The organism is Paenarthrobacter nitroguajacolicus, from assembly GCF_029952445.1.
GTDB classification, from domain to species: Bacteria; Actinomycetota; Actinomycetes; order Actinomycetales; family Micrococcaceae; genus Arthrobacter; species Arthrobacter nitroguajacolicus_B.
This window is the reverse complement of sequence record NZ_JAQPPK010000036.1, coordinates 1-41,451: the sequence shown is the minus strand read 5'-3', so window position 1 is coordinate 41,451 and position 41,451 is coordinate 1. Positions and strand designations below refer to the sequence as shown.

The 41,451-nt window shown below is 62.9% G+C and carries 40 protein-coding genes, 3 tRNA genes and 1 pseudogene; 18 read left to right on the top strand and 26 right to left on the bottom strand.

Annotation, left to right across the window (positions count from 1 at the left end):
• Both PJL15_RS20345 and PJL15_RS20340 read left to right on the top strand, forming a co-directional pair.
• Positions 1–206, top strand: a pseudogene (locus PJL15_RS20345) (HNH endonuclease signature motif containing protein); the annotation flags it as partial.
• A gap of 274 nt (positions 207–480) precedes the next feature.
• Positions 481–1,353 carry an NAD-dependent epimerase/dehydratase family protein gene (locus PJL15_RS20340; RefSeq protein WP_281452947.1) on the top strand — a complete coding sequence of 291 codons (873 nt, stop codon included), beginning with the start codon at positions 481–483 and terminating at the stop codon, positions 1,351–1,353.
• Positions 1,354–1,445: 92 nt separating this feature from the next.
• Here PJL15_RS20340 and PJL15_RS20335 read toward each other — a convergent pair whose 3' ends face one another.
• The 3 genes from PJL15_RS20335 to pdhA are packed head-to-tail and all read right to left on the bottom strand — an operon-like array spanning position 1,446 to position 5,013.
• Entirely contained in the window at positions 1,446–2,837 is a 1,392-nt protein-coding gene (locus tag PJL15_RS20335; RefSeq protein ID WP_281452946.1) for a dihydrolipoamide acetyltransferase family protein, read from the bottom strand.
• Entirely contained in the window at positions 2,834–3,844 is a 1,011-nt protein-coding gene (locus PJL15_RS20330; protein ID WP_281452945.1) for an alpha-ketoacid dehydrogenase subunit beta, read from the bottom strand. The genes PJL15_RS20335 and PJL15_RS20330 overlap by 4 nt, the downstream gene beginning before the upstream one ends.
• Entirely contained in the window at positions 3,844–5,013 is a 1,170-nt protein-coding gene (gene pdhA / locus PJL15_RS20325; protein ID WP_281452944.1) for a pyruvate dehydrogenase (acetyl-transferring) E1 component subunit alpha, read from the bottom strand. The genes PJL15_RS20330 and pdhA overlap by 1 nt, the downstream gene beginning before the upstream one ends.
• Positions 5,014–5,208: 195 nt before the next feature.
• Between pdhA and PJL15_RS20320 the strand changes: the two genes are divergently transcribed.
• From PJL15_RS20320 to PJL15_RS20300, 5 genes are all read left to right on the top strand, one after another.
• The gene (locus tag PJL15_RS20320) at positions 5,209–5,679 is read left to right on the top strand and encodes an Lrp/AsnC family transcriptional regulator (protein WP_281452943.1); all 471 of its coding nucleotides are present in this window, start codon (positions 5,209–5,211) and stop codon (positions 5,677–5,679) included.
• A 145-nt stretch (positions 5,680–5,824) separates the two neighbouring features.
• Positions 5,825–6,610: a hypothetical protein gene (locus tag PJL15_RS20315; RefSeq protein WP_281452942.1), complete on the top strand. Its 786-nt coding sequence runs from the start codon at positions 5,825–5,827 to the stop codon at positions 6,608–6,610.
• Between the two features lie 131 nt (positions 6,611–6,741).
• A complete protein-coding gene (locus tag PJL15_RS20310; RefSeq protein ID WP_281452941.1) occupies positions 6,742–7,149 on the top strand; it encodes a DUF4383 domain-containing protein in 408 nt (135 codons plus the stop codon).
• Between the two features lie 124 nt (positions 7,150–7,273).
• Positions 7,274–7,879, top strand: a complete 606-nt coding sequence (locus PJL15_RS20305; RefSeq protein WP_281452940.1) for a hypothetical protein — start codon at positions 7,274–7,276, stop codon at positions 7,877–7,879.
• Positions 7,880–7,957: 78 nt separating this feature from the next.
• The gene (locus PJL15_RS20300) at positions 7,958–8,977 is read left to right on the top strand and encodes a PHP domain-containing protein (protein WP_281452939.1); all 1,020 of its coding nucleotides are present in this window, start codon (positions 7,958–7,960) and stop codon (positions 8,975–8,977) included.
• Between the two features lie 63 nt (positions 8,978–9,040).
• Here the strand turns inward: PJL15_RS20300 and PJL15_RS20295 are convergent, their stop codons facing one another.
• Together PJL15_RS20295 and PJL15_RS20290 are read right to left on the bottom strand one after the other, a co-directional pair.
• Complete coding sequence (locus PJL15_RS20295) at positions 9,041–10,660, bottom strand: solute symporter family protein (protein ID WP_281452938.1); 1,620 nt, start codon at positions 10,658–10,660, stop codon at positions 9,041–9,043.
• Positions 10,657–11,037: a DUF485 domain-containing protein gene (locus tag PJL15_RS20290; RefSeq protein ID WP_281452937.1), complete on the bottom strand. Its 381-nt coding sequence runs from the start codon at positions 11,035–11,037 to the stop codon at positions 10,657–10,659. Before PJL15_RS20290 ends, PJL15_RS20295 begins: the two co-directional genes overlap by 4 nt.
• A gap of 239 nt (positions 11,038–11,276) precedes the next feature.
• On the opposite strand from PJL15_RS20290, the gene PJL15_RS20285 reads away from it, so the two are divergent.
• The 5 genes from PJL15_RS20285 to PJL15_RS20265 are packed head-to-tail and all read left to right on the top strand — an operon-like array spanning position 11,277 to position 15,774.
• Entirely contained in the window at positions 11,277–12,467 is a 1,191-nt protein-coding gene (locus tag PJL15_RS20285) for a sensor histidine kinase (protein WP_281452948.1), read from the top strand.
• A gap of 21 nt (positions 12,468–12,488) precedes the next feature.
• Positions 12,489–13,208, top strand: coding sequence for a LytR/AlgR family response regulator transcription factor (locus tag PJL15_RS20280; RefSeq protein WP_281452936.1), 720 nt, complete (start codon positions 12,489–12,491; stop codon positions 13,206–13,208).
• Positions 13,205–13,567 carry a hypothetical protein gene (locus PJL15_RS20275; protein ID WP_281452935.1) on the top strand — a complete coding sequence of 121 codons (363 nt, stop codon included), beginning with the start codon at positions 13,205–13,207 and terminating at the stop codon, positions 13,565–13,567. The genes PJL15_RS20280 and PJL15_RS20275 overlap by 4 nt, the downstream gene beginning before the upstream one ends.
• Positions 13,564–15,030 (top strand): cation acetate symporter, encoded by a 1,467-nt coding sequence (locus PJL15_RS20270; RefSeq protein ID WP_281452934.1) that lies wholly within the window; start codon positions 13,564–13,566, stop codon positions 15,028–15,030. Before PJL15_RS20275 ends, PJL15_RS20270 begins: the two co-directional genes overlap by 4 nt.
• Positions 15,031–15,072: 42 nt before the next feature.
• Positions 15,073–15,774 carry a hypothetical protein gene (locus PJL15_RS20265; protein WP_281452933.1) on the top strand — a complete coding sequence of 234 codons (702 nt, stop codon included), beginning with the start codon at positions 15,073–15,075 and terminating at the stop codon, positions 15,772–15,774.
• A 13-nt stretch (positions 15,775–15,787) separates the two neighbouring features.
• Here the strand turns inward: PJL15_RS20265 and PJL15_RS20260 are convergent, their stop codons facing one another.
• The 6 genes from PJL15_RS20260 to rpsB all read right to left on the bottom strand — a co-directional run bounded on the left by PJL15_RS20260 (position 15,788) and on the right by rpsB (position 20,688).
• Entirely contained in the window at positions 15,788–16,372 is a 585-nt protein-coding gene (locus tag PJL15_RS20260) for a DivIVA domain-containing protein (protein ID WP_281452932.1), read from the bottom strand.
• Positions 16,373–16,392: 20 nt separating this feature from the next.
• Positions 16,393–17,328, bottom strand: coding sequence for a phosphatidate cytidylyltransferase (locus PJL15_RS20255; protein WP_281452931.1), 936 nt, complete (start codon positions 17,326–17,328; stop codon positions 16,393–16,395).
• Entirely contained in the window at positions 17,328–17,885 is a 558-nt protein-coding gene (gene frr, locus PJL15_RS20250) for a ribosome recycling factor (protein WP_018777486.1), read from the bottom strand. Before frr ends, PJL15_RS20255 begins: the two co-directional genes overlap by 1 nt.
• A 116-nt stretch (positions 17,886–18,001) precedes the next feature.
• Entirely contained in the window at positions 18,002–18,739 is a 738-nt protein-coding gene (gene pyrH, locus PJL15_RS20245; protein ID WP_018777485.1) for a UMP kinase, read from the bottom strand.
• A 121-nt stretch (positions 18,740–18,860) separates the two neighbouring features.
• Positions 18,861–19,697, bottom strand: coding sequence for a translation elongation factor Ts (gene tsf, locus PJL15_RS20240; RefSeq protein WP_026541489.1), 837 nt, complete (start codon positions 19,695–19,697; stop codon positions 18,861–18,863).
• A 121-nt stretch (positions 19,698–19,818) separates the two neighbouring features.
• Entirely contained in the window at positions 19,819–20,688 is an 870-nt protein-coding gene (gene rpsB, locus PJL15_RS20235) for a 30S ribosomal protein S2 (RefSeq protein WP_281452930.1), read from the bottom strand.
• Between the two features lie 407 nt (positions 20,689–21,095).
• On the opposite strand from rpsB, the gene PJL15_RS20230 reads away from it, so the two are divergent.
• Complete coding sequence (locus PJL15_RS20230) at positions 21,096–21,590, top strand: M23 family metallopeptidase (protein WP_281452929.1); 495 nt, start codon at positions 21,096–21,098, stop codon at positions 21,588–21,590.
• Positions 21,591–21,630: 40 nt separating this feature from the next.
• Here the strand turns inward: PJL15_RS20230 and PJL15_RS20225 are convergent, their stop codons facing one another.
• The 6 genes from PJL15_RS20225 to PJL15_RS20200 form a co-directional block, all read right to left on the bottom strand.
• Positions 21,631–22,821, bottom strand: coding sequence for an acyl-CoA dehydrogenase family protein (locus PJL15_RS20225; protein ID WP_281452928.1), 1,191 nt, complete (start codon positions 22,819–22,821; stop codon positions 21,631–21,633).
• 198 nt (positions 22,822–23,019) lie between these two features.
• Positions 23,020–23,093: transfer RNA gene (locus tag PJL15_RS20220), tRNA-Ile, on the bottom strand.
• A gap of 85 nt (positions 23,094–23,178) precedes the next feature.
• A complete protein-coding gene (locus PJL15_RS20215; RefSeq protein ID WP_281452927.1) occupies positions 23,179–24,375 on the bottom strand; it encodes a glycosyltransferase in 1,197 nt (398 codons plus the stop codon).
• Between the two features lie 101 nt (positions 24,376–24,476).
• The gene (locus PJL15_RS20210; protein ID WP_281452926.1) at positions 24,477–25,388 is read right to left on the bottom strand and encodes a DMT family transporter; all 912 of its coding nucleotides are present in this window, start codon (positions 25,386–25,388) and stop codon (positions 24,477–24,479) included.
• Positions 25,388–26,011 carry a CDP-alcohol phosphatidyltransferase family protein gene (locus PJL15_RS20205; protein WP_281452925.1) on the bottom strand — a complete coding sequence of 208 codons (624 nt, stop codon included), beginning with the start codon at positions 26,009–26,011 and terminating at the stop codon, positions 25,388–25,390. The genes PJL15_RS20210 and PJL15_RS20205 overlap by 1 nt, the downstream gene beginning before the upstream one ends.
• 45 nt (positions 26,012–26,056) lie before the next feature.
• Positions 26,057–26,905 (bottom strand): phage holin family protein, encoded by an 849-nt coding sequence (locus tag PJL15_RS20200; protein WP_281452924.1) that lies wholly within the window; start codon positions 26,903–26,905, stop codon positions 26,057–26,059.
• 171 nt (positions 26,906–27,076) lie between these two features.
• Between PJL15_RS20200 and PJL15_RS20195 the strand changes: the two genes are divergently transcribed.
• The 5 genes from PJL15_RS20195 (at position 27,077) to PJL15_RS20175 (ending at position 32,922) form a co-directional block, all read left to right on the top strand.
• Positions 27,077–28,306, top strand: coding sequence for a multidrug effflux MFS transporter (locus PJL15_RS20195; RefSeq protein ID WP_281452923.1), 1,230 nt, complete (start codon positions 27,077–27,079; stop codon positions 28,304–28,306).
• A gap of 39 nt (positions 28,307–28,345) precedes the next feature.
• Positions 28,346–28,525: a YMGG-like glycine zipper-containing protein gene (locus tag PJL15_RS20190; RefSeq protein WP_281452922.1), complete on the top strand. Its 180-nt coding sequence runs from the start codon at positions 28,346–28,348 to the stop codon at positions 28,523–28,525.
• Between the two features lie 122 nt (positions 28,526–28,647).
• Positions 28,648–31,146, top strand: a complete 2,499-nt coding sequence (locus PJL15_RS20185; RefSeq protein WP_281452921.1) for a bifunctional lysylphosphatidylglycerol flippase/synthetase MprF — start codon at positions 28,648–28,650, stop codon at positions 31,144–31,146.
• 40 nt (positions 31,147–31,186) lie between these two features.
• Complete coding sequence (locus tag PJL15_RS20180; protein WP_281452920.1) at positions 31,187–32,470, top strand: alpha/beta hydrolase; 1,284 nt, start codon at positions 31,187–31,189, stop codon at positions 32,468–32,470.
• 44 nt (positions 32,471–32,514) lie between these two features.
• Positions 32,515–32,922: a hypothetical protein gene (locus tag PJL15_RS20175; RefSeq protein WP_281452919.1), complete on the top strand. Its 408-nt coding sequence runs from the start codon at positions 32,515–32,517 to the stop codon at positions 32,920–32,922.
• A 46-nt stretch (positions 32,923–32,968) separates the two neighbouring features.
• Here PJL15_RS20175 and PJL15_RS20170 read toward each other — a convergent pair.
• From PJL15_RS20170 to PJL15_RS20130, 9 genes are all read right to left on the bottom strand, one after another.
• A tRNA-Asn gene (locus PJL15_RS20170) sits at positions 32,969–33,041 on the bottom strand.
• A 115-nt stretch (positions 33,042–33,156) separates the two neighbouring features.
• Positions 33,157–33,229: transfer RNA gene (locus PJL15_RS20165), tRNA-Asn, on the bottom strand.
• A 53-nt stretch (positions 33,230–33,282) separates the two neighbouring features.
• Positions 33,283–35,166 carry a DNA primase gene (dnaG, locus tag PJL15_RS20160; RefSeq protein ID WP_281452918.1) on the bottom strand — a complete coding sequence of 628 codons (1,884 nt, stop codon included), beginning with the start codon at positions 35,164–35,166 and terminating at the stop codon, positions 33,283–33,285.
• Positions 35,167–35,215: 49 nt separating this feature from the next.
• Complete coding sequence (locus PJL15_RS20155) at positions 35,216–36,532, bottom strand: deoxyguanosinetriphosphate triphosphohydrolase (RefSeq protein WP_281452917.1); 1,317 nt, start codon at positions 36,530–36,532, stop codon at positions 35,216–35,218.
• 64 nt (positions 36,533–36,596) lie between these two features.
• The gene (gene dusB, locus PJL15_RS20150; RefSeq protein ID WP_281452916.1) at positions 36,597–37,778 is read right to left on the bottom strand and encodes a tRNA dihydrouridine synthase DusB; all 1,182 of its coding nucleotides are present in this window, start codon (positions 37,776–37,778) and stop codon (positions 36,597–36,599) included.
• Positions 37,779–37,822: 44 nt separating this feature from the next.
• On the bottom strand, positions 37,823–38,434 hold the full coding sequence (locus PJL15_RS20145) for a response regulator transcription factor (RefSeq protein ID WP_281452915.1): 612 nt from the start codon (positions 38,432–38,434) through the stop codon (positions 37,823–37,825).
• A complete protein-coding gene (locus tag PJL15_RS20140; protein WP_281452914.1) occupies positions 38,431–39,540 on the bottom strand; it encodes a sensor histidine kinase in 1,110 nt (369 codons plus the stop codon). Before PJL15_RS20140 ends, PJL15_RS20145 begins: the two co-directional genes overlap by 4 nt.
• A gap of 30 nt (positions 39,541–39,570) precedes the next feature.
• Positions 39,571–40,347 carry an ABC transporter permease gene (locus PJL15_RS20135; RefSeq protein ID WP_281452913.1) on the bottom strand — a complete coding sequence of 259 codons (777 nt, stop codon included), beginning with the start codon at positions 40,345–40,347 and terminating at the stop codon, positions 39,571–39,573.
• Positions 40,344–41,282 carry an ABC transporter ATP-binding protein gene (locus tag PJL15_RS20130; RefSeq protein ID WP_281452912.1) on the bottom strand — a complete coding sequence of 313 codons (939 nt, stop codon included), beginning with the start codon at positions 41,280–41,282 and terminating at the stop codon, positions 40,344–40,346. The genes PJL15_RS20135 and PJL15_RS20130 overlap by 4 nt, the downstream gene beginning before the upstream one ends.
• Between the last annotated feature and the right edge of the window lie 169 nt (positions 41,283–41,451).

Sequence of the window (41,451 nt, the reverse complement as noted above, 5' to 3'; positions counted from 1 at the left end):
CCCACCACATCACCTACTGGTCACACCAAGGCACCACAGGAACCAACAACGGCACCCTCCTCTGCTCCCACCACCACCACCTCATCCACAAAGAACAATGGCGCATCACCATGGAAACCGGCACCCCATGGTTCATCCCCCCACCACACATCGACCCCCATCAAACACCACGCCGCAACCACCACCACACCCCACCCAAAACATAAGCACTGCTGTGTGGTCATTGCGCCCCGGGAATTTAGCGCTCAGCTGCTGAAGGGAACTCCATCGAAATACGCTCGTCGCCGCTGGGATGCCCTTGGGTCGTTCCGATTTTCCTAGGACTCACAGGACCTGCCTGAAGGGGTGTGCTGAGCAGTCGTGCCCTTTAGGCTGAAAAGCGAACCCAAACTGAAGCCCCCGCGACGTTCTGCGGGCAGGCCCAGCAAGCAGCCACTAGCCACTAGCCACTGGCAACCAGTCACTATCAAGGAGAGCACCATGAGGATTGCCGTCACCGGTGGAAGCGGAAAATTGGGCAAGAGCGTGGTTCGGCGGCTCACCCAAGATGGCCACCTGGTCCTCAACCTGGACCGCGCGGGCACTCGCGGTCGGGGCTACGTCAACGTTGACCTCCGAAACTACGGCCAGGTGCTGGATGTCATCCTTGGCCTGGATGACCAACACAGCGGTTTGGACGCCATCGTTCACTTGGCAGCCATTCCGGCGCCAGGGCTTGCACCGGACGCGGCGACGTTCGAGAACAACATGGTGTCCACCTATAACGTGTTCCAAGCGGCACGGCGGGCCGGCATCAAGAAGGTGGTCTACGCATCCAGCGAGACAGTGCTGGGCCTGCCCTTCGACATCGCCCCTCCCTACATCCCGGTGGATGAGGAGTACGCTGCGCGGCCGGAGAGCACGTACTCGCTGGTCAAGCACCTTGAGGAACAAATGGCTATTCAGCTGACGCGCTGGGACCCGGAGCTGAGCATCATGGCACTGCGTTTCTCGAACGTCATGGATCCTGAGGACTACGATGCCTTCCCTTCCTTCGACTCCGACGCCACCCTGCGCAAATGGAACCTCTGGGGCTATATCGACGCCCGGGACGGGGCACAGGCAGTCGTGCGGGCGCTGGAGCACGGGGAACCGGGATTCGAAGCGTTCATCATCGCCGCCGCCGACACCGTGATGAGCCGAAGCAGCGCCGAGCTGGCTGCGGAAGTCTTCCCCGGCGTCGAGGTCCTCAAGGAACTGGGCGAGCATGAGACCATGCTGTCCATCGATAAGGCGCGCAGACTGCTGGGCTTCGAGCCGGTGCACACCTGGCGCAGCGTCCACTCGAACAAGACCACGCCCACCGAGGACTGACACCCGCTGCCCGCGCACGCGCAACGGCCCACCCCTTGGCTGCAGTTTCCTGCAAGCACTCGTAAAGGGATGGGCCGTCGCAGTTTGCGGGACTAGATCATGGTCATGACCATGGCTGGGTCGGCCAGGATGGCGCCAAGATCCGCGAGGAACCGGGAACCCTGTTCCCCGTCCACCAGGCGGTGGTCGAACGACAGGCTCAGGGACATGACCTGCCGCACGGCCAGTTCATCATTCACCACCCACGGAGCTTTCCTCACAGCGCCCAGGGCCACAATCGCGGCTTCGCCCGGATTGAGGATGGGAGTGCCAGCGTCGATCCCGAACACGCCGATATTGGTGATGGAGATCGTCCCGCCGGACAGGTCCGACGGCGACGTCTTGCCGGCACGTGCGGTATCGGTCAGTTCGGTCAATGCGGCGGAAAGCTCCCTAAGCGTCAGCCGGTCCGCGTCCTTGATGTTCGGAACGGTCAGGCCACGCGGCGTCGCGGCGGCGATCCCAAGATTCACATAGTTGAACTGGACGATTTCCTGGCTCGCCTCGTCCCAACGTGAGTTCAGCGTCGGGTTGTTCCGCAGTGCCACCAAGACCGCTTTGGCCGCTATGGTCAGCGGCGTCAGCTTGTAACCCTCGAACGCCCTGTTGCCCTTGAGCCTGGCCAGCAGTTCCATGGTTGCCGTGACGTCCACCGTGAGGAATTCCGTCACATGCGGCGCTGTGAAGGCACTTTCCACCATGGCAGCGGCTGTGAACTTACGGACACCCTTGATGGGCGTGCGCGTTTCACGCCCTTCCTGGGCAACGGGGGACGCAGTCGCTTCAACCGCTCCGGTGAAGCTCTGCACATCCTCACGGGTGATGAGTCCGCCTGGACCGGTTCCCGGAACGAGTTCCAAATCAATGCCCAGATCCCTGGCCAGTTTGCGCACCGGAGGCGTGGAGCGGGGACGCTCATGGACTTCAGCCTCTGGTTGGCGCACAACGGCGGGTTCGGCGATCGGAACAGCCTGCGGCTCTGCGGCCTTCACGTCCTGCATCTGCCCACGGGCACGTCGTGTGGGTCGACCGGTGTGTTCGACGACGGCGCCATAGCCAACCAGGTTTGGCTCGCGTTTGGCGGGGCTCCCCACCGCCTCCACCACCCCAGCGGCTGGCGCGCCTTTAACCGAAGTCTCGACGGCGGACCGGTCACCAGCGGCGGACGCGGCGGCCCCGTTGGAGGTTCCGGCGTCGTCAACTTCGAAGGAGACGATCGGCTTTCCGACCTCTACTACCGTTCCCGGCTGCTCGTGAAGGGCCGCTACGGTTCCAGCGAAGGGTGAGGGTAACTCCACCACGGCTTTGGCTGTTTCAACCTCGGCGATGACCTGGTTCAGCGTGACGGTGTCCCCCACCGCCACTTTCCAACTCAGGATTTCCGATTCAGTCAGTCCCTCACCGAGGTCCGGGAGCCTGAATTCCTTGATCATGGTGGCGGTCATCCTTCCAGTCCACTCAGGGAGTTTGGGCGGCCGAGGGCGCGGTCCACGCCGTCGAGGATCCTGTCAAGATCCGGCAGGTGGTGCATTTCGAGCTTGGAGTACGGGTACGGAACGTCGAATCCGGTAATGCGCACGGGAGCCGCCTCAAGGTAGTTGAAGCAGCGTTCAGTGATGCTGGCTGCGATCTCCGCGCCAAGGCCACCGGATTGCCCGGCCTCATGGGTGATCACGAGCCGTCCGGTCTTGCGGACGGAGGCTTCCACTACCGGGTAATCCACGGGGGCCAGCGAACGGAGGTCAACCACCTCCACGGAAATACCTTCATCGGCCGCCGCCATGGCAGCATCCTTGGCGGTCTTGACCAGCGGACCGTAGGCCACCAGCGTGACGTCGGAGCCGGAGTTCACCACCGCGGCCTTGTCCAGCGGCAGTGCATTGGCGAGGTCGATCGACTCATCCACATCACCCTTGTCGTGGTAGCGCCGCTTGGGCTCGAAATAGAGCACGGGGTCATCCGATGCGATGGCCTGCTGGATCATCGTGTAGGCGTCCTGCGGGTTGGAAACTGCAACCACGCGCAGGCCCGAGGTGTGGGTGAAATAGGCTTCGGGTGACTCGGAGTGGTGTTCAGGTGATCCGATGCCGCCGCCGAAGGGAACCCTGATGGTGATGGGCATCTTGACCCGCCCTTGCGTGCGGTAATGCATCTTGGCTACCTGGCTGACGATCTGGTCGAACGCAGGGTAGATGAAACCGTCGAACTGGATCTCACACACGGGACGGTATCCACGGTAGGCCAGTCCAACAGCAGTACCGATAATGCCGGACTCGGCTAACGGCGAATCGATCACGCGGTGCACGCCGAAATCCTTCTGCAGGCCATCGGTCACCCGGAAGACGCCGCCGAGTGAGCCAATGTCTTCGCCCATCAAAACCACTTTGGGATCATTTTCCAGCGACTTACGGAGGCCTGCATTGATGGCCCTGGCAAACGTGAGCTTGGACATCAGAGCGCACCTTCCTCGACTGGCTGGTTGAAACTGTTCAAGTAGCGGGAGTAGTGGTCCTTCTGGCGCTCGATCCAGGAGTTCGGCGTGCTGTAGACGTGGTTGAAAACGTCCAACGGCTGCGGATCCGCCATACCGATGCAGCTGGAGCGAAGCTCCGCGGCCACGGCGTCAGCCTTGGCCTTGACCTGTGCTTCCACGTCGTCCGTGAGCAGGCCCTTCGCCTCCAGGAGCTTCCGGAGCCTAAGAATGGGATCTTTGGCAGCCCAATCCTCCAGCTCGATGGGATCACGGTAACGCGTGGGGTCGTCCGCTGTGGTGTGCGGACCCATGCGGTAGGTGACAGCTTCGATGAAGGTTGGTCCCCCGCCCTTGCGGGCCCGATCAAGTGCTACCCGGGTGGCTGCCATGACCGCCAGGACGTCGTTGCCGTCCACGCGCATACTGGGGATGCCGAATCCGGTGGGCCGGTCAGCCAACTGGACGTGCGACTGGATACGGACAGGTTCTGAAATGGCCCAGTGGTTGTTCTGGCAGAAGAACACAACAGGAGCCTGGTAGCTGGCTGCGAACACCATGGCCTCGTTGACGTCACCTTCGCTGGTCGCGCCGTCGCCGAAATACGCAAGGACCGCAGTGTTGGCGCCGTCCAGCTGCACACCCATGGCGTAACCGGTGGCGTGCAGGCTCTGGGAACCGATAATGATCTGGGGAGTTGCCAGGTTGATCCGCAGCGGGTCCCAGCCATAGGAGGCATTGCCGCGCCACACCCGCGCGATCTCGGAAAGATGGGCGCCGCGGATGTAAGCCACTCCGCTTTCACGGTAGCTGGGGAAGACAAAGTCGTCGTCACGCAACGAACGGCTGGAACCTATTTGGGCTGCTTCCTGGCCGAGGAGTGGCGGCCAGAGGGCCAGCTCGCCCTGCCGCTGTAGTGCCGTGGCTTCTGCATCGATACGGCGGATGACGGTCATGTCCTCATACAGGGCGCACAACTGCTCATCGCCGACATCCTTGACCCAGACATCGAATTCAGGATGGCTGATGCGCTCGCCGTCCGGGGACACCAACTGGAGCAGATCGCCGCCAGTCCGCAAGGAATTTTGTGCACTTAGTTCGCGGCTTGGAGCATCGTTACGTGCTCCCTTGCCCGCCTGATCCGTCAACACAGGTGATCGCAACCTTCCGGCTCGTTTTCGTCGGCGCCGGCAAGACTCGTGATCCTGCCGCAGGCCGGCCCTCCGGCACCTTCGCCGGAGTTAATTGTGACCCTACTCACAGAAGGCATCGGGTACAACTACCTTCAAAGAAGTTGAGCATTCTGCACTATTTTGGATGGTCGCGGCGTGCTAATCTTGCGCATTATGCAACCCTTGGATGGCACTGACACCCGGCTTCTTTCCGCGATGGCAAAGGACCCGCGCGGTACCGTGGTTGCCCTTGCCCAGAAGCTCGGCTTGTCCAGAAATACCGTGCAGGCGCGCATGGCCCAGCTCGAGAAGAAGCACGCCTTCCTTTCCTTTGAGCGGAGAATCAACCCTGTAGCCCTCGGCTATCCCCTGACCGCGTTCATTACTGTCCATGTGCAGCAGCAGAAGCTTGCCTCCTTGGCACAGGACCTCGCAGACATTCCGGAGATCCTGGAAGGCTTCGGTCTCACGGGCTCCGCAGACCTCTTGCTACGGGTTGTTGCCCTGGATGCGGAAGACCTTTACCGCATCAACGGAAAGATCCTCGGATGCGACGGAGTGGACCGGACAGACACTGCCCTGGCCATGCGGGAAATGATTCCCTATCGTGTGCAGCCCCTCCTGGGACGCCGCGCAGGAGCTTGAGGCACAGCTTTCCCTGCGACTGTGCGGCGATGCCCCTTGCCCACGGAAGCTGGGATGCGCTTTGATTCAAGAGGACGCACCGGGGGCCGCGCAGAGGATCCCGGCCAGGTGGTGGCGCTGCCAAGGCTGCCGAGAGGGGACTACCGTGAGCAACCCGCAAGAACCGGGCCACAACGAGCCGGGGCAAAACCAACCAGGCCCGAACCAACCCGGCGAGTACCAACCCGGCCAGAACCCGCCTCCAGTTCCGCCGGGTCCCGGGTACTCTCCACAGCCGGGGTACCCTGCACAGCCCGGGTACTCCCCACAACCCGGGCCTCCCCCGCAGAACGGTGCGCCTCCGCAGTGGCAACAGCCGCCGTCGTCCGCTTCTTCCCAGGGTGGAAACCCGCAGTACCCGTCACCGGGCCAATACCAAAGTGACCAGTACCAGCAAAACCCCTACCCGCAGGGCCAGAACCAACAAAACCAGTACCAACCAGGCCCGTACGGTCAACAGCCTCCCCGTAAGAACCGCAAAGTCCTCTGGATCGTCCTGGGCATCGTGGCCGGAGTTATCGTGCTCGCGGTGGTGGGGGTCCTCATCCTGGTCAATGTGGTTGGCAATGCCACGTCCAAGGCACGGTCGCTGGCGGATGAGTTCACCAATCTGGTGGTCACGGGGCAAAGCGAAAAGGCCTACGACAACTACCTCGGCCAGCCGCTCAAGGATGAACTGGACAAGCAGTCGTTTGTGGACGGCATCGCCAGCCTGGAGTTGGACAGCTCCTGCAAGCCGAACTACAACTCCGTCAGCGTCAATTCGGACAATGGCAACAACAAAGCCAACCTCGCAGGAACCTTGCAATGCGACGGAAAGACCATCGATCTCCAGTACGTCTTCGAGGGCACAAACGACCTCAAAATGAGCAGTATCCGCCTCCGCCCCTAGCCGGGTTGGAAAAATATTCCGCCGACCCACCCATCCACGCAAACGCATGATCCGAATCACTGCTTGAGAGTCCCGACCGGGACTCAGCAGGTAGGCCGGTAAACCCGGCCATCACCGGAAGGCTCGGACCAATGCGTACTTCGCCCAATCGCTTGATCGCCACCATCTTCGGAGCCGTTTACCTCTTGGTAGGCGTGCTCGGATTCTTCGTCACCTCGGGAATCGGCTTCTTCGCCACCGAGGGTGCCAACCTGATCATTTTCGCTGTGAATCCGCTTCACAACATCATCCACTTGGCCATTGGCGCAGCCCTCCTCTTCGCCGGCATGAACGGTGTCACGCCGTCCAAGTCGGTGAACACCGCAGTTGGCGGTGTCTACCTGCTGGTCGGTATCCTCGGCCTATTCCTCGTCGGCAGCTCGCTGAACATCATCGCCCTGAACGGTGCGGACAACGTTCTGCACCTTGCCAGCGCCGTGGTGCTGCTTGGCGTCGCGTTGTCACAGGACAAGGCTGCCGTAGCTTCCGCCCGCGCCTGATCCCCGGATAGGCAAATCCCCGCACCCGGACCACCCCGTCCGGAGCCTCTGGCTCCGGACGGCAAGGACGATGAGGACACGGACGATGAACACGAGGACGATGAAGACAAGGACGGCACCGGCCATGGATCGCGTAAACCAACCCACGCTGAGGGCAGCAGTCTTGCTGTACGTCTATTTCGCTGCCATGGCGGCAGGAATGGTTGAGCTTTCCCTGGCCGCCGGCTACCTCGCCGGAGTTGGATCCTCCACGGCCGGCATGGTTGCCGCCGGCGTTGCAACCCTCGCAGCCGGCCTGGCTTTCCTGGCCTGGTCGCTGTGGGGGTTGCATCGCAACGCCCTCGTCCTCGCCCGCTACGCCCTTCCGGCCCTCGCGGTGGCAGCCGCTGCGCACGTCGCAGTCATGGCTGCCGGGGTCACCACCCAGCGCTCCCTTGATGTGAGCCACTTTGCCGCCCTCGGCCTGACCCTCATGGCACTTGCCGGAGCGGGTTGGCTCAGGCGGCAACACAAGACCAACGACGGCGGCGCCCACGGCCAGCCAAGGACTGGGCGGCTTCTGGCAGCCGCGTTCGGAGCCGCCGTCGTTGTTGCTTCAGTCGCTACCCCCGGACTGGCAGCATCGATGGCCGGGCAGCACGCAGTACCCCACGGTGAACACGGGCAGGCCCCTACCGGGGAAAACGGCCAGGGCTCCAATCCCGCCCTGGATCCGGGCCACCACCACTAGGCGGTGGCCATCGGGCCGGCGCACCATCGACACAGTGCCCACTGTTGATGGTGCGCCTGGTTCGTGGATCATGGAGCCATGGATCCCATTGAGGCGCTCGACGAAATTTCCTTCTGGCTGGAACGCAGCCAAGCCCCCACGTTCAAGGTCCAAGCCTTCCGCAAGGCGGCCGACGCCGTCAGGAAACTTCCACCCGAAGAGCTCGCCAGGTTGGTCGGAAACGGCAGGATCACCAGCCTTAAAGGCGTAGGAAACCGCAGCGCAGAGGTCATCACCCAGGCCTTGGAGGACCGGGTTCCCGATTACCTGGCCGACCTCCGCGACAAAGGCACTCAAGCTCTGGCTTCCGGCGGCGACACGCTCAGGTCAGCGTTGCGCGGCGACATTCACAGCCACAGCAACTGGTCCGACGGCGGCTCGCCCATCGAAGCCATGGTGGCGGCAGCCCGCACACTCGGCCGCGAATACCTGGCCTTGACCGACCACTCCCCCAACCTCACCATCGCCAACGGCCTTAGCGTCGAACGGCTGGAAGAGCAGCTCGCCGTAGTGGACAGCATCAATTCCTCGTCCGACGGTTTCCGCCTGCTCAAAGGCATCGAGGTGGACATCCTGGAGGACGGCACGCTGGACCAGACCAAAGCGATGCTGGACAAGCTTGATGTCGTTGTGGCCAGCGTCCACTCCAAGCTTCGCTCCGACAAGAAGACCATGACCGCGAGGATGCTGGGAGGAATCAGCGATCCCCACACCAATGTCCTGGGCCATTGCACCGGTCGGCTCGTCCAAGGTTCCCGGGGCACCCGTCCCCAGTCGGAATTCGACGCCCCCAAAGTGTTCAAGGAGTGTGCCGAGTGGGGCGTCGCCGTCGAAATCAATTCCCGCCCGGAACGGCAGGACCCGCCGGATGACCTGATCAAGCTGGCCCTCGACGCCGGATGCTTGTTCAGCATCGACAGCGACGCCCACGCTCCAGGCCAACTCGACTTCCTGCAGTATGGCGCCCAGCGGGCTGAGGCACTGGGGGTGCCCACAGAGCGGATCGTGACCACGTGGCCCCTGGAACAACTCAAAGAGTGGCTCAGCCTGAAGAAGTGACCCACGCAAAAAAGGCTTCCCCGGAAACTAATAAGTTTCCGGGGAAGCTTTTTTGTCAGCGACTTAGTGGTTCACGGCCTTCTCAGCACCGATACCGGTCAGCGAACGCACTTCCATTTCCGCCTGCTTGGCCGGATCCTCGCGCCGCTTGTCCAGCACGGTTCCGAGCCAGCCCAGGAAGAACGCCAGCGGGATGGAGACGATGCCCGGGTTGCTCAGCGGGAAGAAGGCGAAGTTGGCGCCGGGAATCATGGATGTCTTTGCACCGGAGACAACGGGCGAGAAAGTGATCAGCAGGATGGCCGCCGCCAGGCCACCGTACATGCTCCATACTGCGCCCTGGGTGGTGAACTTCTTCCAGAAGAGTGAATACACAATGGTGGGCAGGTTCGCCGAGGCTGCGACAGCGAAGGCGAGCGCCACCAGGAAGGCCACATTCTGACCGTTGGCGAAGATGCCGCCCAGGATGGCGAGGACACCGATGACCACTACCGTACGCCGGGCCACCTTCACCTCAGTGCCGGCATCCGCTTTGCCCTTGGAGATGACGTTCGCGTAGATGTCGTGGGCAAAGGATGCTGCCGCGGTGATTGTCAGGCCGGCCACCACCGCAAGGATGGTAGCGAAGGCCACTGCTGAAATGAATCCCAGCAGGAGGGGCCCACCAAGGTGGAATGCCAGCAACGGCGCGGCGGAGTTCACGCCACCGGGGGCCGACTTGATGGTTTCGGCACCCACCAAGGCTGCGGCCCCGTAACCCAGGACGAGGGTGAAGAGGTAGAACAAACCAATCAGCCAGATGGCCCAGACCACCGACTTCCGCGCTTCCTTGGCCGTGGGGACAGTGTAGAAGCGCATGAGGACGTGGGGCAGGGCCGCAGTCCCCAGGACCAGGGCAAGGCCCAGTGACATGAAGTCGAGCTTGGATGTTTCGGTCTTGCCGTACTGCAGGCCCGGGTTGAGGACGTTCGGGTTGTTGGCGGCCTCCGCTGCGGATCCCAGCAGGTTGGACAGATTGAAACCGTAGATCGCCAGCACCATGGCCGTCATGACCGCGGCGCCTGCGATCAGCAGGATGGCTTTGATGATCTGTACCCAGGTGGTGCCTTTCATGCCACCGATGAGCACGTACATGATCATCAAAGCGCCGACGACGATGATCACCAGGGCTTGTCCTCCCCAGTCGCTGATGCCCAACAGGAGCGAGATCAGGCTGCCTGCGCCGGCCATCTGGGCGAGGAGGTAGAAGAAGCAGACGGCGAGGGTGGAAAGTGCCGCCGCTATCCGCACGGGACGTTGCCGCAACCGGAAGGACAGGACATCGGCCATGGTGAACTTGCCGGTGTTGCGAAGCAGTTCGGCCACCAGCAGCAGTGCTACCAGCCAGGCAACCAGGAAGCCGATCGAGTACAGGAAACCGTCATAGCCGTTGATGGCAATGGCACCGGTGATGCCCAGGAACGACGCCGCCGAAAGGTAGTCGCCTGCGATGGCAGTGCCGTTCTGGGATCCGGTAAAGGATCGGCCGGCCGCGTAGTAGTCCGCGGCTGTCTTGTTGTTCCGGCTGGCCCGGAACACGATCACCATGGTGACTGCGACGAAAAGTGCGAAGATGCCCATGTTCAGCAGCGTGGTGTCTTTCAGGGCAGCAACTTCGACTGCCGGGACCATGATGGCGTTCATTTGGCTCCTCCGCGGATCACGTTGCCGCCCTTGTCGAATTCGTGGCCTTCGATCTCGTTGCGGATTTCGGCCGCGATGGGATCCAGCTTCCTGTTGGAGTAGCTCACGTACCAGGCCGTGATACCGAAAGTGGTGACGAACTGGAGCAGGCCCAGGATCAGGCCGATGTTGATGTTGCCCCAGACCTTGGTGGACATGAAGGCGACGGCGTAGTCGGCCAGAAGAACGTACGCGAAATACCAGAGCAGAAAGATCACTGCCATGGGAAAGACAAAGCTGCGATGCCGCTTGCGCAGCGTCCTGAACCGTTCCGTCTGCTGGACTTCCTGGAAGTCCACGGACGCCGTTGCGTCCTGGGGTTGGGCCTCATTACCCATGGTTCCTCCTGGTTGTGATGAGTCCACGTCAGCTCCCACGCGCGGCTGATGTGACTGCAATCACTATCGAATGCTCTCCGACCTCCCTTCCAGAGGTTCACCACAGGCCATCGCCCAACGGCTGCACCACTGCGCCAAACGGTGGAAACCGAAGCCGACGGTGGAACAGACCTGCGGTGGAACAGAAAGAAGCAGAAGCCGACGCCGCTTACATCCCGTGCATTGGCTACGCTGGCCGTATGCCCGACTCCCCGCTTTTCACCGCCGCCGCCATCGCCGTGATCGTGTTGGCGGTCGCCGTCGTCGTTGGCGTTGGACTCAAGGTGATCCGCTCCTTTCGTGATCTTGGCACCGACGCCGAACGCGCCACCTACAACACACTCCATGCAGCATCGCGGGCCGGCCAGCACCTCCGCGGAGGCCTACAGCCGGCCGGGGCAGCCAAAGCCAGCAGGCAGTTGCGCGTGCTGCTCGGCTGCGATGCTTTCGCCATGACCGACACCAACTCGGTGCTTGCCTGGGATGGTGCGGCAGAGGAACTCCGCCCCTCGCTGATGGGACTCGCTGCCGAAGTCCTGGCCACCGGGCGAACAGCCGTGGTGCCCCACGTAGGTGGCTCCACCAACAAGGCCGGGCACGAATTCAGTGCTGTCATAGCCCCGATCAGGGCCGGGTCGAGGGTGGTTGGTTCGGTTGCCGCCTTGGCACCTGCCGCCGGAGCCGGACTGGTGCGGGCTACCAGCGAGGTGGCGGATTGGATCGCAGCACAACTGGAACTGGCGGAACTGGAAGCCTCACGGACCCTGCTGATGGAAGCCGAAGTCCGGGCTTTGCGGGCCCAGATCAGCCCGCACTTCATCTACAACTCACTGAACGCCATCGCTTCCTTCATCAACACCGATCCGGCCAGGGCCAGGGAGCTCGTGGTGGAGTTCGCTGACTTCACCAGGTACTCCTTCCGCCGGCACGGCGACTTCACCACCGTGGCGGAGGAGCTGCGGTGCATCGACCGTTATCTCCTGCTGGAGCGGGCACGTTTTGGCGAACGCGTCCAGGTCAGCCTGCGGATTGCGCCTGAAGTCCTGAGCACCGTCATCCCGTTCCTCAGCCTCCAACCCTTGGTGGAGAACGCGGTCCGTCACGGTCTGGAGGCGAAGGAAGGTCCGGGACATATCACCATTTGCGCCAACGATTCCGGGGCGTTCGCTGAAGTCACCATAGAGGACGACGGCGTGGGCATTGATCCGGAGCACCTGCGGTCGGTCCTCGCCGGGCATACCGACGGCGACCATGTGGGCCTGCGTAACGTTGATGCCCGCCTGCGGCAGGTCTACGGAGATGAGCACGGCCTGGTGATCGACACCGCTCCAGGCGAAGGCACCCTGATCACCATGCGGGTTCCCAAATCCCAGCCCGGACACGACACCTGAGGTGGCGGTTAGTCTTTAATCATGATCAACGTGCTCGTCGCTGATGACGAACTGCCCGCGGTGGAAGAACTCGCCTTTCTCCTCGGACGTGACGCGCGGATTGGCGCCATCCATCGTGCGGCCTCCGGAACGGAGGCCCTGCGCAAGCTGGAAACCGAGTCCGTGGACGCCGTCTTCCTGGACATCCACATGCCCGCCCTTTCGGGTTTGGACATCGCCCGCGCCATTTCCCGCAGCAGCAGCCCGCCCGCCGTCGTTTTTGTCACTGCGGACGAGGACTGCGCCTTGGAAGCCTTCGACCTCGCCGCCGTCGACTATCTGCTCAAGCCGCTCCGGGCGGAGCGGCTGGCGCGTTCGGTGGACCGGATCCGTGAACTCATCAAGGACGGCACTCCCGCGCCGGAAATGATCACCGTTGACCTGGGCAGCACCACCCGGATGATCCGCCGGGACGATGTCACCTACGTCCAGGCACAAGGCGACTACGCACGGTTGCACACGGCCGAAGCCAGTTACCTCATCCGGGTTTCCCTTACCGACCTTGAACAAAAGTGGGCGGAGGCGGGATTCATCCGGATCCATCGTTCATACTTGATCGCTCTGAACCACGTGCAGCACCTGAAGCTCTCCACTACGGCTCCGAGCGTGGCAGTTTCAGGTGCGGAGTTACCGATCAGCAGGCGGCATCTGCCCTCCGTCAGGGACAAACTGCAATCCACCCGCATCCGGCCACAGGCATGACCCGCGTCCGCGTTACAGCACCACGCCAGTCTGCGGCGCCCACTTCCTCCCGGGTGCTGCACACCCAGGAGGCAGCCGAGGACTCGGACGCCGGCCGGATTTTTGTACGCTCCCTCATCCGCTCCCAATTGCGGCTCGCGTTGGTGGTGGCCTGCGGATTCCTCATCATCCTGGCCGTGTTTGCAACGATCCTCGTGTACGGACCCGGAGTGGCAGGGACCCGGGTGTTCGGCATTCCCCTGGATTGGCTGACTTTGGGTGTGGGGATCTACCCGGTCATCGGCTTGAGCGCCTGGCTTTACAACCGGGCAGCGGCGCGGAATGAGGCCCGATACCAGGATCTGGTGGAGGACAAGTGAACCCGGCCGTCGGCCTGTTCGCGTTCCTTGCCGTTTCACTTGCGACGGCGGTCATCGGCTTCTACGGGTTGCGGGTCTCAAGGACCACCAGCGACTTCTATGTGGCCTCACGGACCGTCCCACCGTGGTGGAATGCATCCGCCATTGGAGGTGAATATCTCTCCGCGGCAAGCTTCCTCGGTGTGGCCGGACTTATCCTGCTCTCCGGCACCGACGCCCTCTGGTTCCCTGTGGGGTACACAGCCGGCTACCTGATGCTGTTGTTGTTCGTGGCTGCGCCCTTGCGCCGCTCCGGCGCCTACACCATCCCTGACTTCACCGAAGCGCGGCTGGACTCCGCGGTGGTGCGTCGCGTCACCAGCCTGGTGGTGGTGGCCGTGGGCTGGCTGTACATCGTCCCCCAATTGCATGGCGCTGCGCTCACCATCCGGATCACCACCGGCTTGCCGTCGTGGGTAGGTTCGACGGCGGTCGTGGCGGTTGTGTGCCTCACGGTGGTGGCAGGTGGCATGCGGTCCATCACCTTTGTCCAGGCCTTCCAATATTGGCTGAAACTGACGGCCCTGGCAGTGCCGGTGGTGTTCATCCTGCTGGTGCTTTCAGCGAACGGCACGCCACCGCAGGCTACCCTGCCGATCAATCCCACCGGGCAGGCGGCAGCGGGTGCGTATCAACATATTTCGCTCCTGGTGGCCTTGCTGTTCGGAACCCTTGGCCTGCCGCATGTGCTGGTTCGGTTCTATACCAACCCGGATGGCCAATCTGCCCGCCGAACCACGTTGATCGTGCTGGGGCTGCTCTCGGTCTTCTATCTCTTTCCCACTGTGTCCGGGGCCCTGGGACGGATGTTCGCGCCCGGGCTCGCCCTCACCGGACAGGCCGACGCCCTGGTCCTGCTTCTCCCCGGCAAGTTGATCGGCGGAATGGCAGGTGACCTGTTGTCAGCCCTGGTGGTAGCCGGCGCCTTTGCCGCGTTCCTGTCCACCACGTCGGGGTTGGTGGTGTCCTTGTCCGGCGTCATCAGCCAGGACCTGTTCGGCGGAAGCGTCAGGGGGTTCCGCCTCGCAGCGGTGATGGCCGCCGTCGTGCCTTTGGGTTTTGCTTTCATGACGGACACCCTGGCTTTGGCAGGGAGTGTTGGCCTGGTGTTCGCCTTCACCGCGTCAACCATCTGCCCCGTGCTGCTGCTGGGTATCTGGTGGCGGGGGCTGACGGATGTCGGAGCCATCGCGGGAATGGTCACGGGCGCGCTGCTATGTGGCGGCGCCATGGTGATGGGTGCCCTCCTGGGTGCCGCGAACGCGCCCGCCTGGCTGGCCCAACCTGCAGCCTGGAGCGTTCCGGCGGCGTTCACTGTAACGGTGGCCGCATCCCTCCTGACCAAGAACCGCGTGCCGTCTTCAGTGAACCGCGTGATGTCCCGGCTGCATGTGCCCGAGCGGCCGGTAGCCACCGAACGGTAGCAACCTGTTGTCCGCGACGCGGCCTGGGAGGACAATGTCGCCATGTCCGAGGAACCCAAAGCGGCTAGCCCGGAGCCGCCCACGGCCAGCCCGGCAGAGCCCTCAGCGAGCGTCCGTGCGCAATTGCTGGCCACCGAGCACTGGAGCCTGCTCGCCTCGCGAAGCACCACGCAGGGGGAAGTCCTCACCCGCATCAGCATGTTCCTGACTTTTACCTCGGCCAGCCTGCTGAGTGTGGCGCTGGTGGGTAATGCCACTCAATTTTCGGATGCCTTCAGGGCCTTCGCACTGACCATTCTGTGCATTGACCTGGTGGTGGGCCTGCTGACGCATATCAGGGTGATGAGCGTTGGTATGGAGGACATGATGTATGTCCTGGCCATGAACCAGCTGCGTGCTGCCTACATTGACCTGGATCCGGGTATCGCCCGCTACCTCATGGCAGGGCACCACGACGACGAAACAGGAGCCAAGCAGACGTACTACTTCCTGGGCAGGCGGACCGATTTCAGCCAGGTTGCCGGCAGCAGCATGGTGTTCATGGGTTTCGTGAACTCGGCACTTATCGCCTTGCTTCTCGGCTCAGCGCTGTTGACCGCCGGGTTACCCGCCCTGGCGGCCGTTCCTGTTGCCGTCCTTGCCGCACTTGGCTTTTTTGGAACGTCGTTGGTCCGTGGGCATCGACGCTACCTGGACGTGTGGAACAAGAACCCGCCGATCTCGCCCACTCCCCCGCAGGCTTGATGGCCCCGCCCCTTTAGTCGATGGCCGCCATGAGCTCAACGACCCGGGCCAGGAAAGCGTCCACTTGGGCTTCTTCGTATCCCTCTTCACCCTTCGCCGCCCGGAACACGGCACGTCGAACGGTGTCCACGCTCAGCGGCTGGTCGTTCTCCAGGTAACCGATCAGCTCGACGCACAGGGCATCGACATCCTGGACGTTGTAACTGCGCGCGCGCTTGCGCGAAGGGCGGCGGAACCGTTCGCCGTCGGGCCTGTGCAGCCTGCCACGGAGAATCCCCGACAACTTACCGATCTGGCGCAGCCAGGCTTCTTCGCCCTGCTGGCTGATCAGGTCATCCCGCTCGCGGCGGGCGAAGGCGTCCTCCAGGCGGTCCAGCGCCGCATCGACGCTGTGGGCGTCATAACCGCCCTTGACGGGGTCGAAGGCCACCTCTCGGACATCAACGCTGGCCACCTGGTCAGCGGCACCAACAGGGTTCTCGAATGATGTCCTCGCCCGCTGGAGGAACTCGTCAACTTGCTTGGCGTTATAGCCGTATTTGCTGCGTTCCACGCGGTCGAACGTCGCGGGGATCTGGCGTCGAATATCCAAGGCCACTATTTTTCCTTCATTGGTTGTCAAACGCCGCTCAGCAGCGCGAACAAAACATAGGCCACAGGGGCCGCGAACACGATGGAGTCCAGGCGATCCATCACGCCCCCGTGGCCGGGCAGGATACTGCTCATGTCCTTGACGCCAAGTTCCCTCTTGACCATGGACTCGGCAAGATCTCCCGCCGTTGCCGCCGCAACCATTCCGACAGCCAGGATCAAACCAATCCACCAAGGCCTGTCCAGCAGGAAGATGCAGGCCAGGACACCAATCACCATGGCCCCGCCGACCGATCCCGCGAAGCCCTCCCAGGACTTCTTGGGACTGATCTTGGGCGCCATCGGGTGCTTGCCGAACGAGGCACCCACGATGTAGCCGAAAGTGTCATTGGACACCACCAGCAGCAGCATCGAAGCGATCTGCCACGCGCCGTCGGGGATTCCGTGCGGCCAGAAGCCCACGGGCGTTGCGCCACCGGTGGCATGGAGTGGCAACGCAGCGAAGCTGATCAGGAACGGAATCCACGCCAAGGTAAAAACCCCTGCGAAGACACTGCGCGGTGCTCCCGCTGCACTTTCGATGGAGCGCCAGAGCAGCACCGCCACGGAGCTGGCTGTCATGGTGAACAGCAAGCCTTCAAGACCGCCGAAGTAGGCCGAAACCGGCATTACCAGGCTGCCGACCATCACTGGGACAATCGGCATCCTGGTGCCCTGGGCTTCAAGGGCCCGGAAAACCTCCCACACACCCAGGACCGCGAAGGCCGTGGTGAGCAGGACGAATCCCAGCGGGAGGAACAGCAGCCCTCCCAAGACGGCCAGCAGCATGGCAAGGCCGACGCCGATCGCCGCCGGGAGGTTACGTCCGGCCTTGGGCGTGGGATTCGCCCGCACGCGCCGGGTGCGCTTGGGGGTATCGCGTGTCGGGACCCGTTCAGCGGGCGCCGGCTCAGCCTGGCTCATCAGACCTCGAGCAGCTCGGCTTCCTTGCGCTTGAGCAGCTCGTCGATGCTGTCGACGTGCTGCTTGGTCAGGGCGTCGAGCTCCTTCTCAGCGCGTGAACCCTCGTCTTCACCGGCTTCGCCGTCCTTGACGAGCTTGTCCAGGGTGTCCTTTGCCTTGCGGCGGATGCTGCGGATGGAGACCTTGGCGTCCTCCCCCTTGCCCTTGACGATCTTCACGTATTCCTTGCGGCGCTCTTTGGTGAGCTCCGGGATGGTGACGCGAATGACGTTGCCGTCGTTGGAGGGGTTCGCTCCAACCTCGGAGTCGCTTAGGGCCTTTTCGATGTCACGCAGCGCGGTCTTGTCGTAAGGCGTGATCAGGATGGTGCGGGCATCGGGGACACCGAAGGACGCCAGCTGCTGGAGCGGCGTTGGCGTGCCGTAGTACTCGACGATGACCTTGTTGTAGAGACCGGGGTTGGCCCGGCCCGTACGGATCGTGGCGAAATCGTCCTTGGCTACTTCGACGGCTTTGTCCATCTTCTCGCCGGCTTCGAGTAAGGTCTCTTCGATCACGGGTTTCTCCTCAGAAATAGTTGCTGCCCAACTGCAGGCGGCAATGCACGGTAAAGAAATGCACAGTAAAGATCCGCCACCAGGGGCGGATGGTTCTGGAAATATCCTAGCCCTTGCTAGGGAGTTACAAGGGTTCCCAGCGTTTCGCCAAGGATCGCCCGGGTGACATTGCCTTCGCCTTCCATGCCGAACACCACCATGGAGAGGTTGTTGTCCTTGCACATGGTCATGGCTGTCTGGTCCATGACGCGGATGTCACGCCGGAGGGCGTCGTCGTAGCTGAGGACATCGAGCTTCTCAGCGGTGGGATCCTTCTTGGGGTCCGCCGTGTAGACGCCGTCCACACCACTCTTGGCCATGAGGACTACGTCGGCGTGGACTTCCAGGGCACGCTGGGCTGCCACAGTGTCGGTGGAGAAGTAGGGCAGGCCGGCACCCGCACCGAAAATGACCACGCGGCCCTTTTCCATGTGGCGGATTGCGCGGCGGGGAATGTAGGCCTCGGCTACCTGGCCCATGGTGATGGCACTCTGGACCCGCGTTTCCACGCCGGCCTGTTCCAGGAAGTCCTGGAGCGCGAGGCAGTTCATCACAGTGCCCAGCATGCCCATGTAGTCGGCGCGGGAGCGGTCCATGCCGCTCTGGGACAGTTCAGCGCCGCGGAAGAAGTTGCCTCCGCCAACAACGATCGCTACTTCCACATCTGCGACGCCTGCCGCGATCTGCTTGGCGATGGCCCGGACGGTCTCTGGATCGACGCCGAGCTTGCCTCCGCCGATGACCTCGCCGGAAAGTTTCAGAAGTACACGTCGGCGGGTCTTCTCGGGCTGGATTGCAGTGTTGACGGTTTCCATGGTGCCTTCCCGTTGGTGGACTCTGGCTAGATTATCGTGCTGTGGGTCCGCGCAGGTACTATCCGGACGCGTGCATGAAAAAGGGGCGGCCACCGAAGTGACCACCCCTTTTCACGAATTACTAGTTTCCGACGCGGAAACGGGTTACTGCAGTTGCCTTGACGCCGGCTTCTTCGAGGACCTGTGCAACAGTCTTCTTGGAATCCTTGGCGAATGCCTGGTCAACCAGAACTTCACCCTTGTAGAAGCCGGTCACGCGGCCTTCCACGATCTTCGAAAGAGCAGCTTCGGGCTTGCCTTCAGCCTTGGCGGTCTCTTCGGCGATGCGGCGCTCGGACTCGACCAGCTCGGCCGGGACGTCGTCGCGGGTCAGGTAGTTCGGAGCCATGGCTGCAACGTGGACAGCGATGTCGTGTGCGGCGGTTGCAGCGGCTTCGCCTTCACCGTCAACAGCGAACAGAACGCCAACCTGGGCCGGGAGGTCCTTGGACGTCTTGTGCAGGTAAGCGTCAACCGTGGTGCCCTCAACGCGGGAGATGCGACGGACGACAACCTTTTCGCCGAGGACAGCGCCCTCTTCGACGACAACCTCGGACAACGGCTTGCCGTCGACCTCGGTGGCCAGCAGGGTCTCGAGGTCGGCAGCGCCGGACTCGACTGCAACGTTGAGGACCTTGTCAGCCAGCTGGATGAACTTGTCGGCCTTGGCCACGAAGTCAGTCTCGCAGTTGACCTCGATCATTACGCCAACGCCACCGTTGACCTTGGCAGCAACCAGGCCTTCAGCGGTGGAACGGCCTTCGCGCTTGGTAGCACCCTTCAGGCCCTTGATGCGGATGATCTCGATGGCCTTCTCAGCGTCACCGTTGGCTTCGTCAAGAGCCTTCTTGACGTCCATCATGCCGGCGCCGGTGCGCTCGCGCAGGGCCTTGATGTCAGCAGCAGTGTAGTTCGCCATGTGAACCCCTCTGTCTAGAAATTTATGTGTTTACGTAACTGAAGGACGGCAGCCCACCAAGTGAGCCGCCATCCTGTCAGTTGTCCCCGACGCCGTTACCGGTACCGGGAAAGGTCCAGATTTACTTGGCTTCGGCTTCGCCTGCTGCAGCTTCGGTTGCAACGGGAGCCTCAGCTGCCGGAGCTTCTGCGGCCGGAGCCTCAGCTGCTGCTGCTTCTTCGGCCTTGCTGCCTTCGAGGAGCTCGCGCTCCCACTCGGCCAGCGGCTCTTCCGGAGCTTCGGTGGTGCCCGTTGCGCGCTGGTTGCGGGCGATGAGGCCCTCAGCTACGGCGTCGGCAACAACGCGGGTGAGCAGGTTGACGGAGCGGATGGCGTCGTCGTTACCCGGGATCGGGAAGTCAACTTCGTCGGGATCGCAGTTGGTGTCCAGGATGGCAACAACCGGGATGTTCAGCTTCTTGGCTTCGTCAACAGCAAGGTGTTCCTTCTTGGTGTCAACAACCCACAGGACCGAGGGAGCCTTGGTCAGGTTGCGGATACCGCCGAGGTTGGACTCGAGCTTGGTGAGTTCGCGCTTGAGGAGCAGGAGCTCCTTCTTGGTGTAAGCGGAGCCGGCGACGTCGTCGAAGTTGATCTCTTCGAGTTCCTTCATGCGCTGGATACGCTTGGCGACGGTCTGGAAGTTGGTGAGCATACCGCCCAACCAACGCTGGTTGACGTACGGCTGGCCAACACGGGTAGCCTGCTCGGCAATTGCTTCCTGAGCCTGCTTCTTGGTGCCGACGAACAGGACGGTGCCGCCGTGGGCGACAGTAGCCTTGACGAACTCGTAGGCGCGGTCGATGTAGGACAGCGACTGCTGGAGGTCAATGATGTAGATGCCGTTGCGCTCCGTGAAGATGAAGCGCTTCATCTTCGGGTTCCAACGACGGGTCTGGTGTCCAAAGTGGACGCCGCTGTCAAGCAGCTGGCGCATGGTTACGACGGGCATGCCGACGCTCCTTCCGGCAGGTCATTCATGAGAGAGCCCATGGGGCTGCTCTTACCCTGCCAATAGTTGACGGTTGTTTAGCCTTTGCCCGGACGGGCGCGGCTCCTGGCATCCATTGCGCTTCTCATCCGGAGGGAACCAAGGGCTCCGCCGGACCGCAAGAGGCACAATCCTCCACAGCCTGAAGCCATGGGCTTCGCTGGAGGAGGGCTGGATACGCGTAGTCAGCCTGGGACCCCCACATATCTGAATGAGACACGTTCCTGAACAAGCTTGAGGGCACAGCAAACTGCTCCACCAAGTGTACTACAGCGATCCCGGCCCACAGACCGCCCATCACCCCCGGTTTTCCACATACGGACTTCCCGCAGTAGCCCCGGAACCACCAGGAAAGGTTGGCTTGGTCCATGTCCTTCCTGAAGCTGGCAACATCCTTGGTCATTGCCCTCAACCTCCTGTCCGGACCAGGCCTCACGGCGCCTGCTCCCCAGGGACGGTGGAGCTGGCCCCTCTCGCCCAAACCGGGCGTCCTGCGGACGTTCGACCCTCCGGATAAGCCATGGCTCAGTGGGCATCGTGGCGTGGACCTGGGCCCAACGCCCGACGCCGGAAGGGTCACCGCACCGTCCGACGGCGTGGTGACCTTTGCCGGCGTCGTGGTTGACCGCCCTGTCCTGACCATCGATCACGGCGACGGACTCAAGAGCAGTTTCGAACCCGTCGCCAGCGATCTCAAGCAAGGTGACCGGGTGGTCAAAGGCCAAACCATCGGAACGCTGCAGCCGGGCCACTGCGGGGGCACAATGTGCCTGCACTGGGGCGTGCGGCGCGGCGATGAGTACGTCAATCCACTCGGTTTCGTGGCCGACTTGCGGCCCTCTGTCCTGCTGCCGTTGGAATGATCGTGCGCCTGGACGATCGTGTTTCTAGATGACCGCGTTTCTAGACGATGGCGGAAACGCCCGTGATGGCCCGCCCGGTCACCAACGTGTTGATCTCATGAGTGCCCTCGTAGGAGTAGATGGCCTCTGCATCGGAGAAGATCTTGGCCATGCCGTAGTCGGTCACGATGCCGTTTCCACCAAGGATGCTTCGCCCCAGGGCAACGCTCTCGCGCATGCGGGCCGTAGTGAAAGCCTTCGCCAGGGCCGACTGCTCGTCCTTGGCAACGCCGGCGTCCTCGAGCTGGGCCAACCGCACCATCATGCCCATCGAAGCAACTGTATTGCCCAGGATCTGGACCAACTGGTTCTGCACAAGCTGGAATGCGGCCAAGGGACGGCCGAACTGCTGGCGCTCAACGGCGTAGCTGCGTGCTACATCGAAAGCGGCCATCTGAAGGCCGACTGCTTGCCACGCGACGGCCAGGCGAGTGACCTTAAGGACCTTGTTGGTATCCCGGAAGCTGTTGCCGTTGGCCAACTTGAAGAAGTCGGGCACCACTACGTTGTCCAGGGTGATGTCCGCGTTCTGCACGGTGCGGAGGGAGATCTTGTTCTCGATCTTGCTGGCCGAGTAGCCCGGCAAAGTGGTGTCCACGAGGAAGGCCTTCACCTGATTGTCGGCAACATCCTTGGCATAGATCACTACCCAGTCCGAGAAGGTGGCGTTGCCGATCCAACGCTTGGCGCCATTGAGGATCCAGGTGTCGCCATCGCGCCGGGCAGTGGTGCGGGTTCCGCCGGCCACATCCGAACCACCCAGGGGTTCGGTCAGTCCAAAGGCGCCGATCTTCTTCAGGGAGTAGATGTCAGGGAGCCACGCATCCTTCTGCTCCTGGGATGCGAGGGCTTCAATGGAGCCCGTGAAGAGCCCGTCGTGGACACCCATGAAAGTGGCGATGGATGCATCAGCACGGGTTACCTCAGCATGGAGCATGCCTGCGAAGAGGTTGGAGTAGCCCTGGCGCCGCACCGGGCTGACAAGGTCCAGCTCGCCAAGCTTGGGAATAAGGTCCATGGGGAATTCGCCGCGGTTCCAGCAGTCCACCGCGATCGGCGTGACCTCGCGGGCAAGGAACTCCCGAACCTCCGCCAGCCGGTCCTGCTCTTTGCCTGTCAGCAGCTGCTCAAAGGCATAGAAGTCGCCGTCGGCGTAGGGAAGGTTGCTGGCGTCGAAAGCAGTGTTGGACATATTCGCTCCTTCAAGGGTGGTCGCCTGCGACCACATCAAGGTCCCGGAAGGACTGCGCAGCGACCCTGGAGTCAGCGGGCAGCCAAGTTACCGGCGAGTAGTAAGTTACTGATCAGTAACATACCTCATCAACGAACCTCCCGCAACGCAAAAATCCCCCCTGCCAACATTGCGTCGGCAAGGGGGATCCTGGTTGTGTAGGGCTACTCGGACTTGAACCGAGGACCTTAGGATTATGAGTCCCGCGCTCTAACCAGCTGAGCTATAGCCCCGTGATGCCCTGAACAAACCATCGTGAAACAGCCGTTCGGGGCAAAGCACTCTAGCAATACTAATAGCTAAAAAGGAGTGCTGCGGTCACACCACCATGTCCTCGTAGGAGGCACCGCGGTAGAGGTCCTCAAAGGTCTGGAGCGTGCCGTTGATGCTGTGCGGCTCCACCATTTCCCGGCTCATCTTCCCCATGGCTTCGAGCTCGTGCTTGGGCAGCTGCACCAGCTTGGTGATCTTCGCTGCGAGCTCGGTGCTGTCGTTGGGCGTGAAGAGGTACCCGTTTTCCCCTTCACGGACAAGGTGCGGCAAGGCCATGGCATCGGCCAGCAGAACGGGGGTGGAGGCGGACATGGCTTCCAATGTCACCAGGGACTGGAGTTCAGCCGTGCCGGGCATGCAGAAAATATCGGCCTTGATGTAGGCCTCACGCAGCTCTTCGTCGCTTGCGAGCCCCAGGAACCTGACCCGGTCCCCCAGTCCAAGCCTGGCAACCTGGGCTTCCAGCGCTGGGCGCACTTCTCCGCCGCCAACAATTTCCAAATGCACGTTCAAGTCCCGGGATGTTTTTGCCACGGCGTCGATCAGCACGTTGATGTGCTTCTCTTCGGCCAAGCGCCCTGCAAAAAGGACCGTCGGGTTGCTGTGCGGCTCAATCACTTCGCCGGGGTGGAGCTCATAGGCCGAGGAGTCGATTCCGTTGGACAAAGGAAGGACTTTGCGCAGGAAAGCGTGCTGGTGCATCGCCTTGGCGGCCAGCGGCGTGGGCGTTGTGACAACGTCCGCCTGGCCCATGACCTTGCCCATGTCCTTCCAGGAGATGCGCCCCACGATGTCCTTGAACCACTGCGGGAACGGAAGGAACGGGTTCAGGTTCTCCGGCATGAAGTGGTTGGTGGCAATGATCCTGATGCCGCGCTTCACGGCCTCGTACAGGACGTGCTCGCCAATCATGTAGTGGCTTTGGATATGCACTACGTCAGGCTGCACTTTGTCGAACAGCAGGCTGATTTCCTTCTTAATTTCCCACGGGAAGCAAATGCGGAAGTATTCGTGGGTGAAGACGCCGTGGGAACGCAGGCGGTGGACGGTGGCTTCGTCGCGGAATTCCGTGTAGCTCTTGCCCGAGTCCGGACGGCAGGCCAACACGTGGACGTTGTGTCCGCGCGCCGTCATCCCCTTGGCCAGGCGGTAGCCGAATTGGGCAGCGCCGTTGACGTGCGGCGGGTAGGTGTCCGCTGCAATCAGGATGGTGAGGGGCTTGTTGGTGTCGGGAATGGTCACGTGGAGAACTCCTGATGGTCACGGTGCGGACAGCGTTGCTTGTGGCAACGCTGCGGTGTCGCCGGTTTGCCGACCGCAAAAGCGGTGGCGCAAGGTAAAGCTCAGCCCTGGGCCTTCCGGCTGGCAGCCGCCTTCGCGTCCTTCTTGCGCTTGGTGACTTCCGGATGGTGCCGGCTCAGGGCAATAACACCCACGATAGCAAGGGAAGCGGCCGCAGCCATGGCGATTGCCATGACGGCGTGGACATCGGGACGAAGCTCACCAAGAATAATGATGCCGATCGCGATGCCCACCATGGGGTCAATCACGGTCAGTCCGGCGATGACCAGGTCCGGAGGGCCGCCCGAGTAGGCGCTCTGCACGAACCATGACCCCAGGCCGCCGGCCGCCGCGATGGCGATCAGCGTGTACCACTGCACGTTGAGCAGGAACAGGCCATTGGGATCCAGCAAATGCTTGCCGATGATCCGTGTGAGCACGGCGACAAAGCCAAACAGGACACCGGCGCCAAGGATGTAGATGAAGGCGCTCATACGGTGTTTGAACAAGACGGCCAGCGTCCCGAAAATACCGACCGCCAGGGCCAGGAGAAGGACGATCGTCAGTTCATCGTCAGCGCTGACGTGGTGGTTTTCCTGGGTCACGAAGACGGCCAGCAGCACAAACAGCGCCGAACCTGTAACGCAGGCACTGATGGCCACCACGGTTGCCCGGTTGATGCTCAGTCCCTGGTCCTTGGCGTTGACCACGGTGGTGATGACCAATGCGATGGCCCCGATTGGCTGCACAACGGTCAGGGGCGCGGACACCAAGGCAATGGCGTTCATCACCATTCCCAAAGCCAGGAACAGCAATCCCAGCATCCACCGGGGGTTGCGCAGCAGGCGCAGGAATCCATTCGAGCTCAGGGCCAGGCCACCCGTATCGGCTTTCACCGCGCTGCCCTGCCGCTGGGCTCCGATGGCGAGGAAGAAAGCGCCAAGTACCGCGAGGAAAACCGCCAACCAGACCATCAGCCGTGTCCGCCGTCGTCGGTTTTCAATTCTTTTCCTTTACGCAGGATGGCCCAGTAGTAGTTGTATGCCGCGATCCAGTGTCCCACCAGCCCCAGGCCGAGGAACGTCCACGCCGCCACGAAATACACCCCGGTAAAGGGAATTGGCAGCTTGGACAGGACAAGCAGTGGCGTACCCACCAGCAGCAGCGCGGTTCGGATCTTGCCGATGATGCTGACCGGAAGATCCGGGTGGCTGCGGAAATAGACCAACGACGCGATCGCCAGGATCGCATCCGGAACCAGCAAGGCGGCCAAGTACCACCACTGCACGACGCCGGCAATCACCAGCGTGAACGCTACGGCCAGCAGGGCGGCACGGTCGGCCAGTGGATCCAGGATCCTGCCCAACTTTGAGGTCTGGTTGAAACGCCTGGCAACGTAGCCATCCACCCAGTCCGTGCTTCCCATGATGACCAGCACCAGGACCGCGAAACCGTACTCCTGTTCCGAAAGCACCAGCCAGACAAACAAGGGCACGCCCATGAAACGAAGGACGGTCAGGATATTGGGAACGGTGAAGATGAGGTCATGGTCCACCTGTGGACGGTCGGGGTGCGAACCAGCACCGATCAGCCTCATGTGTCCCCCTTCCTCGTCTTCAGTATCCGGCGCCGCAGAAAGCTGCTACTTCTTCAGCAGCTTCCGCAGTGCAACCACGAAGACAACTGCGGCGGTGGCGAACGCCGCGAGGTCCTTCCAATGCGCAGCCATCCGCCCGGTGAGGCTTTCGGGGACGGAATCACCGAGGTCGGCAATCTTTGCGGCGGCGAATTCCCGGCCTTCCTGGAACTTGCTGTTGGCACTGTCCAGCAATGCCTGGCCCTGCTTCTTGACGTCCAGTTGTTCGCCCAGCTCATCGCGCACCCCGGTAAGGTGCTCACGACGCTTCTTCAGGCGGGAGCGAAGCTCCGCTTCTGTGGGCGCCTTGACGGCATCGGCTTCCTTGGCAGCTTCCTTGGCGGCCTTTTCAGCCTTTGCCTTTTCAGCTGCGGCTTCCTTCCGGGCCTTCTCGGCCTTGGCCGCGGGCGAATTCGGATCCAGGATCGACTCATCGAACCCGGAGCCTTCCTTGGCAATCCCGAGATCGTGCTTGATGCCCCGGATGGTGTCTTCGGGGACCAAGGGCATGGCCTTCTTGAATTTGGCAATGCCTATCAGGGACGCGATGGCCACAACCACCAGGAAGAACGCCGACACAACCAGCGCTGCGAGCCAGCCGGGCATGATGGTGGCCAGGCCCAGAATGGCTGCGACCACCAGTGCGATCACCAGCAAGGCAAGGAAAACAAGGGCGACGCCGAAAAACGCGCCGGCGACTCCTACCTGCGTTGCCTTGCGCTTGAGTTCGACCTTGGCAAGGGCGATCTCATCATTGATTTGCCGTGGTGCCAAGCGTGCAACGAGCTTGAGGGTCTTCGGCAAAGTACGTATGGCTGGTCCTTGACTGGTCCGGCCGGTGTGACGTCCACTCATGGGTTCCGCCTAACTGCTTCCTCTGGGCATCGTGTCGGGCGAACGCAGCGGAAACGATCGCCGCGGACACCTGTCCTCAAAGCTATCATTCAGGTTCCTGCTGAACTTTCGGGGCCACGCAGCGGCGCGCCCGTCATACCCGCAATAAATATGATCTGGGCCATAGGATGGATGATCGTGACCTCTCCCATTGCTCCGGGCGATTCTCTGAGCCGACGCGAAAAACTTGTCTACATCCTCCTCTTGGGCGCTTTGACGGCGCTGGGTCCTTTCACCATCGACCTCTACCTCCCGGCTTTCCCGGCTTTGGAGTCAAGTTTCAAGGTCTCCGAGGCAGCAATCCAGCTCACCCTGACGGGAACAACTGTCGGCTTCGGTGTGGGCCAGCTGGTGGTGGGTCCGTTCAGTGACAAAGTGGGCCGCCGGCTCCCCCTGATCCTTGCGACAGCGCTGCACATCGGCTCATCGCTGGGTGCCGCCCTGTCAACGGACATCGGTATGCTCTCCGTTTTCCGCGTGCTCATGGGGATTGGAGCCGCCGGAGGTGGCGTAGTGGCCATGGCAATGGTGCGCGACCTCTTCCACGGCTACTCCATGGTCCGGATGTTCTCCAGGATGTCCTTGGTCAATGGGCTCGCACCCATCCTGGCACCGGTCATCGGCTCCCAGTTGCTCCTTGTGTTCCCTTGGCCCGGCATCTTCTACTTCCTGGCGGGCTACGGCCTGCTGGTCATCATCGCTTCCATTTTCTTCATTCGGGAAACCCTCCCGGCCGAACAGCGCGGCAAGTCCACAGTGACAGTCGGGCAGCGGTACAAGAAGGTACTCACTGACCGGATCTTCGTCGGGATGGTGCTGGTGGGAAGCCTCAACTTCGGCGGCCTCTTCGCCTACCTCTCCGCCTCGACTTTCCTTTTCCAGAAGGTCTACGGTTTCTCCCCCCAGGAATACGGCATTCTGTTCGGCATCAATTCACTGGGCATCGTGGCCGGTGTCCAGATCAGTTCGCGCTTGATCCGGCGCGTCGCCCCGCAATGGATCGTGGCCGGAGCAACGATGTTCATGCTCTGCATGTCGGTGGTGATCATTGTGCTGGACCTGTTCCATGTGGGGCTGTGGGGCACCCTGGTTCCGCTGTGGTTCTATATTTGCGCCACCGGTTTCATGTTCCCGTGTGTCCAGGTGTTGTCCCTTGCCAACCACGGGGCACAGGCCGGCACGGCTGCGTCCCTCCTGGGGGCATCGCAGTTCATGATGGCAGGCATCGTTCCACCGGTTGTGGGCTGGCTGGGCGTTACTTCCGCCGTCCCGATGGGCGCCGTGATGGCTGTCTGCATCACGGGGTCCATGACCGCGCTCTGGCTGGTGGTGCGGCCCCGGACCGTGCCGTCAATCCACTAGCGTGCCATCCATCCGGGCTACCGGCCGTAGGCTGTCACCATGACCAGGAAAGCGCACCGCAACGGCAGGGGCTTGTTTCTCGGCGCAATGCTGGGGGCGGTGGCCGGAGCGCTCATCGGCCGTGCCGCAGGGAGCGCGCTTTTCGGCGCGTTGATTGGTGCCGTCATCGGCGCCGCTGTGCTGTACCGCGTCAACCCCGGGCCCTGGAACCGCGACTGAACCGGCCTTCCCGGGCAACCATCCGGCGTCGAACGTTCCAAACCCTCCCCTAACGCCCGGCCGCAGGGCAGAATGGTGGCCAGCCGGTGTAACCGGTGCCTAACCGGTGAAGGGGACATCACATGAGCGCGGCGGTCGGATTTCGGGGCACCATACGCGGTTTGGCAACCGTGCGGAGTCTGCCTCTGACACTTGCCCTGGTGGTGGTTCTCTGGTTTTTGGGCGTGGCTACAGGAAGTATTCCCAACGGCCCCACCGAGGCCCTGCTGGATCAAATGGGCCTCGGATTGGCTGTGGAACCGGGGCCGTGGTGGTCCGTCTTCACATCGACGTTTTTCGCTTCCTCCCTCCTGGACTACCTGGCCTGCACGGCGGCCATCCTGGTTGGGGTGGGCATCGCTGAACGGGTCGTGGGTCCGTGGCTGGCCCTTGCCGCCTTCGTGGCAGGCTCCGCCCTCAGCGCCCTGGTGCTGGTGGCGTTGGTCGAGTTCGGTACCGACAACAGCGACCAATGGCTCAGCTTCCTCGGCGGCGAGTACGCGGTGGGCGCCTATGGCGGAGCCGCGGCTGCCCTGGGATTTTCGACGGCGGCACTCGACTCGCTGTGGCGGCGCCGCCTGCGGACGTGGCTGCTTGCCGCAGCGCTGATGTTCGCACTGTTCGTCGGCGTGGCCCAGACCTTGCAGGCGCTTGCGGGCGCGGTCATTGGCATCCTTGCCGGTTGGGCGGCCCAGTCTGTGGTGTTCCACAGGAGCGGAGGGACCTTCCACTCCTCGAGTCTTCGTGAAACGCGGTTCCTGGTGGGCACGGTGGTGGGCGTGTTCGCCCTCGGGCCCCTGCTCACGCAGCTCACAGGCACGTGGGAAGTTGGTCCGCTTTCGGTGGTCTCAGAGGTGATGCTCCAAGCCAGCCCGGACGTCGATGAGGTACAGGAGGCCTGCAAAAACGAGGCAAACTGCGTGGCCCTGCAAAACATCGTGGGTGTCCGCAGCTTTGGTGCGGCCATTCTGACGTTGATTCCTGTCCTGTTACTCCTTGTCTGCGCCGAAGGCCTGCGACGCGGTCGCCGCCTCGCCTATCGGCTCACCTTGATCATCCAGCTGTATCTGGCGGCGGTGACCGTCCTGGCGATTGTCCAGTACGTTAGTGATCCCGATGTCACCATGGGCGATGACGACTACGGCTACCTGTTGCTGTACGTCGTCCCTGCGCTCCTGGCCCCGATCATCATCGTGGCATTGCTCCTGGCCAACAGGCACAGGTTCAGGGTGGAGTCGAGCGACGCCGGATACCGTGCCCTCGGCCGGGCTGTCCTGGTCCTGGCAGCCACAGCGGTGGCCCTTTACGTGGCGTTTTGGTTCCTGGAGGGCAACCCGGGCCAATCGAACTTGTGGGACCTTGCCGGGCAGTTGACGCACATCCTGGTGCCCTTCCCTGTTCCGTTCGTCGTTGCCCTGCCGCAGGGGCTGTTGAGCACAGTGCTGTACGGCCTGGGCGGGGACGTCATCTGGCTGGTCATCCTGGTGCTGGTCCTGAACAACTTCCGCCGCTTCAGGATGATCGCCACCGACCCTGCCGCCGACCTCGGACACACACGGGAGCTGCTGCACCTTGGCGGTGGCACGTTGTCGTGGATGGCGCTGTGGGACAACAACCAGTACTGGTTCACCCGTGACCGGAAGGCCGGCGTCGCTTACCAGGTCCATAACGGTGTGGCGCTGACTGTGGCCGGTCCCTACGGCGTTGCCAGCCACCATGACGAGGCGGCGCTGGGCTTCGTGTCGCACTGCTCCACCCTTGGGCTGGTTCCTTGCTTCTACTCCGCCGGTTCGGAGCTGGACAGGCCGCTGCTCCCCCAGGGCTTCCGGAAACTTGAGGTCGCAGAAGAAACACTGCTCAACGTCCAGGCCATGACTTTCAAAGGCAAGGAATGGCAGAACGTCCGCACCGCACTGAACCGCGCGGACAAGTTGTCCATCAAGGACCTCTGGTATCACTACGGTGCGATGCCCCCGGGGATCAGGGCCCAACTGGCAGAGATCTCCGAAGAATGGGTGGCCGACAAGGCGCTTCCGGAAATGGGTTTCACCTTGGGCGGCCTGAATGAACTCAAGGATCCCGAAGTCCTCTGCTGCGTCGCGGTGGACGACGACGGCCTGGTCCACGGTGTCACCAGCTGGCTTCCCGTTTTCAGCGACGGCACGATCTCCGGTTGGACCCTGGACTTCATGAGGCGGCGAACTACGGGTTTCAAAGGCGTCATGGAGTTCCTCATTGCCTCGGCCGTGACCCACTTCAAGGAAGAAGTCCCGCAAATCTCCCTCTCCGGCTCTCCCCTGGCCAACGCGGGGACAGAGAACGTCGAAGGTGACCGCAGCGCCCTGGACCGGGTCCTGGCGCTGTTGGGGAACGCCTTGGAACCGATGTACGGCTTCAAATCCTTGGCTGCCTTCAAATCACGGTTCCAACCTGAGCACCGGACCTTGTACATGTACTACCAGGACCCCTTGGCGCTGCCGTCGATCGGACTGGCGGTTGGTTCTGCCTACCTGCCCGGACTCTCGCCCACCCAAAGTGCCGGCCTGTTGCGGCAGATGGTGGCCCGGGAGCCGGCCGCATGAACCACAATCCCAACGTGAACCACAACGCTGCCGCCAAACCATGAATGACATCCTGAAACTGGAGATCACCAGCCCTGTGGTCCTCATCATCGCAGGGATCATCGGTGCCGGGTTTTTCCTGCTGCTGTTCCTGCGGCCCTCATCCCGCTGGGTGCTCACGGCCGTGACCGCCATTGTGGTGGCAGGGCTGGTGGGGTGGTTCACTGTGTGGATCGTGGAGGACGTGATGGATGTCTTCCATGTGGGACTTACGCCGCGGGTGTGGTTCTGGTCGATCAGTTGTTTCGCCGCCGTGGGCTTGGCCGCGGTCAGTTTCCTGCGCAGCCGGCCCTGGCGGAAAGTGATCGCCGGCATATCGGTACCTGTGTTCGTCATAGTGGCCGCTTTGGGCATTAATGCCGAGTTCGGGCTGAACAACACCCTGGGCTCGGCCTTCGGGATCTCCACCGAGGACGCCATCGAGCTGAACAAGCCGAACCCGGATGCTCCCGTCCCTGACGGACCCCTGTGGCAAAACTGGACACCCCCTGCCAACATGCCGGCCAAGGGTAAGGTGGGCACCCAGGTCATCCCCGCGACGGTTTCAGGGTTCGATGCACGCCCGGCAGGAATCTACCTGCCGCCAGCGGCACTGACGGCGAATCCGCCCCGACTGCCCCTTTTTGTCCTCATGATGGGCCAGCCCGGCCTCCCGGACCCCCAGTACGTTTCCGCCGCCCTTGATGACTTCGCAGCCAGGAACAACGGCCTGGCGCCCATCGCGATCGTCGCCGACCAGATCGGCCCGGACCAGGACGACACCCTGTGCCTGGACACGGCCAAGTACGGCAACGTGGAGAAGTACATCAACCAGGACGTGGTGAACTGGGCCAAGGCCAACCTGAACATCCTTCCGGACAGGGACCACTGGACCATCGCCGGCTACTCCAATGGAGGCCAATGCGCCATCTCCTTCGCCGTTAAGTACCCCGACATGTGGGGCAACGTGGTGGACATCTCAGGCGAGGAATTCCCCGGCGCGGAAGACCCTGGAGGGAACCTCTTCGAGATCTTTGGTGGCAACCAGGCAGCTTACGATGCCGAAAAACCCATCAACATCATGAAGGGCAAGCAGTTCCCTGACACCACGGCGGTGTTCACGGCCGGCTCGGACGACGCCACTTACGTGGCTGCGGCCAAGGCGGTATCAGCAGCGGCAAAGTCGGCCGGAATGACGGTCACCTACTACGAGGTACCCAACGGCGGACACGTAGGCCTGGCGTTGAACGCCGGCCTCGACAAGGGTTTCGAGGTCCTGTATCCCCGCCTGGGACTGTCCCGGTAGCTGATCCCCTTTGCGCGGCCAGCCCCCGGCGATAAAGTTGAGATGTGCCACATTGGCAAGAGTTGAACCCGTTTCCGGCACCGTGGCAGCGCAAGGATGACCGCATCCTGCCGCTGTGGTGGGAGCGCCTGTGTTCAGTGACCAGCCCGCCGTCGGCCGCCCTCTACGCAGGCGGACTCTTCACGGACGACCGCCGGCGGCCCATAGCCCAGTGGTACAACCCGGAAACGGATGCCGCCTTGCTGGTGGCTCCCGAAACCTCGCCCGAGTGGCCGGTGCAACGGTTCGGGATCTTCTACGCCCCTCCCGGCGGTGGCTTCACCAGGGTCTATTCAGCGCCCCATGAGTGGCATCCCCGGGACCCCAGGACTCCGCCCACCGAACAGGACTCGTTCACGGCGGCCGTGGCCGAGGCCGCGCGCTTCCTGCAGGTGGAGATGGATTTCGTTTAAACAGCGGACCCCGCACCAGCAGCGAAGCCGGTACGGGGTCCTTTTGCTCCTCCGACTGGACTTGAACCAGTAACCCTTCGATTAACAGTCGAATGCTCTGCCAATTGAGCTACGGAGGAATGAAGCGGTTATGACTTTAGCAAAGGTTTTACCGGATGCGAAATCGGCGGCGCATACCCCTCGGGGGTATAAAAAAATCCCCGTTCCGGCGAACCGGAACGGGGATTTTGCGCGCTCCTCCGACTGGACTTGAACCAGTAACCCTTCGATTAACAGTCGAATGCTCTGCCAATTGAGCTACGGAGGAATGAAGCGGTTACTAGCTTAACAGGGGCCTGCCGGAAAACGAAATCGGGGTTCTCAGCCGTCCGAGCGCAGCGCCCGGCGCTCCATTTCGAGCTGCATGAGCTCCCGGTTGAGCCTCTGGAACTCCTCCGGTTGCGAGGCGGCATCCAACCGCTGGAGCTGCCCCATCTTGTCAGCCTTGATGCGGGTGATCTGCAATTCGAAAAGCCGGGCAAGAATGTCACGGCAGTAACGCTGCATCGCTTCGGGGGTACTTGCTGGCAGCGGCGTCACCGCCAGCTCGGAGACCAGGTTGCGGAGGGGTTCGGGTACTTCCTGCCGGATCTGCTCCACCCAGGACACAGGATCCGCCGCGTGCCCGAGTCCCGTGGCCCGAATCGCCGCATGGATGGCCGAGTACGCCGGTGTGGCAAAGTATGAGGCCACAAAGCGGTCCCACGCCACTCCCGCCAGTACTGCGGGGTCCTGAAGCACTACCTCAAGTGCTTGACGCTCCATCCCCGCTACGGGGTCGCGGGGGTTGGGACGCTGGAAGACCGGCATGCCCGACGGCGGTGCTGCCGCCGCCGGCGTCGAATCTGCGGCGCCGGAAGGACCGCTGCCGTTGGTCCCCCGTTTGGCGGCTGCGCCGACGTACCGGCTGACTTCCTCGATGGGCATTCCCAGCCAACCGGCAAGGTTGCGCGTGTATTCGGGCCTGGTTGCCGAATCCCTGATCTGCGCGACCACGGGGGCCGCCTCCCGTAGTGCTGCAACCCGGCCTTCCACCGTGTCCAGGTTGTGCCGCCGGAGTGTGGCACGGATGGCGAATTCAAAAAGGGGCTTGCGCGTGCCAATGAGTTCACGCACGGCGGCATCGCCCTTGAGCTGGCGAAGGTCGCAGGGATCGGCGCCGGTGGGCTCTACGGCCACATAGGTTTGCGCCGTGAAGCGCTGGTCCTCTTCGAAAGCGCGAAGGGCGGCCTTTTGGCCGGCAGCGTCGCCGTCGAAGGTGAAGATGACCTCTCCCCCACTGCCGTCATCGGAAAGCAGCCGCCGTGCCACCTTGATGTGATCGGTGCCGAAGGCAGTACCGCAGGTGGCCACCGCCGTCGTGACTCCCGCGAGGTGGCAGGCCATGACGTCCGTATATCCCTCCACCACTACCAACTGGCGGTCCTTGGCGATGTTCCGCTTGGCGAGGTCGATCCCGTAGAGGACCTGGGATTTCTTGTAGAGCGTGGTTTCGGGGGTGTTCAGGTATTTGGGGCCCTGATCGTCCTCGTAGAGCTTGCGGGCACCAAAACCGATGGTGTCGCCCGCGATGTCGCGGATGGGCCAGATCAGCCGTCCCCGGAAGCGGTCGTAAATTCCCCGATTGCCTTCTGAAAACATGCCCGTCAGCTTCAGTTCAGCATCCGTAAACCCGCGTCCGCGCAAGTGCTTCAGCAGCGCGTCCCAACCCTGTGGCGCGTAGCCGACTCCGAAGTGCTCGGCAGCAGCGCGGTCGAATCCGCGGCCGTCAAGGAAGTTGCGGCCCTCGGCGGCTGCGGGAGTCAGCAACTGGGCGCGGAAGAACTCATCGGCGATCTTGTGGGCGTCAAGCAGGCGCTGGCGCTTGCCCACTTCCTCGCGGCTGGGGCCCGTGCCGCCGTCCTCGTACCGCAGTTCGTAGCCGATCCTGGCGGCAAGCTTTTCCACTGCTTCGTGGAAGGAACTGTGGTCCATCTTCTGGATGAAGGAGATGGCGTCCCCGTCCTCGCCGCATCCGAAGCAGTGGTACCTGCCTACCTGCGGGCGGACGGTAAACGAGGGTGAACGTTCATCGTGGAAGGGGCAGAGGCCTTTGAAACTGCCCAGCCCGGCGCCTTTGAGCGTGACGTATCCGTCCACGACTTCCTTGATATCCGTGCGCTGGCGTACTTCGTCGATATCTTCACGTTTGATCAGGCCAGCCACATGACCATCCTAGTCGCCAGGAACAAATCGTCCGGCGCCCAGGTACGGCCTACCAAAGCGACGGCAGGCTGCCCACCAGGCGTTCGTACATGGCCAGGGCCGAGACATCCGTGAGCGAGGCCACCTGGTCGATTACCACGCGCAGGCGGGCGCCGTCGTCGACGGCGTCCCTCCAGTCCGCGGCGAACATCGGCTCCAGGTGACGGTCGCCCGTGGCGTTCAAGACCCCAACGAGGGCGTGGAGCACCTCACGCTGGCGTTCGTAGACCGGTTGGCGGTGGTCGGTGGAAATGACGAAGGTAGTGGCCAGGCCCTTGAGCACCGCGATCTCGGTGACAGTTTCCTCGGGAACCATGAGTTCGGCATCGTAGCGGGTGAGGTTGGCCGGTCCGAAGTGGTCCCGGGTTGTTTCCATGGCGCTTTGGCAGAACCGGCCGATCAACTGGCTGGTCATGTCCTTCAGGGCAGCCATGGATTTTCGGCTGCCATCGGCCTCGCGGACCCACACCTTGGTGGCCTCAAGCCGGGCCAGGGCGGCATCAATTTCGGCGGGATCATTGTGCGGGAGGTACCACTGCTTGGTGTAGCCCACCACCCGGGCGCGGTGGTCCGGGTTCTCCATCCACTTGAGCTGGAAATGCCCGGCCACGATCGCATCTTCAACGTCGTGGACGGAGTACGAGATGTCATCGGCGAGGTCCATCACCTGGGCCTCGATGCAGGACCTGTTCCCGGGCGCACCTTCGCGCAGCCATTCGAAGACGGGAAGGTCGTCTTCATAGGCGCCGAACTTGCTGGTGCGGTGGCCGTGGATGACGGGGGCGTCGACGGCGGACCACGGGTATTTGGACGCGGCGTCCAGGCTGGCGCGGGTCAGGTTCAGCCCTGCCGGCCTGCCGTCCGCGGCGAGGACCTTGGGTTCAAGGCGGGTCAGCAGGCGGAGCGTCTGGGCGTTGCCCTCGAAGCCGCCGATGGTGTGCGCTACCTCGTTCAAGGCGGATTCGCCGTTGTGGCCGAAGGGAGGGTGGCCAAGGTCGTGGCTCAGGCACGCAGTGTCCACCACATCGGGGTCGCAGCCCAGGGAACGGCCAAGTTCGCGGCCCACCTGCGCTACTTCCAGGCTGTGGGTGAGCCGCGTGCGGACAAAGTCGTCGGTGTCCGGGGCCACAACCTGGGTTTTTGCGCCCAGCCTGCGCAGTGCCGAGGAATGCAGGACCCTGGCGCGGTCCCGTTCAAAGTCCGAGCGGTAATTGCTCTTTCGCGGCTCTTCAACCCACCGGGCAGAGTCTGCCTCGGAGTATCCGGGGATGGCCAGCACGAAATTGTGGCCGGTTGCCTCGTGGCCAAGCGTTGCTTCGGTTCCCATGGGTATCTGCCTCCTTCAAGCGCCGGGGTGTGGAGCTTCTTGAGCCAGTCTTACACGTGTGAGGCTAGCCGCCCGAAACGTCCAGTTCCGCTGCCGAGATATCCGCGCTCTGTTCAGCGTTCAGCTGACGGCTCACCAGCCAGTCCTTGGGCAGGGCAGGCTTCTTGGGCGATCCCGCACGGCCCCGGGGACCCTCGGAATCAATACCCGGATAGGGAAGATCCATGTCCAGTTCCTCGAGCAGTTCGCGTAGCACCTCCAAGGTGGGCACGGTGGCCAGTTTGGCGCGCAGCTCACCGCCCACCACGTAGCCCTTGAAGTACCAGGCCATGTGCTTGCGGATCTCCCGGAGCGCCTTGTATTCGTCGTTCCCGAAGGTCTCCACCATCAGCTCCGCGTGGCGGTAGACGCCCTCGGCCACCTCGCGGAGCCCGGGACGGTGCCGCTGCTCGCTGCCTTCGAACGCTGCCTGCAGGTCGCCGAACAGCCAGGGCCGGCCCTGGCATCCGCGGCCCACCACAACGCCGTCGACGCCGGTCTCCCGCACCATGCGGACAGCGTCCTCGGCGGACCAGATATCGCCGTTGCCCAGCACCGGGATGTCCGGGAGTGCCTCACGGAGGCGTGCGATGGCGGACCAGTCGGCCTGGCCGGAATAGAACTGCGCAGCCGTGCGGCCATGGAGGGCTACGGCGGCCACTCCCGAGTCCCGGGCAATGCGGCCTGCGTCCAGGTAGGTCAGGTGCTCGTCGTCGATTCCCTTGCGCATCTTGATGGTCAGCGGGATGCCGCCTTTGGAGGCTTCCTTCACCGCAGTTTGCACGATGGAGGTGAAGAGGTCGATCTTCCACGGCAGAGCCGAACCTCCACCGCGACGGGTGACCTTGGGCACGGGGCAACCGAAGTTCAGGTCAATGTGGTCCGCGCGGTCTTCCTCCACAAGCATGCGCACAGCAGCGCCAACGGTGACCGGGTCCACGCCATACAGCTGCACGGAGCGGACTTTCTCGTCCTCGTCGTGGGAGATGATGCGCAACGATTCCGGCGTCCGCTCCACCAGGGCACGCGAGGTCACCATTTCTGCCACATACAGGCCGCCACCGTATTCACGGCAGAGCCTGCGGAAGGCGGAGTTGGTGATTCCGGCCATGGGAGCAAGGATTACCGGGGTATCCACGGTAATCGGGCCAAGCTTCAGGGGCGGGAGCTCGAGCTTTGGTGCGGGGGGCGTTGCTACAACAGTCACCTATCCATTGTTGCAAAGTGGGGCAAATCGGGCACGGAGGGCCATCAAAGAAGCCAGCCGTGCTCGTGTGCCAGGCGCACGGATTCGGCCCGCGTCCGCCCGCCTGTCTTTGCCATCGCCGCTGAGAGGTAGTTCCGGACCGTACCCTCCGAGAGCATCGCCGCCTTGGCAATATCGGCCACCGTACCGCCGTCGGACGCTGCCTTCAGCACCTCCGCTTCCCGGTCGGTCAGCGGACTGTCGCCGGACATCAGCGACTCCTCCGCGAGCGTTGGGTCCACCACGCGCAAACCGCTGTGCACTCGCCGCACGGCCTCGGCAAGCTGTCGGGCGGGGGTGTCCTTGACGACGAATCCTGAGGCCCCTGCCTGCATGGCCCTCCTGAGATAGCCCGGCCTGCCGAATGTTGTGACCATCAGGACACGGCACGACGGCGCAGCGCGGCGGACAGCGGCCGCCGCGGAGATACCATCCAGGCCGGGCATTTCGACGTCGAGCATGGCCACGTCCGCGGAATGCTCCACGACCGCGGCCGCAACACCGGCCCCATCACCAAGTTCCGCCACCACTTCGATGTCGGCTTCAAGCCCGAGGAGCGCAGCGAGCGCGCCCCTGACCAAGGCTTGGTCGTCAGCGATCACCAACCGGATCGTCATACGTCAACCGCCAATCTGAACCCTCCCAGGTCGCTTGCTCCAAGGCTTACCGTTCCGCCCGCCGTCGCCACTCTTTCCCGGATACCCGCCAAGCCGGTGCCGGTCCCTCGCGGACCCGGCCCCACGCCGTCGTCCTCCACCAGGACCGCGGACGCCGTCAACCGGACCCGGCAACGGGCGGCGCCTGAATGCCGCACCACGTTCGTGACGCCTTCCCGGAGCACCCAGCCGAACAGTTCACGGTACTTGGCCGGCACCTGGTCCACTGTCCGCGGAAGATCGGCTTCGATCCCGGCCGACTCCAGCGCCGTCCGGGCTGCGGCGAGTTCGGCCAGGACGTTGACACCGCGGTAGCCTGCAACGGTGGCCCGGACATCGGCGAGCGCGCCGCGCGCCAGTTCCTGGACCTCGCCGATCTCGGCTGCGGCCCTGTCCTTGGCCGCACCGCCGGGAGTGTCTTCCAACAGGCGGCCGGCCAATTCCGCTTTGACCGCGATCACCGTGAGGGAATGGCCCAGGATGTCGTGCATGTCCCGGGCCACGCGGCTCCGTTCGGCGGCTACGGCGGCGTCTGCGAGTTCTGTCTGGGCTGCGCGGAGTTCGCCGGTCTGGCGGATCAGGCGCGCAAAGGAGGACATCATGAACCCCAGGGACAGGATGAGCGCAGGCTGGAAGAACGCCTGCTCCGGGTTTCCTCGGGCCAGCTCCGAGGCAAGAGATATCCCGGAGAGCGCCATGATCAAGGCGACATCGACGCGCGGCGGCAGGGCGGTCATACCGATGGCACAGGCCAGGAAAGGCCACGTCCACAGTGCTTCCCTGCCGATCAGGAGAACCACCACGCCGTTGAGCGCCAGGAGCGCCCCTACGCACAGCAGCCCCGTGCGGGTGGAACGCCGACGGCTGAACATGGGCAAGATGGTGTAGGCCGCGAAGAAGGCCACCAAGGACGCCGAAGCCAGCACCTTCCAGCCGGCCGGTTCGTCCACGGACCACACCAGGTTCCAGGTAGGCCAGGCCCACAGGACAATGGAAAAGCCTGCGCCGATGAACCACCTGCGGGGTCCTGGACCACGGAAAGTGTCCCCCAGGGACCGGCTACTCATGGATCCCACCTTAGTCATGGCAGGCAGTGCTCATACACGGTTGGTATCGCGGCGAAATGCCATGGCTGCACCGCCCACGAAAATCGCCAGCCAGACCAGCACGTTGACAATCCACAGGACATCGAACTCCCCCGTGATGGGGCTGCGTGCCAACTGGCCAATCCCGTAGGCCGGCGTGAACTTTGCGATGCTGCCAAAGGTGTCGCCCATGATCTCGATCGGCATGAAGAGCCCGCCGAGCATGGCCAGGATAGCCAGCGCCGGGCCAAGGATCTGCATGACGTTCTGACTTGGCATGAGGTAGCCGACAAACAGTCCCAGCGCTGCGAACACCAGGGAACCCACCCAGGCCACCAACCCTGCGGTGAGCCACGTCTGTGCGTCCATGGTCACCCCGGCAATCGCACCGATGACGAACTGGGCGATCACCGCGACAAGTGACAGCGTCAACGCGGCGGCCGCCTTGACGGCAATGTAGGCACCGGGCAGTAACGGTGTGAGGCGCAACTGCCGGCTCCAGCCCTGGGCACGTTCCACAGCCACCTGGCTGCCTGCTCCCGTGGCTGCCGTCATGGCCGCATACACCGTGAGGCTGATCAGGATGTACTGACCGTAACTGTGGCCGTTGGGCAGTTGCTGGTTCTTGTTGGACAAACCGAAAATGAAGAAGAAGATCGCCGGCATCAAGACCGTGAACATGATGGTCCGCCGGTTGCGGAGCATCCGCTTGATTTCGATCCAGAGGAACGTAGGATTGACGCCGCCTGCGGACGGCTTACGGTCCTGGATTGCTGTCGACTGGCTCATGCCCGGTCCCCTTCCATGGCCGCGGAGAGTGTTTCCGTCCCGGCTTCGTCAGCAGTAAGGGCCACAAAGGCCTCCTCAAGATTGTTGGCAACCACCTCAAGATCATGGGCGCCGGTGTTGGTCAGCAGGAACCGGACCACCGAATCGGAGTCGGCAGTGCGGACGGTGACCCGACCGCCGTCGAACTCCACCTGCGCCGCAGCCGGCAGCCCGGCCAGCAGCACGCGGTCCTCAACCGGCAGCGAAGCGCGGACGGTGCGTCCGGACGCCAGGTTCTTGATCTGGGCGGCGGTGCCGTCAGCTACCACAATCCCGTGGCGAACCAACACAATCCTGTCGGCGTAGGCGTCGGCTTCCTCCAGGTAATGGGTGGCGAAAATGACAGTGCGTCCACGCGAGGCGTCATCGCGGATGGCGGTCCAGAAGTCCCGCCGGCCGGCAACGTCCATGCCGGTGGTTGGCTCATCCAGGATCAGCAGGCCTGGATCGGAGACCAGCGCCATGGCGAAGCGCAGGCGCTGCTGCTGCCCGCCGGAACACTTCTCCACCCGACGGTCCGCGATGTCCAGGATCCCGGCGCGGGTGAGGACCTCGTCCACGGGACGGGAGGAATCGAACATCGCGGCCGTCAGCTGCACTGTTTCCCTGACGCTGATATCGCGCAGCAAACCGCCGGTCTGCATCACGGCCGCCACCTGCCCGCGGGCAATGGCTCCGCGAGGGGTGTGGCCGAAGATGGAGACCTCGCCCTGGTCCGGGCTGCTCAGGCCCAGGATCATGTCGATGGTGGTGGTCTTGCCGGCTCCGTTGGGACCAAGGAAAGCCACCACCTCCCCCTGCTGCACCGTCAGGTCCAGCCCACGGACGGCCTGGACCTTCCCGAAACTCTTATAAAGTCCGGCGGCGCGAACGGCCGGCACTCCCGGTGTTGTCATTGCTCTCCCTGGAATAGGTCTTGTCCACCCATTCAAGCCCGGGGAACGTCCGCGCACCCGTAGCGGGTGTCATCCGTTCGGCATGACAAATGTCATGGGACTAGTCAGTTGCCCTCCGCTCGGCCTGTCTCTTATCCCCATCTGACGCTGCCGACGAGGAGAGACGCGT

What these genes read in the sequence shown, in the direction of transcription:
- PJL15_RS20210 (WP_281452926.1), bottom strand. Translation starts at nt 25,388, where the DNA reads ATGGTCTGGTTGGCGGTTTTCCTCGCGGTACTTGGCGCTTTCTTCCTC.
- PJL15_RS20185 (WP_281452921.1), top strand. Translation starts at nt 28,648, where the DNA reads ATGAGCGCGGCGGTCGGATTTCGGGGCACCATACGCGGTTTGGCAACC.
- PJL15_RS20310 (WP_281452941.1), top strand. Translation starts at nt 6,742, where the DNA reads ATGCGTACTTCGCCCAATCGCTTGATCGCCACCATCTTCGGAGCCGTT.
- PJL15_RS20285 (WP_281452948.1), top strand. Translation starts at nt 11,277, where the DNA reads ATGCCCGACTCCCCGCTTTTCACCGCCGCCGCCATCGCCGTGATCGTG.
- PJL15_RS20200 (WP_281452924.1), bottom strand. Translation starts at nt 26,905, where the DNA reads ATGAGTGGACGTCACACCGGCCGGACCAGTCAAGGACCAGCCATACGT.
- PJL15_RS20320 (WP_281452943.1), top strand. Translation starts at nt 5,209, where the DNA reads ATGCAACCCTTGGATGGCACTGACACCCGGCTTCTTTCCGCGATGGCA.
- PJL15_RS20290 (WP_281452937.1), bottom strand. Translation starts at nt 11,037, where the DNA reads ATGGGTAATGAGGCCCAACCCCAGGACGCAACGGCGTCCGTGGACTTC.
- PJL15_RS20140 (WP_281452914.1), bottom strand. Translation starts at nt 39,540, where the DNA reads ATGAGTAGCCGGTCCCTGGGGGACACTTTCCGTGGTCCAGGACCCCGC.
- PJL15_RS20340 (WP_281452947.1), top strand. Translation starts at nt 481, where the DNA reads ATGAGGATTGCCGTCACCGGTGGAAGCGGAAAATTGGGCAAGAGCGTG.
- tsf (WP_026541489.1), bottom strand. Translation starts at nt 19,697, where the DNA reads ATGGCGAACTACACTGCTGCTGACATCAAGGCCCTGCGCGAGCGCACC.
- PJL15_RS20230 (WP_281452929.1), top strand. Translation starts at nt 21,096, where the DNA reads ATGTCCTTCCTGAAGCTGGCAACATCCTTGGTCATTGCCCTCAACCTC.
- PJL15_RS20305 (WP_281452940.1), top strand. Translation starts at nt 7,274, where the DNA reads ATGGATCGCGTAAACCAACCCACGCTGAGGGCAGCAGTCTTGCTGTAC.
- PJL15_RS20205 (WP_281452925.1), bottom strand. Translation starts at nt 26,011, where the DNA reads ATGAGGCTGATCGGTGCTGGTTCGCACCCCGACCGTCCACAGGTGGAC.
- PJL15_RS20145 (WP_281452915.1), bottom strand. Translation starts at nt 38,434, where the DNA reads ATGACGATCCGGTTGGTGATCGCTGACGACCAAGCCTTGGTCAGGGGC.
- PJL15_RS20265 (WP_281452933.1), top strand. Translation starts at nt 15,073, where the DNA reads ATGTCCGAGGAACCCAAAGCGGCTAGCCCGGAGCCGCCCACGGCCAGC.
- PJL15_RS20135 (WP_281452913.1), bottom strand. Translation starts at nt 40,347, where the DNA reads ATGAGCCAGTCGACAGCAATCCAGGACCGTAAGCCGTCCGCAGGCGGC.
- PJL15_RS20195 (WP_281452923.1), top strand. Translation starts at nt 27,077, where the DNA reads ATGATCGTGACCTCTCCCATTGCTCCGGGCGATTCTCTGAGCCGACGC.
- PJL15_RS20295 (WP_281452938.1), bottom strand. Translation starts at nt 10,660, where the DNA reads ATGAACGCCATCATGGTCCCGGCAGTCGAAGTTGCTGCCCTGAAAGAC.
- PJL15_RS20255 (WP_281452931.1), bottom strand. Translation starts at nt 17,328, where the DNA reads ATGAGCCAGGCTGAGCCGGCGCCCGCTGAACGGGTCCCGACACGCGAT.
- PJL15_RS20275 (WP_281452935.1), top strand. Translation starts at nt 13,205, where the DNA reads ATGACCCGCGTCCGCGTTACAGCACCACGCCAGTCTGCGGCGCCCACT.
- PJL15_RS20280 (WP_281452936.1), top strand. Translation starts at nt 12,489, where the DNA reads ATGATCAACGTGCTCGTCGCTGATGACGAACTGCCCGCGGTGGAAGAA.
- PJL15_RS20335 (WP_281452946.1), bottom strand. Translation starts at nt 2,837, where the DNA reads ATGACCGCCACCATGATCAAGGAATTCAGGCTCCCGGACCTCGGTGAG.
- PJL15_RS20180 (WP_281452920.1), top strand. Translation starts at nt 31,187, where the DNA reads ATGAATGACATCCTGAAACTGGAGATCACCAGCCCTGTGGTCCTCATC.
- PJL15_RS20330 (WP_281452945.1), bottom strand. Translation starts at nt 3,844, where the DNA reads ATGTCCAAGCTCACGTTTGCCAGGGCCATCAATGCAGGCCTCCGTAAG.
- PJL15_RS20155 (WP_281452917.1), bottom strand. Translation starts at nt 36,532, where the DNA reads ATGGGAACCGAAGCAACGCTTGGCCACGAGGCAACCGGCCACAATTTC.
- PJL15_RS20190 (WP_281452922.1), top strand. Translation starts at nt 28,346, where the DNA reads ATGACCAGGAAAGCGCACCGCAACGGCAGGGGCTTGTTTCTCGGCGCA.
- PJL15_RS20130 (WP_281452912.1), bottom strand. Translation starts at nt 41,282, where the DNA reads ATGACAACACCGGGAGTGCCGGCCGTTCGCGCCGCCGGACTTTATAAG.
- PJL15_RS20225 (WP_281452928.1), bottom strand. Translation starts at nt 22,821, where the DNA reads ATGTCCAACACTGCTTTCGACGCCAGCAACCTTCCCTACGCCGACGGC.
- rpsB (WP_281452930.1), bottom strand. Translation starts at nt 20,688, where the DNA reads ATGCCCGTCGTAACCATGCGCCAGCTGCTTGACAGCGGCGTCCACTTT.
- pyrH (WP_018777485.1), bottom strand. Translation starts at nt 18,739, where the DNA reads ATGGAAACCGTCAACACTGCAATCCAGCCCGAGAAGACCCGCCGACGT.
- PJL15_RS20300 (WP_281452939.1), top strand. Translation starts at nt 7,958, where the DNA reads ATGGATCCCATTGAGGCGCTCGACGAAATTTCCTTCTGGCTGGAACGC.